We start from the raw sequence: 57,671 nt of genomic DNA, 5'->3' as shown, positions 1-57,671 counted from the left end.
TCACGCACGCTTTGCTGCTCCGCCTGATTACTGCTAGAGGCTCGGTAATAACTATTCAGGGCTCGTAACATCACCTTGTTGCCCATACGCTCAAACTGCGCCAAGTAGGTATTGCCCAACTGACCGCGATCTAAACCAATATCGTTCGAACCGACACCATAAGGTAAGCTTTGTTGCAACAAAAACGGCTGTTTAAGTTTATCTACTTCCAAGTACAGTTTGCCTTCATCATTGGCATAGTAAAACGTGAAATAACCAGGATACTTGCTCATATTTTGAGTAAACTGGCTGATAGACTTAATTGCTGCGTGCGCTTGGGTTATCATAGGCAGCAACAAGAGGAACAGTGCGATTCGTAGTATCTGCGGTTTCACCATGGTTCTCACTTTGTTATTGGTATCGTTTGTAGAGTGTAGAAATTATCGCCATTGAGTATATCCGCTCGGCGCCAATCTACAACCGCAACACGATAAATAAACAGCGTATTCTGAGCGGTACTCTCTCACATTTTCAGCCGCTTAGGCCCAACAGACTAAGGAACAAAACAGCATGCGCAGACTCCCTCCGGTATTGCTAGAAGACGGTTGCCCACGCGATCTTATCTCCCTTATTCGCACCATTTTGGCCGCGTGTAAGGAGATTTCTTTCCGAGTCAGTCAAGGTGCTCTTTCTGGCGTACTTGGCTCCACCTTAGACGAGAATATTCAAGGTGAAACACAAAAGAAGTTAGACGTGTTATCGAACCAACTCCTCAAAGATATCTTGTTGGAGTCAGGTTACGTTAAAGCCATCGCCTCTGAAGAGGAAGAGGGGACCGTAGCTGGTAACCCTGAGGCCGACTACATTGTTGCCTTTGACCCGCTTGATGGTTCTTCTAATACTGATATTAATTCCCTAGTAGGCACCATTTTCTCGGTGATGCGCGTACCTAAAGAAGCCGATGCCAGCGATCCAGCCATTTTCCTACAAAAAGGTGAGCAGCAGGTCGCGGCAGGTTATGTTTTATATGGTCCATCAACGATGCTGGCGCTCACCACAGGTAAGGGCACTCGCCTTTTCACCTTAGATAGAACCCACGGCAGCTTCTTGCTAACGCAAGATTTTGCTTCAGTGCCAGCACAGACCCAAGAATTCGCAATTAATGCCTCTAACCAACGGCATTGGCAAGCGCCGATGCAGCAATACATTGCCGATTTACTTGCCGGTAAGAGCGGCCCACGTGGCAAAAACTTTAATATGCGCTGGATAGCCGCCATGGTCGGCGATGTCCATCGCGTGCTCTGTCGCGGCGGCCTGTTTACCTATCCGGCCGATACTAAAAACCCCGACAAGCCTTACAAACTTCGCCTCCTTTATGAAGCCAACCCGATGGCTATGCTGATTGAACAAGCTGGAGGTTTGGCAAGTACGGGCGAGCAGCGGATTATGGAAGTAGAGCCGCAGCAAATTCACCAGCGTGTCGCGGTGATTCTCGGCTCGAAAGACGAAGTAGAAACCTGCTTAAGCTATCACCAATAACATAAAGGCACCCTAGGGTGCCTTTTTTACTTTTCTATTGGTAAGTCATGGCGGGCGCCCCATTCACTCCAGGAGCCGTCATACACTTGTAGGTTCCGATAGCCGCATTCATAGGCAGCAAGCGCAAGGATGCAAGCGGTGATCCCGGAGCCACAGCTAAATTGTAACTGCTGCACATCTGGGGCAACCAAGTCATTAAAGCACTGCTGCAATGCCGCAACGTCTAATAAGGCGCCGTCTTTAATTAACCGCGCATACGGCAAGTTAGCACAGTGCGGAATGTGTCCGCTGCGCATGCCTTCACGGGGCTCTTCTGCAGTACCATCAAAGCGTGGCGCCGGGCGTGCATCCAGTAATAAAGTATAGCGCTGGTCTATACTCGTGAGCACTTGCTCAGCATCAATAAAGTAGCCTGCTCGTGGCTGCGCCACAAAGTTACCTTGGGCTGGCGGCTCACTCCAACCTTGTTGTACCGGTAACTCAGCACTGCGCCAAGCAGGTAGGCCTGCGCGTAATACTTTAACATTATCAAAGCCAAAGGCTTTGAACATCCACCACGCGCGTGCGGCGCTAAACAATCCTTGATCGTCATAAACAACAACTTCGGAGTCGATATTGACGCCAGCAATGCGCATTTCATGCTCGAATTGCTCGGCGCTGCATAGCATATTTGGCCAAGGGCTGTTGTGATCCGCCAACGCCGATTTTATATCAAATCGTCGAGCACCTCGGATCACCGCCGCTGGCGAGTAACCACCCGACTTACCCGGTAACACCATGCCGGCATCGAAAATTATCAACTTGGGCTCATCTAGCTTTGATGCCAATTCAGCCACTGATATCTGTTGTTCCATGTCGATAGCACCTTTTGCGCTTGCAAGTGGACTTTGACGTTAGCAGAACTCTGGCTGGCGCACCACCTCAATTATCTCTGTAGTAGAAATAGAGGGAGTACGGGGTAAGTAGACGACCTCACATACCTCTTTGAGGTCATCGAACTTACCTTGCCAATCATCGCCCATCACTAGCATATCCGCATTGTAGGTTTCAATATAATGGCGCTTGAGTTCTAAAGACTGCTCTAAGAACACATCGGATACACACTTTAACGCGGCAATGATATTCATACGATCTGCTTGCGCATAAACTGGAGCGCGGCCTTTTTTTCGTATATTAAGGGCATCGGAAGATACCCCCACGATCAGCTCGTCGCCAAGCGCTGCGGCACGTTCTAGGATATTGACATGGCCGACATGAAATACATCAAAAGTACCGAACGTTATTATTTTAGTTGTCATATAGGTAGCTTACTATTCTCTTCGCACTGTTGCCGTCAAGCCTCCCTGCTAGGCGTTCTATCGTGGTTTGGTTTTGTTGGTTATGAAATTTTTGTGGCTGATGTAACGCCTCTTCAATGGCCCTTATCACATCAGAAGGGCTATCTGCTTTAAAGCACAGCGGCTCAAAGTAGGAGATATCATCGTCTAAACGCGCTTTAAAGCGGTACGCAAAAGGCCCTCGGTAAGACCATCTGAGCTTGTAGAAGTTGCACCACACTACCGGCTTGCCCAACGCAAAGAATTCAAAGATAGCCGACGACGCATCCGACACCAAGACATCAGCGAGCGCCATAAAAGGGACTAAATTAAACTCTTCCAGTTGACTCACATACACATGCTCATACTGCTGCCATCGCTGTAATAAGCGTTGATGCTTTTGATATTTGTCTTTTGTTTGCGAAAAATAATGCGGCTTAATAATTACATTGCAGTATGTCAGGTTTGCCAGCCAGTTTTTAGGCAGTCGCTCCAGCGAGCTTGGATAAAAAGTCGGAGCGTAAAGCACCGTGGGCTTGCTGGCATCAAGGCCAAAATCTTCATGGCTTGGTAACGGATACTGTGGTTGACTCAATAATGGGTCTAACTTGGCGTATCCAGTGTCAATAAACGTCGAGTCTGGATAGAGTGTGTGTAAGCGGTTCAAACGGTGCTGACCTTCAACAAAGCGCACTGAAGTTGCATTATTCGAGGCATCATAGTAACACGCCTTGGGGCCAATGCCGTGCTGCATCAACGCCGTTTTTACTATGCTATTTAGCTCTACAATAGCCGCGAAAGCCTTACCAAATATAACCCAATCAGCGCCGCATTGACGATAAAACGCGAGAGCTTGTGATTCACTTTGCAGCCAATGCGCATTTAAGTTATGAGCCTTTATTGCATATTCTGCGGCCGCATTGAGCGCCGTGTCTTCTTGCTTATAAAGCACCACCACGGTCTGTGCACCACGTTGATTAAGCTCATCGATAACAGGTAAATATTGAGGCAAGTAGTACAGGTGTAAAACGTCGAAAAAAACCTTCATACAACGGTGCAAAGCGGAAAAAACATTCGCCCATCATACTAAAAAACCGAATTGTTTGCCTAATTGTACCCTGACTACCTATAAAAATGCCGCCAATATCGTTATGGCGGCATACTTTGTAACCCGAATAGGACTAATCAATAAGCTGATATTGCTCCTTGAGCACCGCTATAATTTCACTGCGCGGGTCGGTAGGAATTTGCAGTGACTCGCCAATGATTTTACTAGCAATGCCAACGTAAGTGTCAGACACTTGCATCATTACTTCAACCGGCAACTTATAGTCTTGGGCGAGTTGCTCACGCTCAGCCATGCGCTCTTTATTTAGCAACACATCGCTGTCGGGTACATTATTGATAAGCAGCTGGCGAAAACCCTCTTTGGAGTTTTCAATAATTTTACCATCGCGGTATGCGGGACCATCCCAAATACGTGAAGAGTCTGGCGTACCTACCTCATCAATGTAGATTAACTGCTCATTGCCCTGCATGTCTTCGACGTAACCAAATTCGAACTTAGTATCGACAAAGATTTGATCTAACTTCGCCAGCTCAGCGCTGATCACATTAAATCCTTGCACCAATAAGTGCTCATACTTTGCCACATCAGCTGCTGAGCTAAAGTTGAATGCATCTAGGTTATCGGTGATGTTTTTGCGCGTGATGTTTACATCATCCACGGCTGGCACGTCATCTAGCCCCTCAATAATGCCCTTGGTCGATGGCGTGATCAGCACTTCGTCTAACTTTTGGTTCGCGGTGAGCCCCTCAGGTAGGTCGATGCCGCAGAAAGAGCGGATGCCTTTGGCGTAGTCACGCCACATGCTACCAGTGATATATTGACGAGCAATGGCTTCCACTTTTACTGTTTTGGCTTTACGCACAATCCATACGTATGGGTGTGGAATATCCACAATATGGTTGCCAGCAAGTCTAGCGGCATCAAATTGTTTAAACCAGTGCGCAGCCACAGCATTCAGTGCAATGCCCTTGCCTGGAATGCCGTTTAAGCCCTGCTCACCTTGCCAAATACAATCAAACGCCGAGATCCGATCGGAGATAACCATAATTGCCAACTCGGTCCCCTGTGGCACCGCATACCCTTTCTCTGCAATTAAGCGAGCACTGTCTTGCTCGGTTAACCAGTAAACGGAACGCACTTTGCCGCTGTGCACCGGACCTTGAGTGCGAATAGGTAGATCATCGTTTACATCTAAGACTTTGTAGTTGCTCATGGTTACTCCAAACAAGGGCTAATTTCGATACACCGACCGAGGCTGTGAGCGCGCTATGATAGTTCAGCTGGCAGCGAAGATAAAGATAATCGCCGCAACAAAGCGGACTTTTGTCCTATCTTTTTTATTCTTGGCACTGGTTAGCCCTTGTACCTGTCATTTAAAGTTAATATTGCGGTAAACTAAACAACATCTTTTTGCTATAGGGGCACGACGGTGGATTTAGCGAGCAGCACTCAGGGCAAGCGATACCTTATGTATATTTCGCAAAATTACTCCTATGCGATCTTACGCCCTTTACAACAGGTTATCCGCGCTCACGGCGGCGAAGTAAAGTGGTTTTTACAAGGCGATGAAGTTAACCCTGATTTCCTAGCTGCGGACGAATCTCAGTTATCAACCGTTGATGCGATTCGTCAGTGGCAGCCTCACGCAGCGTTTGCACCAGCGAATATCATGCCCACCTTTTTTCCCGGTAAGAAGGTCGCTGTGTTTCATGGCTTTGACGCGGGCAAGTTAAATAGTCGCGGCAAAAACGACCATTTCACCATTCGTGGTTGCTTTGATTTGTACTGTACTCAAGGCCCAAATACCACTGAGCCCTTTACCCAGTTAGCCAAGCAACATGGTTTTTTTCGTGTCCGCGAAACGGGTTGGTCAATGCTCGACCCACTGTTTAGTCCCACATCTAATAACCCTTTTAGCAGCAATGACTCGCGCCCGACTTTATTGATTTGTTCAACCTTTTCCAAGCGCTTGTCACTGGCCCCAGTGTTGGTTGAGCGCATTAAAGAGCTTCGCGATAGCGGTAAATACCGTATTTTAGTGCAGTTCCACCCGAAGATGAGTGCAGATATCGTGGCGCAATATAAAGCCATGCAAAATGACAGTCTCAGCTTTGTTGAAACTGACAATGTTATTCCCCTGTTGCAAGCAGCGGACGTGATGCTCTGTGATACTTCTTCGATTCTACTGATGTTTTTATTACTGCGTCGCCCGGTGGTTACTTTTAATAATCAAGCCCCTGCAGCGCACCTTCTCAATGTAACCGATGCGACGCAGGTTGAAGCGGCAATAGACCAAGCGCTGACCCGACCGCCTGAGTTAATGGCTAATATCGAGTCTTTCTGCCAGCAACTGCATCCCTATCAAGATGGTCGCTCAAGTGAGCGCGTATTGGCGGCAACTAATGATTTAATTATCAGTGACGGCGCTGAGCTAAAAGCCAAGCCCCTTAACTTGCTGCGCCAGTTTAAGATGCGTAAAAAATTGGCATATTGGCGTTGGTAACGGGCCATTGATCGCATTGCGCTGGCCCTAAAACATGACTGTGATACAGTAACAACAATTGCAAGTCAGCGGTATTGAACGTGATGATTGAAATAGAAAAGCTATGGTTTTCTTGGCATGGTGAACACCACACGCCCACTCTAGCAATAGACTCGTTGCACATAAAAAAAGGTGAGCATGTTTTTTTACACGGCCCCAGCGGCACCGGTAAATCAACGCTCCTGTCGTTACTGGCGGGGATCCAAACCCCGCAACGCGGGCACATTCGCATTGCCGATACCAATCTCAGCGCCCTGAGCAGCGCCAAACGCGACCAGTTTCGTGCCGATCACCTTGGCTATATTTTTCAAAACTTTAATTTACTGCCCTACCTTAGCCCTATCGACAATGTCACCTTGGCCCTGGCTTTTTCCGCTGTTCGCCGCCAACGAGCGCAACGCGCCGGTATGGCAATGAACGAACTGGCAGCCACCTTGCTTACTCAGCTCGGTTTAGATGCGAGCCATCATCATCAAGCGGTTAATACCTTGAGTATCGGTCAGCAGCAACGAGTAGGCGCAGCGCGAGCGGTCATTGGTGAGCCCGAAGTGATCATCGCCGATGAACCCACCTCTGCCCTTGATGAGGACAACCGCAAGGCGTTTATCGAGTTGCTGTTCGAGCAAACCGACAAGACCGGCGCCACGGTGGTGTTTGTGAGCCATGAAAAGTCCCTCGCGCCGCTGTTCTCCAAGGTGGTGAGCCTAAGTGAAGTTAATCAGCTTGCAGGAGTGGCGTCATGATTTTGCTAAAACTCGCCAGCAAAAGCTTATTTAACCGTAAGGCCAGCGTGTTACTCAGTGTCTTGACCATTGCCATTAGCGTTATGATGCTGTTGAGTATTGAACGAGTGCGCGTGGATGCCAAATCAAGCTTCGCCAATACCATCTCGGGCACCGACTTGATTGTTGGCGCACGTACCGGCGATATCCAACTATTGCTAGCTTCAGTGTTTCGCATTGGCCATATGAACAATGGCGTTAGCTGGCAAAGCTATCAAGCCATTAGTAGTAAGCCCGGCGTTGCTTGGAGTATTCCACTGTCGCTCGGTGATGCCCACAAGGGCTTTGCAGTAATCGGCACCGACTTAAGTTATTTTGAGCACTTTCGCTATGCTAAGAAGCAGCCCTTGCGCTTTGCCCAAGGCCACGCTTTTGCCGGCGTAAACGATGTCGTGCTTGGCGCTGACGTTGCTCGCTCATTGGGCTATCAACTTGGCGACAACATTGTCGTTGCTCATGGCATGGGCAACACCAGCTTCCACCAACATGATGATAACCCTCTGACCATCGTTGGTATACTGGCGCCGACCGGCACCCCGGTCGATAAATCGGTGCATGTGCCGTTAAAAGCAATTGCGCTGATGCATGGCAGCGCTCAAGCGCCCGACTCGCACGAGCACGAGCACGAGCACGAGCACGATGAGCATACTACTCACCCAAGCGAACACCATGAACATGACCAACACCATGGGCATAAACACGCATCGCCAGCAGATTTAGTCGGTACACCGAAGCAGATTAGCGCCTTTTTACTTGGCTTCGACAGCCCACTATACAGCTTACAAGTACGTCACAATATCAACCAATATCAGCCTGAGCCATTAATGGCGATTATGCCCACCGTAACCCTGAGTCAACTCTGGGAAATGCTTGCCATCGTGGAAAAAATCTTGCTGTTGTTTTCCTTGGTGGTGGTCAGTGTCAGTCTGCTAGGAATGCTTACCACCTTGCTGGCAAACCTGTCGCAACGGCGCCGGGAGCTCGCTATTTTACGTTCTGTGGGCGCCAAGCCGTGGCATATTTTTTCCTTAATGAGTATGGAAGCCGTGCTGATCAGCGTTATTGGTACCGCCTTGGGGTGTGGCTTATTTTACGCGGCCATGTGGGCCAGTCAGTCTTTACTGCAAGCTCATGCCGGCATTAGCTTGAATATCACTCCTTTGTCAGGCTATGAACTGAGCTTAGTCGCAGGTATCATTATCGCTGGCTGGATTGTCGGTATACTGCCGGCAGCACGCGCTTATTTCTACTCGCTAAACGATGGTATGAGCATTAAAACCTAGGATATTTATGAAGTTTATTTACGCAAGTTTGGTGCTTTTGAGCACCGCTTTGACAGGCTCGGCAATGGCCAATGAGCCCCTGGAGATTTTTTGGGAAGACCTGGTGCCAGAAGGTCATGTTGCCGTCGATACACGCAATAATTCATCAAGCCACGAAGGCAGTGAGCAAAACTGGGTGCAGCCAAATTTAGATGCCCCAGTGGTACAAAAATACAATGGCAAAACCGTAAGTCTTCCCGGCTTTGTGGTGCCTTTAGAGGGAGACAACGAGTCCATAACTGAGTTTCTCTTAGTGCCTTATTTTGGCGCGTGTATCCATGTTCCGCCACCACCACCGAATCAAATTGTGCATGTGACCATGAAAAATGGTGTTCCGATCGATAGCCTCTATGACGCGATAGTGGTGACCGGGGTCATGCAAGCTGATAGCTGGAGCGGTGAAATCGCAAAAACCGGCTACAAAATAGCTGGCGTCGGTGTTGCTCCCTTCGAGCTGTAGCAAAATCAATTGGCCAAGGAGATCCCTTGGCCGCCCACCTCAGCGCTGACACTTTTTACAGTAAACCGTTGAGCGCCCGCCCAAACGTATTTCCGTCAGCGTAGTCGCACAACTTGTACAAGGCTCCCCTTTACGGCCATAGACTAATAATTGCTGCGCAAAGTAACCGGGTTTACCATCGCTTTGGGAGAAATCTTTTAATGTCGTGCCCCCCTGCTCAATCGCCGCCGCGAGGGTCTCCTTTATTAACGGTGTGAGCTTTTGATAGCGTGCAAGACTGACTTTCCCGGCTTCGCGTTTAGGGTGAATCCCGGCTTTGAACAAAGATTCATTGGCATAGATATTACCGACTCCAACCACCACCTGGTTATCCATAATAAATTGCTTAATGGGTTGCTTTTTGTTACGAGAGCGCGCAAACAGCCACTGCGCATCAAAGTCAGCGGTCAGTGGCTCTGGCCCTAATTTTTGGAATACCGAGTGCACACTGTCCAGAGGCTGCCACAGACATGCGCCAAAGCGGCGCGAGTCATTAAGGCGCAAACTCAGGCCGTTCGCAAACTGAAACTCAATATGATCGTGCTTTTTTAACGCCGTGTTGCTATCAACAACCCGCAAATGTCCGGACATACCCAGGTGTAAAATCACCGCTCCCTCATCGCAGTGCAACAGCAAATATTTTGCACGACGGCTTACCTGGGTAATGACTTTACCCGCAAGGGCATAGACCTGTTCGCTCACCGGCCAACGCAGTTGCGGTTGATGAACATTTACTTGGGTAATGGTTTGCCCCTCAATGTGAGGGGCAATGCCTAAACGGCTTACTTCGACTTCGGGAAGCTCAGGCATAAGTTAGTTACTCGCTAATTGTATAAACAGCTGTTGCGCTTGATGTGTCGTTAAGCTATACCAGCGCTGCTGTTGCTTGTTAAATAATCGATAGTGCTGCTGGTCTTTATAGAGCACATAAACATAGGGGGTTGGCTCTCCTGCAAGCGTTAAGGTTGCGGCTAAAAGAGGCGCTCCGCCAAGCGGCTCAGCTAACGGCGCTCTTTGTTGTTGCCAAGCGCGAACATTAGCTTCTAGCGTTTGAATGTCAGCGCTTGGTTGCGCCGCATCGCTGTCCTGTTGCATACGCCAGCTGGTGCCAATACGCTCAATTTTTATGCCGGGATATTCTAAAGTAAGAATATAACTCTGCGCTGGTAACAAGGGTTGCGGTCCTTTAGGTTCATCATCGCCACCAAGCCTATGATGTAAGCCATTGAACACAAAGATCATAATCAACATGGCGAAAATAATTAAGTTATTCCACCCTTTGCGCGAAAGTTTAATTGCAGCCATGGTTTATGCCCTATAGAAATTAATCCTCCCAGTGTAACCAAAAAGTCGTGCCCAAGCAGCCCATTTGCCGCTACCGCAGAGCTAAAAATTATTGCTACAATAACGGCAAAATATTTAGGAGAGTCGATATGGCAATGTATGTAGTGGGACACAAGATCCCTGATTCTGATTCGATCTGCGGTGCAATTGCACTGGCGTACTTAAAAAATCAAATTGGTGAAGAGGCGATCCCAACGCGTTTAGGCGAGGTATCACCGGAAACCCAGTTCATCCTTGACCGTTTTGGCTTCGAAGCGCCAGAACTGAAAATGAGCTACGCTGGGGAAGAGGTGTATATTGTTGACCACACCGAGAAAACTCAAGCCCCTGATGATATTGACCAAGCGACTGTAGTCGGCGTGGTCGATCACCACAAACTAGGCGATTTAACCACATCCACACCGCTTGAATGTTGGATTCGCCCGGTCGGCTGCTCAAACACCATCATTAAAATGATGTATGACTTCTACGGCGTCGATATTCCAAAAGATATCGCTGGTTTGATGATGTGCGCTATTTTAAGTGACACGGTGATTTTCAAGTCACCGACTTGCACCACCGCCGATATCAAGTGTGTTGAGGCCCTTGCAGAGATCGCTGGTGTTGACGATGCCAAAGAGCTCGGCATGGAAATGTTCAAGGTTAAATCAGCCGTTGAAGGCACGCCAGTGCGTGATTTGGTCATGCGTGACTTTAAAGACTTCAATATGAATGGCAACCTAGTGGGCATCGGTCAGTTAGAGGTTATCGACCTGGCGGTATTTGACAACATAAAAGCCGAATTACATGCTGATCTTGCTAAGCTTAAAGAAGAGGGCAGCCGCCACAGTGTGCTGTTGTTGCTCACCGACATCATGAACGAAGGCTCGCAAATGCTCATCGCTTCCGCTGACGAAGGTATCATCGAAAGAGCCTACGGCGAACAAGTCGCTGACTCTCAGGTATGGTTGGACGGCGTACTTAGTCGCAAAAAGCAGGTAGTGCCACCGCTGCAAGACGCATTTGCAGGTTAATCCCCGCTTTTTAGTATGTTAAGCCAGCAACCTCGCTGGCTTTTTTATTGCCCGCAACAGGGGCACTGCGGGTTTTTCTGTAATTGTATTGCCCTATGGCGCAAAGTCTCGCCATCAACACAGTGCAACACGGCCGCTCCATTGCCCTTAAGCAAATAGTTAATGGCGAGCATGGCCTGTTGTGCACCGACAATGCCCAGTAAGGGCGAAATCACCCCGAGTGTGGCGCAATTAGCGGTGGGGTTATCGCTGTGCGGCGGAAACAGACAGGCATAACAGGGAGAGGTGCTATCACCAAAGTCGAACAACGCAAGGTGTCCTTGATGTCCCACCGCAGCGCCGCTAATTAGCGGCACCTGCGCCTCTTTGCAGGTTTTATTGAGCAGATAACGGGTTTCAAAGTTATCACTGCAATCAAGCACTAAATCACACCCCGACAACGCCGTGCTTAAAGTGTGTGTGCTCGCCCGTTGGCACAGCGGCTCGAGGGTAATATCGCTATTTAGACTGGCTAACACTTTACTCGCCGCCTTCGTTTTAGCTTGCCCAAGATGATTAAGCTTGAACAAAATTTGCCGCTGGAGGTTAGATAGCTCGACCTCATCATCATCCATAAACCGCACTCTGCCCACGCCACTGGCGGCAAGGTAAAGCAGCGCGGGGCTGCCTAAGCCGCCGCAACCGACCACCAGCACGGTGGCTTGCTTTAGGCGCAACTGCCCCGCCTCACCCACATCATCAAGCAATATATGCCGGGCGTAACGGATACGTTCTTTGTTACTGAGCGCGTCACTGTTCACTGCGCCCGTCCTTGATTGCTTGCTGTAACTGCGCAATCGCCTGTGCAGGATGCTCTGCTTCGGTTATCGCCCGAACCACGGCGACACTGCCGACACCGGTATTGACCACCGCAGCGATACGCGTCAAATCTATGCCACCAATGGCCACCGTGGGGTAGTGAGCGTGCATCAATGGCACAAAGTGACGCAGCTTTTGCAGTCCCTGAATTTGCCCAGTCATATCCTTGGTAGTGGTTGGGTAAATCGCGCCCAAGGCGATATAGCTGGGCCGGTAATTGTGCGCTAGCAGCATTTCATAAAAGCCATGAGTAGAGAGGCCTAAGCGCAGGCCGGCATCTTGAATAGCGCGCAGGTTGGCATTATGTAAATCCTGTTGCCCCAGATGCACACCGTAAGCGCCATGCTTTAACGCTAACTGCCAGTGATCATTGATAAACACCTGAGCATCGTGGGCACGCCCCAAGGCAATGGCCTGCTTGATAGCTTCTTCTAACTGCTCGCCATGGCAGTCTTTCATGCGCAGTTGCACGGTTTTGACGCCGTGCTCCAAGCACAGCTGCAACCAATCAACACTGTCGACCACAGCGTAAAGCCCAAGTTGCTGTGGGCAAGGCGCGAATCCGGCGGCATAGTTAAAATCGGCAGCACATGGAAAATCAAGCTCGTCGCCAAGCCAACTACCGGGCTCGATCACTTGCGGAAAATCAGCAAGTTCACTCGGCCAATTCGTTTGCGCTACAGGGCCGATGCCTTCGCCGTAGCGCTGCGCGCTTTTCAACCCGGCATTAATATAGGCTTTGCCAAGAATAAAGGCATCTTTAAGCGGATACCCCTTAGCCAAGCAACTAGCAATAACGGACGACAACGTACACCCCGTGCCATGGCTGTGGGGAGTGGTGATGGTGGCGTTGCCAAGCCAATATTCTTGTTCACCTTCGCGGCAGTAATCAACACAATACCCTTGTGGATAGTCCCAATGTCCGCCTTTAATCACCACACTTTTTGCCCCCCACTGCTGCAATCGTTTCGCTGCTTCACGCAACGCATCGGGGCCAATAAGGTATATGCCGGTGAGCATTTGTGTTTCATGGACGTTGGGAGTGATTACATCAACCAAAGGCAATAAATGGGTTTTAATGGCATCGGCAATATCTTCTTGAGCGTCTTCCTCAATCAGACTATCACCACTTGTGGCAATGGCCACCGGGTCGTAAACCACATGAGGAGGGCACGACCAGTTGTCGCGATAAGAACGTAAATGTTCGGCTACCAGTTGGATTTGCTGCACATTGGCGAGCATCCCTATCTTGATTGCTTGGGGACGAAGGTCATTGGCTAAGGCTTGCAATTGTGACTCCAGCACCGCCTGTGTCACAGGATTTAGTGCTTCCACGCCCAGGCTATTTTGTGCTGTCAGTGCGGTAATGGCGCTACATCCATGCACACAAAAGCTGTGCATCGCTTTTAAGTCGGCTTGAATGCCTGCGCCACCGCTGCTATCAGAGCCGGCAATGGTCCATACTACTTCACTCATATATCCTCACTCATTGTGTGCCATGCAGGCATGCCCAACGTCGGCGTTGACGGCACAGCGGTCGACTTTTCCACCATGGGCCCTGCTAAATAACTTTGTCTGCCAGCCACGGTGGCATTGGCAAAGGCTTGTGCCATCACCACAGGGTCGTTGGCTCCTGCTATGGCCGAGTTTAGTAGCACGGCATCCACGCCCATTTCCATGGCTTGGCAGGCGTGAGAAGGCAACCCTAACCCGGCATCGACAATCAGCGTAACATCAGGTAAACGCTCGCGAATGGTATGCAATGCATAGGGGTTTAGTATGCCTTTGCCAGTACCGATGGGCGCGGCCCAAGGCATAATCACCTCACAGCCGGCGCTCACTAAACGCTGGCACACTACCAGATCATCGGTGCAATAAGGAAGCACCTTAAAACCCTGTGCCAATAATTGCTCAGCAGCTGTAACTAGGGCGATAGGGTCTGGCTGCAAGTTGTAGTCATCACCAATGAGTTCGAGCTTTATCCAGTCGGTGGCGAAAACCTCACGACACATTTGTGCCAAGGTCATCACCTCTTGCACACTGTGGCAACCTGCGGTGTTGGGCAGCACCGTTAACCCGGTATCTTTGATCAGCTGCCAAAAGTCATCTCCTCCAGCGTAAGAGTTCTGCCGACGCAGAGACACCGTGACGATTTCACTGCCACTGGCGGCAATCGCTTGATGCATGCATTGCGGCGATGGGTATAAGGCGGAGCCAATCAGCAGCCGGCTGCTGAAAGACTGACCATAGATAATCAAAGCGTCGCTCATCTAACCTCCTTGAATGGGTGCAAGGATATCCACTTTATCGCCTTCTTTCAGGGCTGTGTGCCCATAGTCTTGCTGCGCGACAAAGTGGCCATTAACAGCGGCGGCGAACGGCGGTTTAGCCGCAAACGCAGTGATTGCCTCACTCAATGCAGCCTGCTCTGGCACGGTAACAGGCGTTTCGTTTATATAAATCTGCATATCTTCACCTTGGTTTTATACGGCGGTATTAAACTGCGCCAATGCCCGCTTAACGACAATGGGCGCGAGCATGTAGCCATGGCGATATAAGCCATTAATGCTAATCACCTTGCCCCTTTGCTCAATATGTGGACGGTTATCGTTATAGGCAGGGCGCAGTCCAGCACGCAAGGACTCAACGGTGGCTTCAGCAAAGCCACTATGGACACTGTAAGCTGCGGACAACAGCTCTAAGGTAGAGCGCACCGTGATAGCTCGGGTATCTTGTGATTCAATTTCGGTGGCGCCAATGACATAGCGATGTTCTGGCTTAGGAGCGATATAAATCGGATAACGCGGATGCATAAGCCGCACCGGCCGGCTCAAGTGTACTTCAGGTGCATGCACTCTAGCGACCTCGCCACGGACACCCCGCAACGGGGTGTGCGCGGTTTTCGCTCCGATGCCGCGACAATCGATGACGGCTTGATAGTCTTGCGCTGCGAGCGCGTCAACGTTCACATCGGCGTTAAAGGTAAAGCGCACGCCACGACGTTTAAGGCTGAGGTAGCTGTGCTGATAAAAGCCTTGATTGTCGAGCTGTCCCTCGCATGGCAAGTATAGCCCTTTGCCAAAGCGCCCTGCCAGCTCGGGCTCCAGCGTCTGCAACTGGGTACCGTCAATGTCTTGCCCGGCAAAGCCCGCCAATGGCTTTAACTGTTTGCGGAAATGCGCCATGGCGCCCTGATCTTGGGGATGGGCAACAATAATACTGCCAGCTTGCTGAAACTGAACCGGTTCATTGAGCAAGGCCAAGAGTTTTGGCCATAATGCCAAAGCGGCAAGGCCATCCTCAGCGAGGTCTTGTTCACACAGTACCGATTCGGCCATTGGCGCAAGCATCGCAGCTGCCACATGTCCGGCACTACTGTGGCCATGCTCATCACCGCGTTCAAACACGTCAATATCATAGTGCTGGGCAAGCAGTAGTGCGGCCACCCGGCCGCACACACCAAAGCCAACAATGGCGATTTTTTGGGCCATTAATATACCTTATGGTAGAGCTCGCTGCCTGAGGCTTTAAACTCTTCTGATTTCGCCTGCATTTGCGACTCAACATCAACCATGCGAATACTGATTTCCTCGCCAAGGTTATTGGGATCGATGCCTTTAGACTCCAGATCTTTGGCGTAATCACGTACTTCCTGAGTGATTTTCATAGAGCAGAATTTTGGTCCACACATCGAGCAAAAATGCGCGACTTTTCCTGACTCTTGCGGCAAGGTTTCATCGTGATACTCGCGTGCTCGATCTGGGTCAAGACCCAAGTTGAATTGATCGAGCCAACGAAACTCGAAACGCGCTTTTGATAAGGCATTGTCCCGCTCTTGTGCCCCTGGGTGCCCTTTGGCCAAATCGGCTGCGTGAGCGGCAATCTTATAGGTGATTAAGCCTTCTTTTACATCTTCTTTGTTAGGCAGCCCTAAATGCTCCTTCGGCGTGACATAACACAACATCGCGCAGCCATACCAAGCGATTTGCGCAGCGCCAATGCCTGAAGTGAAGTGATCATAGCCTGGGGCAATATCGGTGGTTAGCGGGCCTAAAGTATAAAACGGCGCCTCGCCACAATGGGCTAACTGCTCGTCCATATTGTCTTTGATTAAATGCATCGGCACGTGACCCGGCCCTTCGATAAACACTTGCACATCATGCTGCCATGCTATTTTGGTAAGTTCGCCTAAGGTGCGTAGTTCACTGAACTGTGCTTCGTCATTGGCATCGGCAATCGACCCTGGACGCAGCCCATCGCCCAACGAGAAACAAATATCGTACTGCTTTAAAATTTCGCAAATGTCTTCAAAGTGGGTGTACAGGAAATTCTCTTGGTGATGCGCTAAACACCACTTCGCCATAATAGACCCCCCTCGGGAGACAATACCGGTCACCCGCTTTGCGGTCATAGGCACATAACGTAATAGCACCCCAGCATGGATGGTAAAATAATCGATGCCTTGCTCAGCTTGTTCAATCAGCGTATCACGGAAGATTTCCCAGGTAAGATCTTCGGCCACGCCATTAACTTTCTCAAGCGCCTGATAAATCGGCACAGTGCCTACAGGCACCGGCGAATTACGGATCACCCATTCTCTGGTTTCATGAATATAGCGCCCGGTTGATAAATCCATAATGGTGTCGGCCCCCCAGCGGGTGGACCATACGGTTTTTTCTACTTCTTCTTCGATGGATGAGCTAACCGACGAGTTACCGATGTTAGCATTAACTTTCACCAAGAAGTTACGCCCGATGATCATCGGCTCAGATTCGGGATGATTGATATTATTGGGGATCACTGCCCGCCCCCGTGCAACCTCATCACGGACAAACTCAGGGGTAATAAATTCGGGGATACTGGCACCAAAAGACTGACCTGGGTGCTGCTGAGCTAATAACTCTTTGCGCACCTCCGCACGGCCCATATTCTCGCGAATGGCAATGTACTCCATTTCTGGGGTAACGATCCCTTGGCGAGCGTAATGCATTTGCGTGACATTTTTACCCGCCTTAGCGCGGCGCACCTGCGGTAAATGCTCAAAGCGAATATGGTCAAGCCCTTCGTCAGCCATACGCTGCTGAGCAAACTGCGAGCTTTTATGATCTAATAGCTCGGTGTCATCACGCTCTGCAATCCAAGCCTGGCGGAATTTAGGCAGGCCTTTGCGCACATTGAGCTCAAAATCTGGATCAGTGTATGGCCCTGAGGTGTCATAAACACGAATAGGGTCGTTTTTTTCGTAGATGGGATCTTCTTCACTGCCGCCAACAAAGGTATCGCTTAATGCGATTTCCCGCATACCTACTCGCACTCCAGGCTGCGAGCCCTCAACATAGACTTTTTTGGAGTTGGGGAAAGGCTGCCCCGTAAGGTTGTGGATATATTCAGACGCCGCTTCGCGGCTTTGACGACGGCTTGGTTTGGTTTTTTGTGACATGACGCACCTCACTATTTTACTGAGTATTGGTCTTGTCTGGAGGCGATAGAGCCTGTGGTCCGCGCGCATAAGCGCTGCTTTGGCTGGGCATGGTTTGTGCCATTACGGCACAAGCGTGCCGAGGCAAGCTTGTTCCCTACGCAGGTGTGAGCCTGATCAGGTTAACGGATCCCGCATTTGCGATCTCAGCCCTTCAGTTAGGGCACTCCGACAAGTATTCGCCAGCAGTCTAGCTTACAAACTCATTGTTGCGCAAGCCAGCGGTCAAGATGATTAGCAAATTGTTGTTTGTCTTGGGCACTCAAAGGGGCTTGGCCACCGGTTTGGATGCCGCTGCTTCTTAGGGTATCCATAAAATCACGCATATTAAGGCGCGACTTAATATTCTCTTTGGTGTACAACTCACCCCGTGTATTCAATGCTAATGCACCTTTATCAATCACTTCCGACGCTAATGGGATATCGCTGGTTATCACCAACTCGCCAGCCTGCACTTGCTGTACGATTTCATTATCAGCCACATCAAAACCCGGCATGACTTGCTGCATACGCAAGAAATCTGATGCTGGCAACCGCAGGTATTGGTTGGCAACAAAGACCGCTGTGGTTCTCGTGCGTACCGCAGCGCGGCAGATAATCTCGCGGATAGCGACGGGACACGCATCGGCGTCAACCCAAATAGTCATGGCGTTTCTTCCTAATTAAATAGATGTGCAGTATATCAAGTTTGTCAGTGGAGATATGAAGTGATGCAAGAATAAGTAGAAAGGATGAAAAATGAAGCGTTTTCCCCGCACTATTTACGTCCGTTTACACGCAGGATGCATTTCACTGCTCCGATGTGTTGACCCTGCAAAAGGTAAAAGGTTAAAAAAAGGTTAACACCCTACCTCAGGTGTACTTTTTGAAACTTGATCACACATGGAGCATAAGATGAAAAAACTATCACTACTGAGCTTGGCACTCGCTTCTACGCTGAGCCTCACCAGTCACCTCAGTGTTGCCTCACAAACAACCGCTGTCACCCAACAGGCACAGACGGCCCACAGTGTATTCCAAAGCAAAAAAGCCCTTGCCAAAAACATTGCCAAGAATCTAAAGCAGCTACAACCGACCCTACAGCAACAACTAAGTACGTACTCGTTGGCAGTGAGTGCCGATAAGTTAGTGCCTAAAGACGCTCAAAGCGAGTTTGATCTGCAACAGCATAATGCCCAAATTCGTTCGCTAAAAGGCCTACCTGAACAGGGCGACAACCTATTACAACTGCGCCTAGCGCATCGCAACATGCTTAATGACTGGCAGCAAGGCGAACCGGCGCTGGTTGCTTTTGCCCCCAAGGGCGATGACAAACACTGGGATGTGGTAGAAGCGTATGACCAACAAGGACAGCTGCATTTACTCGATGCCTACACGCTTCCTGATACACCGGTTTTCATCGTCGAGCTTGACGCCAAAAAGACCCTTACTGAGGGGCTTGCGATAATGCGATCGGTGCTGACATCAAACCAACAACCGACGCTACAAAGTAAATACGGCACCCAAGACGAACAACCGTTATCCACCACAGTGCTTAAACAAATCCGTCTTAACGATGATGAAGAGCCTTGGATTTCAGGTGCCGCTGAAGTGTACGCCATTGTCACAGGTGTGAGCCCGTCTCGCGATGAGCCGGTGCTAGACATTGTTGATATGCCCTACTTAGATCACGACGGCGAAAACTACTACCCAAACCAAGTGTTAATTCACTGGAATCGCTACCGTTGGCAAGCTGCGGATATCTTATTGATGGAGCAAGACGACAATACCAATTATAAAACCTTGGCGAGTAAGCTATTGGAAGTCGCCACAGCGGTACTGCGCGCAATTCCGAATCCTGACGCTCAGGGCTATGCCATTATTCCTCAGCTAACAAATGAGATTTTACAAGCAATGCCTGATGCATGGTTCACTAATGATGACGACTATGTTGACGTGTATTACACCTTACGTGAGGGGCAAACGTACCGTAACTATGCGGGCGCCAGCAACAACGCAAGGGTTACGCTGGAGCCACTCACTATCGACCCAAGATAAAACACTATGGCGCTGCTTAGTGCAGCGCCTATCTCAAAAACTATCCACTTTATCGCGTTTGCTCGAATCTTCGCCTGTTACCGTTACAATAGCTAAAAAAGCAAACAGGACGTGGTCATGAAACCTCAACTTACTTTTCTAACTGCTGTGCTGGCAGGTGCACTGGCGACACCAGTGGCCGCTAAGCAGGCGTTGCAATTTAACGATGTCTTCGATTTCAAGTATCCGCAACACACCGTTTTGGGCGAGCAAGGTCAGTACCTAGCCTTTAGTGCCGAACCTTATCGCGGCGACGCTCAAGGTCAGGTATATAACCTAGATAACAATGAACTTATTGCCACGGTGGCACGCGGTACAGCAGCACAGATTAATAAAAACAGCCAATGGGTGGCATTCACCCAAGTCCCCACCCTCTTGAATAAAGAAACCGCTGACAAAAAAGCGCGCAAGAAATTAAAAAACAACCTCGTCTTGGTCAATACCCAAACGGGTGCCCAGCAAAGTTTTGAGCAGGTGAAAGACTATCAACTCTCTGATGATGGTCGCTGGCTCGCCTATCGACTCCACAGCAGCAGCGATCAAGATGCTGATAACGAAAAAGAAAAAGCCGATACTGGCGATAACCTGCATATTAGCGCTGATAAAAAAGATAAAACCTATGACTTAGTCATTGTGGATCTAACTAGCAACGAGCAGACACGCCTTGATTCAGTGTTCACTTATGCCATCAGCCATAGCAGTGCAGGTATCGTCTTCAATCAACACAGCAGTGATGGCAGTAACAACCAAGTCAGCTATTTTGACTTTGCCTCAAAACGCACGGACTCGCTGATAGATGAGCCAGGGGTGACCGTTAGCACCATCGAATGGCACCCAGTACAAAACCTTGTAGCCTTTAATGTCGGCAATTATGTCAATGATGATACGCGCCGCCGCGACTACCGTACGATGTTGTGGCATAGCCAGCAAAACACCTTAGAAACGCTGCCAAGTCAATGGCAAGCGGGCAAAAAAGGCACACTGAGTTGGTCGGAAGATGGCGCTCGCCTGTACTTTACAACACGACCAGAGCTTGACGCCAAAGTGACCAAGAAAAAGTACCAAGACGCGCAGTCGTTGCGCGACTTCGACACCATAGTGGCTCAGGCGAATATTGAAGTATGGCACCACCAAGACCCGGAAATAAAACCGCGCGAAAAACAGCAATGGCAGAAAGAAAACAAATATCGCCATTACCAAGCGGTATATCACCTTAATGGCAAGAAGGTAGTGCAACTGGCCGATGAGCAAGTGCCAAAGGTGCGGTTAAACAAAAAAGCAGATCACCTCATTGGTTACTCTAACCAGCCCTATTTGCACGAGATGACCTACAAAGGCTTTTATAATGACTATTATGCCATTGATGTTCTCAACGCCAGCAAACAAGTCATCGTCAAAGCCCATCCACATCGCCCGAGTTTGTCACCAACAGGGCAACATGCGGTGTACTTTAGTGACCAAGGGTGGCAGCTAAAAGATTTAGCCAATAATACAGTGACTCCCCTTAGCAAAGCAGTGAATGCAGTATTTGCCGATGATAAGCATGATTACCCCTCCGAGGTAGACGGCTATGGTGTTGCGGGCTGGTATAAAGACGGCTCGAAGGTACTCATTAATTCTAAATACGATATTTGGGCCTTTGATGTTGAAAGTGGCGAAGCCCAAGTTTTAACGCAAGGGCAAGCAAAGCAGGTTCAGTATCGGGTGGTTAACCTTGACGATGATAAGCTTGGTTTTGATGACCAAGAGCAGCTGCTGCTACGCGCATTTAGTATGAATAATAAGCAGACCCACATAGGTGCACTGGATTTAGCAAATAACACTGTGCGTACACTTTTGGCTGATGAAGCGCGCTTTGATGTAAAAATGAAGGCCAAACACGCTGATAAATACATTTTTACCAAGCAGAGTTATCACCAGTTTCCTGACTTTTGGCAGGCTGATGCCCAGCTAACAAACCCTCGCCAGATAACCGATCTGAACCCACAAATCAGTCAGTTTAAATGGGGGCAAAAGCCAGAACTAGTTAGTTACAAAGGCTACGATGGCGAGGACTTACAAGGCGTGCTTATTAAACCTGCGGACTACGTAGAAGGTGAGCAAGTGCCTGTGGTTATCTACTTTTACCGCTATATGAGCCAGCGACGCTACGACTTCCCAAAAATGGAGCTTAACCATCGCCCTAACTTCCCGATGTTTACATCGAACGGTTACGCGGTGTTCTTGCCTGATATTCGCTTTGAGATTGGTAAACCTGGCCCCTCGTCCACTCAAACCATGATCAATGCCGCACAAAAGCTGATTGATATGGGCGTTGCCAAAAAAGATGCCATAGGCTTGCAAGGACACTCATGGGCCGGCTACCAAAGTGCCTTTATGGTAACGCAAACCGATATGTTTAAAGCCGTTGTCTCGGGGGCGCCGGTATCGAATATGACCTCGGCATACAGCGGTATCCGCCTAAAATCAGGATTAGCGCGTCAATTCCAATATGAAACGGGGCAAAGCCGTATTGGTAAGGCACTGTATGAAGATGTCGATGCGTACATTGACAACTCACCGGTGTTTTTTGCCGATAAAATAAACACTCCAATTATGATTATGTTTGGCAATGAGGATGGCGCCGTGCCTTGGCAAGAAGGGATTCAGTACTATTTAGCATTGCGCCGCGCCGGGAAAGAGGTGATTTTCCTTGAATATGATGGCGAGCCACATCACCTGAAACAGTTCCCCAATCAAGTGGACTTTTCTATTCGCATGATGCAGTACTTTAATCATCACCTAAAAGGTGAACCAGCGCCACAGTGGATGACGCAAGGTGTCCCTTTTATTGAGGAATAATTAACGCTATAACACAGCAATACATTTGCGTTATAAGCCAACCCAAGCGGGTTGGCTTTTTTTTATGTGTGCTATTGCCCTTGTGTGGCTTTGGCGCGCTGCAACCCTGCGGTTAAAAAGACGCGGTAAGCGCGCTGCTCTAACCCTGGCTCGCTAGGTGAAAAGTGTGTTGGAAAGCTTGCGACTAGCTCTTCGACACTTTGCTCAGGGTGTTTATTTACGTGCTCAACAATGGCTATTAACCACGCTTTTGGGATACTCAAGCTCGCTTTGCTATATGCATCACCATGTCCTGGTAGGACTTGAGTGATATCCAGAGCCGCCAAATCATCGAAAGCGCGCAACCACTGCGAGAAATTTGCTTCCCCTGGATAGGGCTTTATGTCGACCATATCCGCACCGGCGAGAAGCGCCTCTTGCTCAATATATACTATCAGGTCGGCATCGGTATGCGCCGCGTAGGGCAATATGTTGAGCTCGTAATTCCCTAAGTCCAATGTAGTCTTTTTGTTTATTGCCAGCTGGGGTGATTGCAGCTCTAAATGCTGCCATTTATCTAAACGCGCTTTCGCCGCTGCTATTTTTTGCTGCCAAGGAGGCTGTTCTTGCTCGGGCAAGTTATTCATGCGGTGCTCGCTTAGAGCAATACTCTTGGCAAAACCATCTAAGCGTTCGTTGAGCTGGGCATGAGCGAGATGAAACTGATCATTGAGATGTTGGTGGACGATAAGTTTAGCGTCCGGGTAATGGCTTTGTAACAGTGCCATCCCCAATAAATGGTCATCATGCGGGTGAGAAACTAACAAATAGCACAGTGGCACTTTTAGCTGCTTGTCTAACTTGCTAATGAAGCGCTCAGTTTGCGAAAACTCCCCCGGCGCATCGATTAATAAGGCGCATTCATCGCCTTGGATAAGCACCTGATTTGAATCATAGTATTTCAGCTTTTCATGTTGTTGGATAAAGTCGACATGAGCACTGATACTGTGCCATTGCTGGGCATGGCTTACGGTGGTGGTGAGGGCTAATAATAAAAACAGAAATTGGCGCATAGGCCTCCCTTGGGCGCGACTATGCGCTTTATGATGTTGTTTCTAAGGCTGATGTCAGTTTGGAGCACAGTTGGCTCTGCATTTTTTGCTGCTCAGTAAGCTGCGACTTCGCTTCTAATAACTCATGGCACAGGTTGAGTGCTGCCATAAGTAACGCTTTGTCATCATTGCGCACCGCTGAGCGCTGACGCATATGTTCAACGCTCTCATTGAGGTGCTGTGCCGCATCAAGTAACGCCTGCTCTTGCCCAGGAGGACAAGCAAACTGATGCTCCCTACCGAGCAAATTGACCTTGACGCTGTGTCCGTCGTTACTCATTAACCCGCCGCGCTAGCCGACTGCAGTTTTTCCAGTAGGCTCGTTAATGTACTACTGGTTTCTTTCTGCTTTTCTTCGCTTTCTAGCACTTCTAGCTGCAAAGTTTCGTTTTCGTCCATTAGCTTAGTATTGTTTTCACGTAAGGTGGTCACTTCTTGCTGTAATTCACTGTTACGCTGAATCAATTTATCGACCAGTTGTTCGAGTTGGGAAAGGGTTTCTTGGTTCATAAAGGCGCTCTTTAAACTGTTGATTAGAATCTGCAAATGTAAAGCAATCTGCCCAGCGATGCTAGGGGGTGTAGCGTATTTCCTGTAAATTTTGCCAGTATTAACAGCGGGTTCATTTAAATCACCCAATATTCAGCAGCGGTTTATAGTAGCTGCTTATTAATCAATCACCCAAAGTACCCATCTAGCTCTGTTTATCTGGTGCAAATACAGTAAAATGACCACAATTTAAGTTTTAGGAGCCGTTATGCTCAGTTATCGCCATTCTTTTCATGCTGGCAACCCCGCCGATGTGGTGAAGCACCTAGTGTTAGCACAAACACTGCAACACATGGTCAAAAAAGATAAGCCCTTTGATTATATTGATACCCATTCGGGAGCCGGTTTTTTCGCCATCGACAATGCCGATATGCAGAAAACCCAAGAGTTTAATGATGGCATTGCTAAGCTGTGGCAGTATCAAGGTGATGTAGATGCGCTCGCGGATTATGTAGCCCTGATTAAGGATATGAACGAGTCCGCTCAGTTACGTCATTACCCGGGTTCACCTAAGGTGGCTGAACACTACTTACGTAAGCAAGACAAAGGCTGGTTTTTTGAGCTGCACCCTCAAGACTTAAAATTACTGCAAAAAAATATGGCAGGTAAGCGCTCGTTACGAGTAAAAGATGAAAACGGCTTTAAAGGCTTGCTGGCACTGGTGCCGCCTCTTTCGCGCCGGGCATGCGTGTTAATGGACCCGCCGTATGAAGTAAAGAGTGACTACGACAAAGCAGTCGATACCTTCATAAAAGCACATCAACGCTTTAGTACCGGCACTTATTTGTTATGGTATCCCGTGGTTGATCGCTCTCGCATAGACCGCCTTGAGCAACGTTTTATTGACTCTGGTATTCGAAACATTCAATTGTTCGAGCTTGCCACCCAAGGCGATAGTGAAGAACGTGGCATGACCGCCTCAGGGATCATTGCCATCAACCCGCCTTACACGCTAAAAGCAACGATGCAACAGGTACTACCGGAGTTAGTGAAGGTGCTCAGCGAGCAAGACGGGTTTTATCGTTGCGAGCAACTGGTTGATGAATAACCTGAAACAACACTAACAACTTGATTTGTTGACCACTGAAATTGGATCTTGGTGAATCAGCACATCAACTTCACCACCGAACTCAGGGTGCTTTTGTTCGCTAAACGCCTCTTGAATAAGTAGCGCTACCTCGTCCGCGACTTGGTGTGCCCTGATCAAAGGCATATTGTCATCCAGTTCTAAATGAAGTTGCACAAAGCGTACTTTGCCGCCTTGGCGAGTACGCAAATCGTGCACCCCTAAAACTTGCTCGTGGCTTTTGGCAACTGCCACTATCTGCGTTTTTTCTTCATCCGGCAGTTCTTTGTCCATTAAATGCGCCGCACTCTCGGTGCCTATTTGCCAAGCATTGTAAAGCAAGTAGGCAGCAACTAAGATGGCAAAAAACGGATCGGCACCGGAAATACCGTAGTAGGCCAACATCAGAGCAAGCAATACTGCTAAGTTCAGTAATAGATCACCCTTGTAGTGCAGTGAATCGGCTTTTATCGCCACCGACTCAGTACGCTTAATAGATTGATATTGCACATAGACAACGATTAAGGTGCAAAAAATAGCAAAAATACTCACCCACACACCCAACAATGTATGATTGACAGTGACAGGGTTAATAAAGCGCTCGATGGCATGAAAGGCTAATAAGCAGCCACTGCCACTGATAAAAGCGGCTTGACCGAGACCAGCCAAAGCTTCCGCTTTACCATGACCAAAACGATGGTCGTCGTCAGCCGGTTTTAAGGCATAACTCAGAACAAAGAAGTTCATTAAGGTTGCGCTTATATCAAGCAGTGAGTCGGTCAGTGACCCTAGCATTGCGGCAGAGCCTGATGCTAACCACGCCCACGCCTTAGTTGCAATCATCAAACTAACCATAGCCAACGTAATCAAGTTAGCGAAGCGCACCCAAAAATTGTAACCTCTTGCTGGGGTTGACGCGCCTTGGTTGTTCATAAAATGCACCTAGAGTTATCGAATCTCTGCGTCATTTTAACCATCTTTGGTATACTCACGCCACTGTATCGCGCTGAGCTCAGAAGACTTATGTTAGACATTGTTTTATTTCAACCCGAAATCCCCCCTAATACTGGTAATATTATCCGCTTGTGTGCCAACACCGGCTACCGCTTACACTTAATAGAACCATTGGGGTTTGAGTGGGATGACAAACGCATTAAACGGGCAGGCTTGGATTATCACGAGTTCTCTAATGTTCAGCGCCATGCAAGCTTAGAAGCTTATATCGACGCCTGTGCCCCAAAACGTATTTACGCATGTACCACCAAAGGTACGCGCTTTCATCATGAAGTCGCCTATCAACCAGGTGACGCGCTGCTGTTTGGCCCCGAAACACGCGGGCTGCCTAGCGAAGTTATCGCCTCTTTACCAGCAGAGCAACGGGTACGTATTCCCATGCAAGCAAACAGCCGTAGTATGAACCTATCGAATGCAGTCGCGGTATTTGTTTATGAATCCTGGCGCCAACTCGACTTTGAGGGCGCCTGCTAAACTCACTGACGCTACATTCTCTAACCAGCTATATAAGAATTAGATATTATGACACCAAGCCAAGCACTGATTCGCCAACTCGTTCAACAAGCCCTTGATGAAGACTTAAATGGTCTCAGCCCAAGTGAAGGAGATATTACCGCACAGCTGATCCCTGAGCAGCAGCAGGCTAATGCCGATGTTATCACCCGAGAGGAAGCCATTTTTTGTGGCCAAGAGTTGGTAAAAGAAGTTTTTGCTCAAGTAGACCCCAGTGTCGAACTCACTTTTTTCGTTGCTGATGGAGATAAAGTGCGACCCGAGCAGCGCCTATTTAACGCCAAAGGCAGCGCCCGGGCTATTTTGACCGCCGAACGCACGGCACTTAACTTCGTACAAACGTTAAGTGCAACGGCCACAGCAGCTTATACCTATAGCCAAGCCTTGGCCAACTCCAATACTAAACTATTAGACACTCGTAAAACTATTCCAGGTTTACGTGCACTGCAAAAATACGCGGTCAAATGTGGCGGCGGAGTGAACCACCGTATCGGTTTGTTTGATGCATTTTTAATTAAAGAGAACCATATCGCCGCCTGTGGCAGTATTGCTGCAGCGGTTTCCCAAGCCAAGCGCAATCACGCGGATAAGCCCGTAGAAGTTGAAGTTGAGAATATCGATGAGCTGCAACAAGCGCTCAGTGCTGGCGCGGACATTATCATGCTTGATAACTTTTCTTTAGCGGATGTAAATACAGCCGTTAAACTAACTAACAAATCAGCCAAGCTAGAAGTGTCGGGCAATATCACTTTGGCAACTTTGCAACAGTACGCTAACGTTGGCGTAGACTACGTATCCAGTGGCGCCTTGACTAAACACATTGAAGCTGTTGATTTATCAATGCGTTTTCAACAACTATAGTGACTTTGCAAAATATTCAAGTAGAATAGCTGAATTCGGTATAGATGTTAGCAGTTGTTAAAAAAAGTGCTACACAAAGCCAAAATGCCGTGATAGCATCTAGTTTTAAAGAATGAGATTTATACTTAGGTAGTAATACTTTGTTATAAATCAACGAAACTGTAATAAAAGAAATCTACACTCAAGGAACGGTGTCTCAGTTAGTTGAATTCAACAATTGGACTATACTTCCTAAGATATCTGAACCTGTAGGTTTTGACATTGCTAGGCGCTTGTTGCCCCACGTAGTACAAGCAACTAGTCGACCAATTGCCGAATCAACGATTTAGCAACACTGGTTACCTTAACTTTGCCCAACAATCCTTTAGGAGAGGAACATGGAAAAAATGACTCAAAACAAACAACAGGGTTTCACCCTGATTGAATTAATGATCGTTGTTGCGATCATCGGTATTTTGGCAGCTATTGCATTACCACAATACCAACAGTACACTCGTTCAGCGACAGCTCAAGGCGCAGCCAGCGAAGCTAATGTATACAAGTCTGCGATTGGTATTTGCGCGCAAACTGAGGGTGGTGTCCTAGGTCCTTGTGATGCTGGTGTAAATGGTGTGCCAGCTATCGAAGCTGCAAGCGCAGTTACAGCTGTAACTGATGGCGTTATCACTTTAAATTTAGGTGATATTGATGGCGACGGTACAGATGACACTGTTACATTTACTCCAACACTGAACAATACTAATATCACTTGGCTTATTGCTACAGCAGGCGGTACTGATGCCTGTGGTCAAGGTTGGTTAGAGTGCTAATCTCTCAATCTAAATGACAAAAAAAGGGGCCATGGCCCCTTTTTTTAGTTAAGCTTTGGTTAAATAGTTTATTTGGCGGTTCTAAGGTAAGTTATGTCAGCGGTATTATCTCCCTTGGTGAGAAGGCTCGTAAATTCTGGTGTTTTGTCCCAATCAGAGTTTGCCGAAATAAAAAAAGATAGTTCTGTATCTAATGCAGAGGCAATCTGCAAAGCAGCTAATTTTTCTCCTCAAACTCTCCAACAGCGAGCCAGCCAAATATCTCTGGCTTCGCAGGTAGATTTATCTCTTTATGATATGAGTCTATTACCTACTCGTGAATTTCTAAATGAAAAGCTGATTAGAAAGCATAAGATCTTCCCTTTATCTGTAAAAGGAAAAACTCTTTTTATTGCAACCGCAGATCCAACAGACTTCAGCGCTTTTGAAGATTACGAATTCAACACAGGGATGCAAACAGAGGCGGTGGTTGTTCGTTACGACCATCTAGATAAAGCGATCGATGGCTTATTCGATAGCACTTCAGAACTTGGCCTAACCGACAATGATATGGAAGAGCTCGAGGGTGTTGACTCCGGCGATGGCAACAAAAAGGACTTAGCCACCGATGTTAACTCCAAAGATGATGATGCCCCCATTATCGTTTACATTAATAAAATTTTAATGGATGCGATTAAGCGCGGTGCTTCCGATTTACACTTTGAGCCTTATGAAAAACGTTACCGCATCCGTTTTCGTGTTGATGGCGTGCTTCATGAAATAGCTTCCCCCCCAATCAATCTCGAAAGCCGTATCGCTGCACGTATTAAGGTTATGTCGCATATGGACTTGGCGGAGAAACGTAAACCCCAAGACGGCCGTATTAAACTAAAAATAAACGCCAAAAAAAGTATCGATTTCCGTGTGAGTACCCTTCCCACTCTTTGGGGTGAGAAAATCGTAATGCGTATTCTCGATAGTTCCAGCGCGATGCTCGGCATTGATGTGCTTGGCTATGAGCCTGAGCAAAAACAACTTTATTTAGACGCCCTTGCGCAACCTCAGGGGATGATTTTAGTAACCGGTCCTACAGGTTCAGGTAAAACCGTATCACTTTATACCGGTCTCAATATTCTTAATACCACTGAGCGTAACATTAGTACTGCCGAGGACCCAGTTGAAATAAACCTTGAGGGGATTAACCAGGTTCAAATCAGCGCTAAATCTGATATGACCTTCGCCAATGCTTTACGCGCGTTTTTACGTCAAGACCCTGATATTGTCATGGTGGGTGAGATTCGAGACTTAGAAACAGCTGAAATATCTATCAAAGCGGCGCAAACAGGTCACCTAGTGCTATCAACATTGCACACCAACTCAGCACCGGAAACTCTGACTCGCTTGATGAATATGGGTGTACCGTCTTACAACATCGCCAGTTCAGTGAGCTTGATTATCGCCCAGCGTCTAGCTCGTCGGTTATGCAAGCATTGTAAAGAGCCAGAACAGCTACCTCAAGAAGAACTGATAAAGCAAGGCTTTACACAAGAGCAGCTAAGTGATTTAACTGTCTACAAACCAGTAGGCTGTGATGAGTGTACCGAAGGCTATAAAGGCCGAGTTGGTATTTATGAGGTGATGCCCATTACCTCCAAAATCGCTGAAATTATTATGCGAGGAGGTAACTCATTAGAGATAGCAGAAGCCGCAGCTCAAGAGGGTGTCAATAACCTAAGAAAGTCAGGGCTACAAAAGGTTGCTCAAGGCGTGACGAGCCTGGTAGAAGTCAATCGCGTAACCAACATGTAAAACACCTAGGCAAACAGCAGTAACCTTTGCTGAAACCCTGTGTTAATATTAAGTAATCAACAGAGCTTGTGAGAAAATAATGGCAAAACAACAACAAGCAAACCAATTGGACACGTTCCAATGGGTGGGTGTGAGTACTCGAGGCAAAAAACTTGAAGGTGAGCTTACTGGTACCAGTATTGCACTCGTAAAGGCTCAACTGCGTAAACAAGGGATTACTCCATCAAAAGTAAAGCGCAAACCAAAACCTTTGTTTGGGCTTTCTGGCGAGAAGAAAATATCAGCTAAAGATATTGCTATGTTTACCCGTCAACTGGCGACTATGTTAGTGGCTGGTGTCTCCTTGGTACAAGCTATAGATATGATAGCTGATGGCTCTGAAAATAAGAGCGTAAAAAACTTGCTTCGAACTCTCGGGGAAGAAGTAAAAGCCGGTCAACCTTTGAGTTCAGCGCTACGAAAGCACCCCAAATACTTCGACGACTTGTATTGTGACTTAGTTGCATCAGGCGAGCAGTCAGGCGCGTTAGATAGAATATTTGATCGTGTCGCTTTGTACAAAGAAAAAGCAGAAGCCCTCAAATCAAAAATCAAAAAAGCAATGTTTTACCCGGTGGCCGTAATAGTAGTAGCTATTATAGTTACATCTATTCTTCTTATCTTTGTAGTACCACAATTTAAAGATATCTTTGATGGTTTTGGGGCTGAGCTTCCTGCTTTTACATTGATGGTAATAGCTATTTCTGAGTTTCTTCAGGCTTACTGGTGGGGCGCAGTATTAACCATAGGTATTGGTGGTTACTTATTCGGACAAGCTCATCAACGTAATAAACAGCTGCGAGATAATGTTGACAAACTAATTCTAAAACTTCCAATAGTTGGGATGATTTTGAATAAGGCAGCAGTAGCGCGCTATGCTCGAACACTGTCCACCACTTTTGCCGCAGGTGTCCCTTTAGTGGATGCACTAGATTCAGCAGCGGGGGCGTCTGGTAATGCGGTTTATCGCGATGCAATTTTAGATATCAAAGCTGAGGTCAGCTCTGGTAATCCAATGAACTGGGCTATGCGCAACTCCAATATATTCCCTGACATGGTGATTCAAATGGTCGCTATCGGTGAAGAGTCTGGTGCTCTCGATGATATGCTTGCTAAGGTGGCAACCATTTACGAGCAAGAAGTAGATGATGCCGTAGACGGGCTATCCAGTCTACTCGAGCCTCTCATAATGGCAGTATTAGGGGTTTTAATAGGCGGATTAATCATCGCCATGTACTTACCTATTTTCCAGCTTGGAAACGTAGTAGGTTAATATTAGATGTTTTCAGAAGTACTCGAATTAATGAAAAGCGAGCCGTGGTTTTTTATAACCACGGTTCTTTTTGTATCCTTAGCTGTAGGTAGCTTCCTCAATGTGGTTATTTACCGCATTCCAAAGATGATGCAAAATCAATGGCAGTCAGAGTGTCGCTTACTACTTGCCGATGAATTGGTATCAAAAGGTGAACAAAACCAATCAGCATCCGCTCCTTTTAACCTTCTAACGCCAGCTTCAACCTGTCCGAGATGCAATAACAAAATCAAGCCCTGGCACAATATCCCCTTGCTTAGTTGGCTATTTTTAAAAGGCCAATGCGCTTACTGCCAAGCGCCTATCTCTATCCGCTATCCAGCTATAGAGCTCATCACTGCTGTTTTAAGTTTAGTTGTCGCGCTTGCCTTTGGCCCCACTCAACTAACCGTGCTTTACATCATTATCACTTGGGTGTTGGTGGCACTGACATTCATAGACATAGACCATATGCTGTTGCCGGATCAGCTGACGTTACCGCTGTTATGGCTAGCTTTATTAGCAAGTGTTGCAGGGATCACCATAGAACCGAGTGCAGCACTAACTGGCGCTGCCGCAGGCTACCTTAGCTTATGGAGCGTTTATTGGCTGTTCAAATTGCTGACCGGTAAAGAAGGGATGGGCTATGGCGACTTTAAACTGCTGGCGGTATTTGGTGCCTTATTAGGTTGGCAAGCATTACTGATGATCATACTACTGTCTAGCATTGTGGGTGCCGTAATTGGTATTACCTTACTCTCCATTCAAGGCAAAGATAAAGCAACCCCGATTCCGTTTGGCCCTTATATTGCCATTGCAGGCTGGATAGCCATGCTTTGGGGAGAGCAAATCCAAGGCGCTTATTTCAGCGCTATTTTGGGTTAAAACAACGATGTGGACGCTTGGTCTAACCGGAGGTATAGGCTCTGGTAAATCAACCGTTAGCGCCTTGTTTCAGCAGCTCGGCATCACTGTTGTCGATGCCGATGTTGTTGCTCGCCAGGTAGTACAGCCAGGCACTGACGGGTTAGCCGGCATCGTTAGCCGTCATGGCCGTTCGCTGCTGTTGGATGATGGTAGCCTTAATCGCGCTAAGCTACGTGACATCATTTTTGCAGACGAAAGCGAAAAGCAGTGGTTAAATGCGCTTTTGCATCCACTTATCCGTACTAAGATGCTCACCCAACTGGAGCAGGCACAAAGTGCCTATGCAATCCTTGAGGCGCCACTACTTTTTGAAAACAGCCTTGATAAGTATTGTCAGCGCACCTTATTGATCGATGTGCCTGAAACTGTACAAATAAGTCGTACTTGCGCTCGAGACAATATCACTGAGCAACAAGCACAAGCTATCTTAAAGGCACAAATGTCACGCCAAGATAAAGTCGCAAAGGCCAACGATATTATCTCTAATGCGGGGGGAATCGCTGACCTCAGTGCCAAGGTGTCTCTGTACCACCAAAACTATTTGCACCTCGCCAATTTGCATTCCCGCTAAGATCGATAACACTTAATGTTACAGCTTGTAATGGCTTAAATCATTGAGCTTGCTATACATTATTGTTATTAACTTGGTTGCGGGACCTATGAATATTAACTCACCTTTGATTCGTAAATTTATTACCTTAGGACGTATCGATAGCGACACGGTAAAGGGGCACCAAGAGCAAAGCCGCTGCGCAGCAGAGACCATAATCCGTAGCAGCAACATGAGTAATCAAGAACTGTTGGCACAATGTGTTGAACTCTTTCGCACTCCGTATATTGATTTAAGCTCCTTTGACCCCAGAAGCATAGACAAGCACTTGCTAAATGAGCAGTTGATTCGTCGTCATCATATGCTGCCCATCTCAGCCAAGGGCAACAAGCTATTTCTCGCCGCCTCAGACCCTACTGACTACGGTGCTTTTGAAAATTACGAGTTTAGTACCGGGCTTCAATGTGAAGTGGTGCTGGCTGATTATCGGCAAATAGATAACCTCATCGAGCAGCTGTTCGATGCCACCCACACACTGAAGCTATCGCAAGAGGACAGCGACGAACTCAGCCACCTCGCCAAGCAAGATTATGACAACCACCACCCGGAACAGGGCAATGAGGATGACGACGCCCCCATCATTGTCTACATCAATAAGATTCTCCGTGATGCCATACGTCGAGGCGCTTCTGATTTACACTTTGAGCCCTATGATGGCGATTACCGCATACGCTTTCGTATTGATGGTGTGTTACATGAGATGGCCAATCCACCTTATGCGCTGTCCACTCGCCTTGCAGCCCGCATCAAGGTAATGTCTAAACTAGATATTTCAGAAAAGCGCAAGCCCCAAGATGGCCGCATTAAACTGACGATTTCGCCGCGTAATAGCATTGATTTTCGGGTCAGTACGTTGCCAACTATGTGGGGGGAAAAAATTGTTATGCGCGTGCTTGATTCCTCTAACACGACCCTAGGCATTGATGCGCTTGGCTACGAGGAGGAGCAAAAGCAGCTTTATCTAGATGCATTAAAACAGCCGCAAGGCATGATTCTTGTCACCGGCCCCACAGGTTCCGGAAAGACTGTCTCTCTATACACAGGGCTTAGTATTCTTAACACCCCTGAGCGTAATATTTCCACAGCCGAAGACCCGGTCGAAATTAACGTTAAGGGCATAAATCAAGTACAGATTAACCCCAGAGCAGAGCTCACTTTTTCTAGCGCTCTTAGAGCTTTTCTACGCCAAGACCCAGATGTAGTAATGGTTGGCGAGATACGCGATTTAGAAACCGCCGAAATCGCCATTAAAGCTGCGCAAACCGGGCACTTGGTGCTTTCCACCCTGCATACCAACTCCGCACCTGAGACTATCACGCGACTTTTAAACATGGGCGTACCGGCTTACAACGTGGCTAGCTCTGTTTCACTAGTCATCGCCCAACGTTTAGCTCGGCGACTGTGCAAACACTGTAAAGAACCTGAGCAACTCCCTCGTGATGAGTTACTCAAACAAGGCTACACCGAATCTGACTTAACTCACATAAGTCTATTCAAAGCGACAGGGTGTGATCAATGTACCGATGGTTACAAAGGTCGGGTGGGAATATACGAGGTGATGGAAGTAACTCCCCACATAGCACAAACGATTATGGATGGTGGAAACTCACTTGATATTGCCAAAGCATCAAAAGAAGCAGGCTGTGCGACATTGCGTCAATCGGGGCTACGTAAAGCTGCTGAGGGCATTACCTCACTATCTGAGATTAATCGTGTTACGCGGCTGTAGGTTGTACTTATAGGCCTTTTAAAGCGCTCTGCTCTCAGTTACACTGCCGCCATGACAGTTTCACAGCCCCTAATACTATGCCTACCATTGTAAAATGCCCAACTTGCGAAAAGCAGGTGACCTGGTCTGCACAAAGCCCCTATCGCCCGTTTTGTAGTAAACGTTGTCAGCTGATTGATCTAGGCGAGTGGTCTAGTGAAAACAACAAAATCTCTACTGCAATGAATGGTGACAGCGAAGGCGTCGATAAGGCTGAATTCATAGAGGAAATTGAAGCCATGCTAGCGCAAAATGATGATTCGTTTTTTAAAGACTAACGGCTGGGTTAGCTCGAGGTTTTAATATTCACCAAGTCAAAATCAGCCAATTCAGGTACAATCTGTTGGAGTTTTGATTCTGTTTTATCAAGTGCATTGAGACATCTGCAATATTCAACAGATTTTTGTTCAAGCTGCTGCGCTTTTTTCTGTAACGACTTATCGATTTCCGCTGTGATGATCTCCATGCGCTGACCCATATCGTTAATGCGCTCTTCGATATTTCCCTCTCGAGATTGGAACGCGTCGCCCAGCGACACCAGTATAGCTCCCAAAGAGCCTTGGATTGCGGTGTGAATTTTATTCGATACTTCTTGGGCAAAAAAGTCATCTAGTTTGGATAACGATTGCGGCGCAATAAAGAAAAAGTCGTCTCCACGCTTAAACTTGTCGCGTAACGCTCGTTCTACATACTGTAACTGTGTTTTAAGAATTTCAGGCTCTTTGTCAGATAGCCCCGTGACCACATCCTCAATGGCACTCAGCCCAATATTAACGCCATCGGTGGCGAGATCTACTAACTCTGGAACAGTATCGCGGATCATCATGCTATATTGATGCAGCACCGCTGTCTCTTGCTCGCTCAGTTCAATCCACTGCCCACGCACAACCAACTGCTGGTCTTGGTTTATTTGCACACGGGTTTGGTTGTTATCAACGATGCGAATAATGTCGTCAGTGATGATAAGCCCGTGGGTTAGTTCCACGTCACAATGAGTCTGGGCATGTACGTTGTGTACACCCACTATGGATAACATGACAGACAGACCCAACCAACGCAGTGACATAGCAACTCCCAAATAAGCTGCGCTAAGATTATCAAAGAGTGACCATGAAGCAAATAGGCAAATTTTTTGTTAGCCCTGCGCTTCATAAGTAAAACAGCGAGGAACTACCGCTTGTTCAACATGTTAAGGTGACTCAATGTAAAAAGGGTTGGCCAGCATAATATGTCGGCGTGACGCTAACGACAGCGTCTCTAGGTTGGCTGAGAAGTAGCGTGTAAATAGCGCATCAAACTCACCGCGCTGGATAAGCACATCCAACCCCTGTCGAAGGTGTGCCGCTAACTCAGGCCGATTCTTAGAGACAAAGAAGTAAAATGCACTCGGGTAATTAAGCACAACGTGATCAACAATTTGTAGCTGCATCTGCTGATGGGCTTGTAGTTCATCAACCACTTCAATCACGGAACGAGGAAAATAATCGACCCGCTGCTGCGCTGTTAAGCGAAACATCGTTTGATAATTTGCTACCGGTTTTACCGGTAAATTGTTAGCGGCGAGTATGTTGGTATCTGGCCAATCATGACCTTGCACAGCGCTGAAATGGCGTAGCTGCGATACTGACTCTACGCCACTGAGTGCCCTTGCCAGTTTCGGGTGCGCAAGCAGTACTCGCTGACCAATGAGCCCCTTAAATAGCGGTGCCTTAACCGCAATAGCTAACTTTTCTCGTGCTGGGCTAGTCATACTCCAGTGCACATCGACGCGCTCACCATCAAGCATATACAAAATACGCTGTTGATGCGGATGCACATCAACATAACTGATAGTATATGGCTTATCACTGATTGCTAATGCGCTTTGCAATAGCGCTTGTAGGTATTAATCACGGGGATACAGAGGCCGCATCTCTTGGGCAACACGAACTGTTTGCTGAGCGTAAACAGGGACACAGAGCATAAGTGAAAACAACAGTGCCCTTGTTAATAATCCCTCAACCATCATTCACCTCCTCAGCTCTGCGCTCAAACTACCGTCCATATTGACACAGTGCAACACAGAACTAATGTGATTTTATTCATGTAATGACAACGGTGAAAGCGAGTCCAGTGGCTCAGGATGTAAACGAAATAACGGTGCGGCGGGCCCGCGTCGCTGGCAGCAAAAGAGGTGGCTCCCTTTGTGACGCTTCGCCTCTTTTTTTGCATCGGTCGCTAATGTCGCAACTTGGTGACTATTATCGCAGCTACGTATATCTGGTGTAACTAACCCCACGGCCAAAGCCAATAACGGCACGAACTGACGCTGCCCTTCACGATTACAGCTCCAATAACCTTGCGCTGCGATATGCTCAGGGCTAAAAAATCGCCGAACCTGAGTATCAAAATCAGCAATCACAGCCTGGCAGGTAGCACTGGCATCCTCACCATCAAATACAACCATAAAGTCATCACCGCCAATATGGCCAATAAAGCAGGGAACGGCTTGGCAATGACTGCGGATGATATCGGCCAATAATTTAATCACGCTATCACCGCTGGCATAGCCGTATAAATCATTGAATTGTTTGAAATGATTCAAATCAAAATAAGCAATGGAAAAGGCACGGTTGCTGCGCAAACGGTGCTCAATCGCATCATTAATGGCGATATTGCCGGGTAACATGGTCAGTGGGTTAGCATGCTGGGCATGACGCACTTTTTCTTCGGTCATGTGCTTGAGAATTTGCCGCAGATGCACAACACCTAAATACTTACTGCCTCTAGTTACGATGATATAGCGACGAATATCAAAATCATTGTCGGTAATTTGCCGGCTCACTCTATCAAGCTGTTCATTTTCATCAACCACGAGTGGCTGAGCATCCATCAACGACGCTATCGGCTTTTTGTCATACAAAGCATGACCATAAGGTGAGGCAAACACTTCTGTTAACTGCTCTTTGTATAGCAAGCCAACGGGCTGGTGATACTGATCAATAACAACCAATGAAAACAGCGCCTTATCGTTATCAAAAATACGCTGCGCCTCTCGACACAAAGTATGTTGGCAGATAGCTTGTTGCTCTATCGCTAACCATCCCACCGCCAGCGATGGCTCAACAAAGTGCTGATGGTGAGTGTGCCCTAAACTTTGAAAACGTTGCGCCTCAAATTGCTGGCTAGGCTCTGCACTCGGGCGCTCGAATAAATATCCCTGTACCGTATGTAACTCGAGTGTTCGTAACAATTGAAACTCTTCTTCTCGCTCTATTCCCTCAGCGACCACGCGAGTATGCGTGGCTTTTGCTAGTTCCGTTATAGATTTTAAAAACTCTTTTTTCACCGGACTTTGATCGCAATGATCAATAAAGTAGCGGTCTATTTTAACAATATCGGGTTGTATTTCTGACCACTGTTTAAGCCCTGAATACCCCGCCCCTAAATCATCTATGGCAATGAGAAAGCCAAGCTGACGGTAATGTGCAACCGCTTTGCGCAACTGCGCGGTATTATCCACTTTATCTTGCTCGGTGAGCTCGATGACTACTTGATGCGCACCGAGGCCGTAATCGCGCAGCAGCTGAAGAGTTTGCCCTTTAGGGTGAGCCGGATCCGATAACGTGTTGGGGCTGACATTGAGAAACAACTTGCCAGCTAATTGCTGCTCGGCGAATGAGGCTATTGCCGTTTCTCGACACAGTAACTCTAATTCGGAAAGACGATGGTGCGCTACAGCACAGCTAAATAGAGCGTCGGGTCTATGCAAAAAGCTATCTTCAGGCCCCCTACTGAGTGCTTCATAGCCAATTATCGCTTCTTGGTAGAAGTCAAAAATAGGTTGAAAAACGCAGGTAACTTGGCGCTTTTCAATAATCTCGGCTAATTCTGCTATTAATTCGGCACTCACTACTTTGTACACCCAATATTGAGGTGGTAATAGAGTCTAGCAAGGGATTATGACAATGTTATGAACTGACTATTTTCTCTGCAATTGCCGCTGAATGATATTGAAATGGGCTTGCGCTTTGAGTGCATGTCGACGCGCCGACACAGTATTAACTGCGCCAATTTGCGACTCTCTCACCATAGCTCTAATTAGCAGCGGAAGAACTGTCGCCTCCTTAATATGATAGCAAATCGGTGCCTCAAAGGTGGGTAAAGCATCGCCATTATGGTATTGCTCACTCAGCTCTGCATACGTTAATTGCACTGAGCTATCAAAGCCTTGATATAAGCTCTGTAGGTACGTGTCACACTCGGGAAAGCGCAGCCTTAGAGCTGGGATTTGCGCATACATAGCAACGGCTAAGGCTGTACTTATATGCTCGAGCTCTGGTGCTCGTCCTTGCAAGCGTAACTCACTGAGGAGTTGCTCGCTCATGCCTAGGTACACTTGGGCTGCTGAGTTCGAATCAGCAGTTGGCTGTGGCTTGCCGACGCTGTCACTGCAAGCACTTATTGTTAGCAAAGCTAAGACCAGTAAAAACAACTTCATAAGACTGGGCCTGTATAACCGCTGTGACAGCGAGCTACATTCATTGTCACAACCGAGGAACTGGATATATAAAAAATGCCGCATTAAAGCGGCATTTTCAACGTTTTTACCTTTATTCTCTAAGGCATAGGATCGAGATCTGCGCCCTCTTTCTCTACTTCTACGGGGATCAAGTCCTCTTTACTAACTCCAAGGAATACCGCCACAGAGCTGGCAACATAGACCGACGAGTAAGTACCGATGAATACACCAAAGAGTAATGCCGTAGCGAAACCATGGATAGTTTGGCCACCCCACACAAACAAGGCTATCAATACCAAAATAGTGGTAATTGAAGTAACCAAGGTTCGGTTCAATGTCTGTGTAAGAGAGAGATCGATAATTTCCAAGGTGTCGTCAATACGCACTTTACGGAAGTTCTCACGGATACGGTCTGAGACAACAATAGTATCATTAAGTGAATAACCGATGACCGCAAGAATCGCCGCCAAGATAGTTAAATCAAACTCCAAGCCTAATAGTGAAAACAGGCCCATAGTCAAAATAACATCGTGGAACAAGGCAAATACCGCACCTAGGGCGAAACGCCACTCAAATCGTAGGGCAACATAAAGCAAAATACAGATCAAAGCAGTCAGCATCGCTAAACCACCTTGCTCTTTCAAATCTTCACCTACGCTGGGACCAACAAACTCGATACGGCGCATCTGCGCCTGTGCATCGGCCTGTTTTAAGGCTGCCATTACTTGGTTACCAATGACCTCAGCTTTCACTCCCTCTCCTTGTGGAGGAAGACGCACAAGTACGTCTTTACTGGAGCCAAACAGCTGTACAGAGGCATCAGCGAAGCCATTCTCTGCGAGTACTTTTCGTACTTGGGAGAGCTCAGCAGGCTGTGAAAAGCCCACTTCTACAGCTGTACCACCGGTAAAATCTAACCCAAAATTAAGGCCTTTAACCACGAAAGACGCCAGCGCGGCAATAATCAATAAAATTGAAAAGCCCATCGCTACTTTGCGTGCTTTCATGAATGGTAAAGTACCTTTCACTTTTAATAATTGCATGCTTCGCTCCTATATCGATAGCTTTTCAATGCGCTTACCACCAACAACTAAGTTGATAACCGCACGGGTACCAACAATGGCGGTAAACATTGAAGTTAAGATACCTATTGCCAAGGTTACCGCGAAGCCAGCGATTGGGCCGGTTCCCACTGCAAACAGAATAATCGCGGCGATTAAGGTGGTAATATTGGCATCAAAAATGGTACTGAAAGCACTGTCGTAACCGAAATGGATGGCCTGCTGTGGACTGCGTCCATCAGCCAATTCTTCGCGGATACGCTCGAAAATAAGTACGTTTGCATCCACTGCCATACCAACTGTTAAGACGATACCAGCAATACCAGGTAAGGTTAGCGCAGCACCTGGGATCATCGACATCACTCCGACAATCATCACCAAGTTAGCCCCCAAGGCTAGGTTAGCAACCAAGCCGAAGCCTTTGTAATAAAGCAGCATAAAGGCTAAAACAAACGCGAAGCCAAGCACCACGGCGGTCATACCCGCTTCAATATTTTCTTGGCCTAAGCTTGGACCCACGGTGCGCTCTTCCACGATTTGAATAGGTGCAACGAGGGCACCTGCACGAAGCAGTAAACTCAAGTTATGTGCTTCAGCTGGGTTATCTAAACCGGTAATGCGGAAACTACGCCCTAATCGTGCTTGAATCGTCGCCACGTTAATTACTTCTTCCACTTTGATAGGCGGAAGCGGCTTTCCGTTTTCGTCTACTTCGCCAGAAGGCTTGTATTCAATAAACACGGTCGCCATTGGCTTACCTATGGCGCGTTTGGTAAAGGCATCCATCTTGGCACCGCCTTTAGAATCCAGCTTAATGTTAACCTGTGGACGCTGATATTCATCCATGCCAGATTGTGCACCCGTAATATGGCTACCTTCCAGAATGACTCGCTTTTTCAGTACCACAGGACGGCCTTCGCGGCTCATGATCATTTCAGTACCAGGCGGTGTGCGCCCTTGCATCGCCAATCCTGGATCAGCATCTTGGTCAACCTCACGAAACTCTAGGGTTGCCGTAGCGCCTAAGATTTCTTTTGCACGCGCGGTGTCTTGAACACCGGGTAATTGCACAATAATGCGCTCTGCGCCTTGACGTTGAACATTAGGTTCAGCAACACCTATTTGGTTAATCCGGTTACGAATAATGGTCTCGTTTTGCTTGATCGCATAATCACGCAACTCTTTAATACGCTGCTCGCTCATTGAGGCAATAAAGCCGTTGTCGTTGTTGCTGTCATCAACAAACAAGTAACCTGGGTAGCGGTCTTGTAAGAAGCGCTCTGCAGCGTCTTTGTCTTGTTCACTGCGCATCACCACTTGCACGCCATCGCTCCCCGCTACGCGGCGGATAGTGCGATAACGCAGTTTTTCTTCGCGTAAGTCTGAGCGGAAATCTTGCTCCATCTGGTTCAGGGCGTTATCCATCGCCGTCACCATGTCAACTTCCATGGTGAAATGCACACCACCACTTAAGTCAAGACCGAGCTTCATTGGGTTACCACCAATGGCTTTTAACCATTGTGGTTGAGCTGGCGCCATGTTGATGGCAGAGATGTAATCTTCACTTAAGTTGTCGCGCAAAATGTCCTGAGCTTTAAGTTGTTGTTCGACATTTTTGAAGCGGACCAGGATCTGGCCATCGGCGAGTTTGCTCGACTTGGTTTCAATTTTATTATCAGTCAGGATTTTATTTACTGTATCTAGCGCACTGAGATCGGCGTCGGTTCCCTTTGTTCCGGTAACCTGAATGGCCGGATCGCGGCCATAGATGTTCGGGGTGGCATAAAGCACCCCGACTGCCAATACAACAAGTACGAGTAAATATTTCCATAAGGGAAACTTATTTAACACGTATCTTTCCTTTTTGGTTTATAGCGACTTCATTGTGCCTTTGGGTAGTACTGCGCTAATCGCAGACTTTTGCACTGTTACTTCGGTTTGGTCGTTCAGCGAGATAAGCACAAAGTCTTTATCTTCAGACACCTTAGTGATCTTACCAACCATGCCGCCTTGAGTAAGCACTTCATCACCTTTGGCTAAAGCGCTCATTAGGTTTTTGTGCTCTTTTACTCGCTTAGCTTGCGGGCGGTAGATAAGAAAGTAAAAAACCAAACCGAAAATGGCCAGCATAATTAGCATTTCATAGCCACCACCAGCTGGTGCGGCGCCCGCTGTGCTTGCATGTGCGTTTGCAATAAATAAACTCATCAGGTAGTCCCCTTAAGTACTTAACTATTAATTTTAGTGTTGTAAATTACAGGCAAGCCCGCACAAGGCGGGCCGCAATTATTCTGTTTCTGCGAGCTCTGGAACCGCAGTATTACGGCGAGCATAAAAGTCTGCTACAAAAGCGTCAAGCTTGCCGCTGGCAATTGCCTCACGTAACCCTTCCATTAAACGTTGGTAGTAGCGCAAGTTATGAATGGTGTTCAAACGCGCACCGAGAATCTCATTGCACTTATCCAAGTGATGCAAATAAGCGCGTGAGTAGTTCTTACAGGTGTGGCAATCACATTCACTGTCCAGCGGCGCGGTGTCAGTCTTGTGCACGGCGTTACGGATTTTAACCACCCCACCGGTAACAAATAAATGACCATTACGTGCGTTTCGTGTAGGCATCACGCAGTCAAACATATCAATACCACGACGTACCGCTTCAACGATATCTTCGGGCTTGCCGACGCCCATTAAATAACGCGGTTTTTGCTCTGGCATTTTGTAAGCGCAATGGTCGAGAATATTGATCATGTCTTCTTTAGGCTCGCCTACAGAGAGTCCACCGAGGGCATAGCCATCAAAATCAATTTCCTCCAGCCCTGCTTGCGATTGTGCTCGCAGCTCTGGGTACATACCACCTTGAATAATACCAAACAGCGCTGACGGGTTATCACCGTGCGCTTCTTTTGAACGTTTTGCCCAGCGCAGTGACAATTCCATAGAGTCTTTTGCTTGCTTCTCTGTTGCTGGGTAAGGCGTACATTCGTCAAAAATCATGACAATGTCAGAGCCTAGATCACACTGCACTTGCATCGCTTTTTCAGGGCTCAGCATTATTTTCTCACCGTTAACCGGAGAGCGGAACATGACGCCTTCTTCCGTTATTTTACGCATGGCGCCGAGACTGAATACCTGAAAACCACCGGAGTCTGTCAAAATCGGCTTGTCCCACGCCATGAAATCATGGAGGTCACCGTGTTGTTTAATAATCTCGGTGCCCGGGCGTAGCATGAGGTGGAAAGTATTTCCCAAGCAAATGTGCGCCCCCGTATCCTTAAGCTCGTCTGGGGTCATCCCCTTTACTGTGCCATAGGTACCTACCGGCATAAATGCGGGGGTTTCAACGACACCGCGTTCGAAAATTAAGCGCCCACGGCGTGCTTTGCCGTCGGTTGTATCTAGTTCAAATTTCATGTGGTCCTCAATAGGTCGGAAAAACAGTCCAACTCGAGCGCAAAATGCGCAGATTAACCGCCCGATTTTACCTGTTTTGTCGCAGCAATACTATGAATTGGGGCGAATCGAAGAAATAAAAGCAACAAATAAAAAAAGCCGCTTCTTGCGGCTTTTTCTTAGTCTTTATCTTGGCGGGTTAAAAACATCGCATCGCCATAACTAAAGAAGCGATAACGCTCTTTGATAGCCTCTTGATAGGCCGACATAATATGCTCCTGCCCAGAGAATGCGCTGACCAGCATAATTAATGTGGACTCCGGTAAGTGAAAATTAGTGATCATGGCATCGACAACATTGAACTGATATCCAGGGTAGATAAAGATATCGGTATCGCCAACATAACTAATAAGCTCACCGCCACCGATCTTCGCTGCCGATTCCAAAGAGCGCACCGAGGTTGTGCCCACGGCAATAACGCGCCCACCCTGGGCTTTAGTTTTCGCAACGGCATCAACAACATCTTGTGGTACATCAATGTACTCTGAGTGCATGTGATGCTCTTGAACGCTGTCTACCCGCACCGGCTGAAACGTCCCTGCACCAACGTGTAGGGTCACAAACGCCATAGCAACGCCTTTGTCCTTTAACGCAGCCATTAACGGCTCATCAAAATGTAATCCGGCTGTTGGTGCGGCAACTGCACCGGGTTTTTCACCATACACAGTTTGATAGCGCTGCTTATCTTCATCAGTATCAGGGCGGTCGATATACGGAGGCAAAGGCATATGGCCAATCTGCTCAAGGGTGTCTAACACTGACATATCCCCTTTGAGCTCAAGCTCGAACAGTTCGCCTTGACGGCCAATCATTTCCATCTGCGCTTGCTGTTCAAGAACCATCACCGTTCCCGGTTTAGGTGACTTATTGGCTCTCACGTGAGCAAGCACACGCTTATCATCCAGCACTCTTTCTACAAGCACTTCCACCTTGCCACCCGAGCGCTTTTGTCCATGCATACGGGCAGGGATCACTTTGGTGTTATTAAACACCAACAGATCACCAGGTTCGATGAATTCAATGATGTCCTTGAAGATATGGTGGGTGGTATTACCGCTGTTACCCTCTACTTTTAACAGGCGACTTTGGCTACGTTCCTTTTGCGGAAATCGAGCGATCAATTCTTCAGGTAGCTCAAAACTAAAATCGGCCACGCGCATGGGTTTTCTCCGGGGTGCTGAAAATCGCGCCAATTCTAGTTCCCCCCTTGACTGAAATCAAGCGCATAGCGCTTGTCTCGGGTGACAATTACCTATAATCTAGCGGATTCAATTTAGGTCTTAAACAGTTGGGTTGCGATACCATGGCTACGCCGTTGAGCCTCATGATAGTCAATGCCAGTGCAGTTGAGCGCAGCATCATTAAACGTACTTTGGGGCGTCTCGATATTTTCTCTGTGCTTGAGTTCGCAGACTCTCAAGAAGCATTGCAGGTGCTGAAAGAACGCGCGGTAAGCTTAGTGATTACCGGACTGGATGTAGGCACCATCGATGGCTGGCGCTTTTCACGAATGATTCGCTCCGGATTGCTGAAAACCCCTAAACACACCCCGATTGTACTGACTCCCCCTTTTTATTGTGAACGTATCGCCGAAACCACAGCTCGCAGTTATGGTATTGATGCGGTTGTGCCCATTGAGCGCCAAGATTTACTACCGCAAACACTGGCCAATGTTCTGTCTACGCAACTCGATAAAAGCAGTCGTTTAGGCCTGTTGCTACTCGAGGCCGATAGCACCAAAGCTAAAGCGATGAGTGAGGCCTTAGCATTAAACTTTGCAGTTGAAGTATGCAGCTCTGTGCGCCAAGCCTTAAGCACGTATTTGCAAGGGCGTTACGCCATCGTGTTGCTTGATGCCAGTATTGCCAATGCCGAGACTGCTAACGAATTGGTACAAAGTATTCTCACTCATAATGCCAGCCAAGCGATCGTCACTATTATAGATAGCCACGACGCTGACTATGCCGAGCGTTTATTGTTGAGCGGCGTCACCGACTTTATTCGTCGCCCTTACAATGACGCTCTACTAATGAAAGTGTGTGATCACGCCGCGCGTCGTGAAGACTTTATAGCCAGCTACAGCGAGTTTGAGAAGAAAGTGGCGCAGCTAAGCCAAAGTCAAACACGCTATAAAGAGCTCTATTCAGCGCACCAACGCATTCTTATGCACCTTAATACCATCGTTATGGAGCTCGACGAGCAAGGCTGCATCCGCTTTATTAACCCAGCCTGGGAAGCAAATACCGGGTATGGTTTAAAGCAAAGTATTGGCAAGCCGCTTACCAACTACGCGTTAGCGCATGACCAAGCAAGGCTCCAGCAAGTATTGAGCGCTGTTGCTCAGGGTGAGCAAAAGCGACGCAAGATAGAAGTGCAACTGGTCACACAACAGGGCAATAGCACTTGGTTTGAATGCCGTTTCCAGCATGTAAATGAAGCCAATGCTGGCGCGGTGATCACCGCTTCCATCGACAATATTGAAGAGCGCAAGCAGGCGGAGTTACAGTTACAACACTTAGCATTACACGATACCCTTACAGGGCTTCACAATCGCTATTATTTTGACCAACAACTCTCTCAGTTGTGTCGCCAAACCCGTGCTGATGATGAGCACGCGCTGATTTATATCGATCTTGACCACTTCAAAATTATTAACGACAGCAAGGGCCACCAAGAAGGTGACGTTGTTCTTAAAGAGGTCGCCAACTTGTTCCAAGAGCATATCGGCGATAGCCATTTAGTCTTTCGCATCGGCGGCGATGAGTTCGCTATTTTACTTAAAGACACCCCATTTTTAGACGCTCATATGGTGGCTGAAGGGGTATGTATGGCCATTGATAGCTACCAGTTCCATTGCCAAGAGCAGCTCTACTCTATTAGTTGCTCAATCGGCATTACACAAATATCGGCACAGAACAACGATGCGAACGAATGCCTTAAGCAGGCTGATATCGCACTGTATATTGCCAAAAGTCAGGGCCGTAATTTAGTGCATTGCTATGATGCACGTGACTCGCAAAGTAATGCGATGCAAAGCGGCTTGGAATGGGGTCACAATGTGCGCTCGGCACTGCAGCAAAACAACATCGAGTTACACTATCAGGCCGTGTGGGACATTAAGCGCTCCCGTATTGCTTATTATGAAGCCCTATTAAGGCTGGTTGTTGATGATGAGCTTATCTACCCAAACCAGTTTATCCCAGCCCTTGAAATGCTCAATGACAGCTACTTGATGGACCAATGTGTAGTTCGCCGAGCGATTAGCGATCTCAGTGAAAACCCGCAGTTACAGCGTGTTGCCATCAACCTCTCGGCGCAATCGTTTTTAGATGAGCGTTTGTTGCCGCATATTCGCGCCATGCTCAATGACTATCACGTTGACCCCAAGCGCGTTATTTTTGAAATTACGGAAAGTGCCAGCATTGATAACCTGAGTGCGACCCGAGACATGATCTGCGCGCTTAACGAGCTTGGCTGTGACTTTTCCATTGATGATTTTGGCACTGGATTTAGTACCTTTGACTATCTCAAGCGCTTGCCAGCGCAGCATGTCAAAATTGACGGCTCATTCGTGCGCGATATGCAACATGACCCCATAGACTATGCGTTAGTTAAGGCCATCAACGATATTTCACGCTCGCTGAAAAAGCATTCAGTAGCGGAATACGTTGAAAATAAAGAAATTTATAACCTACTTAAAGAAATTGGTGTCGATTACGCCCAAGGCTATTTTATCGCCAAACCCGCCCCGATAGCATCACTGCAAAACAATCAAAAAATAATCTCTGCAAAAACATCTAGCTAAGTAATAACGAACGAAATTTAACAATTTAGCGCTTTTTCTGAGCGCTCATTTAGCTATACTCAAATTATTCAGTGCGCTGTGAGAGAAGCAGGTTAAGCACGTACAGTTAATTATTAACCTGCTGAAAATACTAAATAAATCATAAAGCCCAACAATGGAATGTGGCATAGCCGGAGAGGTTATATCGGCTTAGAAGACATTGTCTATCAATGACATCAACAAGGCTCGTTAAGGAAAATCAACATGACTGCTTTAGTAACATTACTGCTGAGTATAAACATGCTCATCGCCAGCCAGTGCTACCTTCACGCCAAGCGCAAGGGGTATCCGGTACGGCTGTTTCTAGCACTGGGTGTTATTCCGTATTTTAACCTTGTGGTTTGGGTCTATTTGCTGTTTTTACCAGCACTAGAAAAGCCCCTGTTTAAACCAAAATCAACCCCATAGCCAGCTAGGTTTATTAAGGCTCTTCGCTGCCCACGGTGCTGCAAGTACGTAGGAAGTCGCCGACTTTATCGCTGAATAGCCGGAAGTCACCGATTCTTCCTGTGGTCTTGCGCCAAATTAAACCAACATCGCGATGCGCATCAGCGCCGGAGCTGGTAGCCACCAGCGGCTTGGCATCAAGTATGCCCGCGTTAATCGCCATTTGTGGTAAAAATGTAACGCCCAACTTATATTCCACCATCGACAGCAAGGTGTGTAAATTAGCGGCTTCGAATGGGTTGATGCAACTCGCTCGCTCCAAATTACACGCACTGAGCGCATGCCCGGTCATACAGTGCTCACGTTCAAGGAGGAATACGCTGTGCTCTGGAAGCGCATTGTAATCCACCGACTCATCAATGGGATAGTCTTTGTGTTTCACGAGGTAGAACTTGTCTTTTGCCAATATCTGCGTGTGAAAGCGTCCAGTTTCATAAGGCAGCGCTAGCAGCGCGATATCGATATGGCCATGCTCTAACTTATCGAGTAGGTTATCACTGGTGTCCTCTACCAGCACTAAATCTAAGTCTTTAAACGTTTCTTTGCAGTAGCAATAAAGTGGCGCAGCGACAAAGCTAGCAATAGTCGGAATAACGCCTAGCGTTAGCGTACCACTAAGCGGGTGCAGATGGCTACGGGTCAGCTCTTTCACACTCATGGTATCGTTAATAATTTGCTTGGCCTTCGCTACCACTTCTTCGCCAATGCTGGTGAACATTAAACTGCGATTTTCACGCTCAATAAGTTGCACGCCGAGATTTTCTTCAAGGTTTTGAATCGCGCTACTCAAAGTCGACTGGCCGATATAACAGGCGCTAGCTGCGCGACCAAAATGTTGATGTTGATGCACTGCGATTAAATATTGTAGTTGCTTGATACTAGGCAGGTTGGTCATGTTTATTGCTCACAAATAAAAAGACCCCAACACCGAGGGCGCTGAGATCTTTTCAAGCTAAAAGACGGTTCTGTCATGTGTTGTGGGAGGTCACTCCCACAACGACGTTATACGCCGAATACTGTTCTTAATATGTAGAAGATTACAATAGCAAGAGCAGCACCAACAGGCAACGTTATTACCCAAGAAACCACAATGTTTCTAATCACACTCATATTCAGTGCGGCAATACCCCGCGCCATACCCACCCCCAAAACAGCACCGACTAGTGTTTGCGTGGTCGAAATTGGCAAGCCAGTACCAGAGGCAATAACTACTGTTGATGCGGCTGCAAGCTCGGCTGCAAAGCCTCGGCTTGGCGTTAAGTGCGTAATTCCTTCACCAATGGTTTTAATCACTTTCTTACCTAAGATAGCAAGACCCATTACGATACCTAGGCCACCTAAAGGAAGAATCCACCATGCAAGTGCTGCTTTTTTCGCAAGCTCACCGTTATTTTCAACGATATTTACAACGGCAGCAAGTGGACCTATGGCGTTGGCAACATCGTTCGAACCATGTGCAAAAGCCATACAACAAGCGGTCAGTACCATCAGTACGGCAAACACTTTCTCAACGTTGTTAAACTGCATCGCCTTATCGGCTTTAGGGTCCATTTTTAGGCGTTTAATGGCAAGCATACCAATAATGCCGATAAGCACAGCAATGGCTACCGACAAGGCATAACCTTCAACCGTTCCTAGGTTGATACCAATGTGCTTTAGGCCTTTTTTGATAGTCACCAAGGACATGACAAAACCAGCCAAACCCATATAGATAGGTACATAGCGTTTAGCATTATCCAGTGGGTTATTGGTATCAAAAATAAGCTTTTGCGCACTCATAAAGATAAGGTAAGCAATGAAGCCCGACAGCGCAGGCGTCACCACCCAGCTACCCACAATCCCCGCAACCTTGGTCCATTGAATCGCTTCGCTACCTACAGCAACGAGAGCAAAACCAATAATAGCGCCGATAATAGAGTGTGTTGTGGAAACAGGCCAGCCTAAAAAGGACGCAATTAATAACCAGCTACCAGCCGCGAATAACGCTGAAATCATACCCAACACCATCAGTTCGGGGATATCAGCAAACGGAGCGGCGTCAATAATGCCTTTACGTATGGTCGATGTAACCTCACCACCGGCTAAGTATGCGCCAGCGAATTCGAAGATCATCGCAATGATAATCGCTTGTTTAATGGTCAGTGCTTTAGAGCCCACTGACGTACCCATTGCATTGGCTACGTCATTGGCACCGATGCCATAAGCCATGAAGAAACCTACCGCAGCGGCAACCAACACCAGCACGGTACCGTAGGACGAAATAATATCCATCAGAATAACCTTATTGTCTTAACTTTGTTTGAGCCAGCAGTGTGTTCATATTGTCTTTGCTGGATCTTGGCAATGTTAACGAGCTAGCAATACTTCTAAACGCGAACCAACGCGCTCAGCAATATCGGCTAAATCGCCCACCCACTCGATGATCTTGTACAAGAACATGACATCAACAGGGTTTAGTGTATCTTCAATGCGACGCAATTCTTGACGTAGCTTAATTTGCATATCGTCTGTGTCTTGCTCAATCGCATCAAGTTCGGCGAGCATTTTCTCAACCAGGGTTACTTCACGACCACGGAAGCCTGTTTCAAGTAATTCATCTAGCTCATTAATAGCTTTTGATGCTTGCTTGGTGGCGTCCACACAGCGTGATAGATACTGTAAGAAGTCGCTTTGGATGGTTTTTGGGATTGCCATCTCACGGCCAATAACGCGTCCAGCTATGTCTTTAGCTTTATTGGCTATCTTGTCTTGGTGGGTGATCAGTTCGAGCAAGTCGGTGCGCTCAACTGGAAGGAACAGTCCACGTGGAAGATTAAGTCTAATCTCACGTTTAAGATCATCGGCCTCACGCTCTATGGAGCGTATTTTAAGACGTAACTCTTCCGCTTCTTGCCATTGAGACTCAAATACATGCTCAAAAAAGGGAATGAGTAGCGCACTCGCTTTGTGCACTTTTTTAATATGATCTTCAATTGGTTTAATAGGTGATTTTGCAAAAACCCCTAAAAACGCATTACTAGGCATAACTGACCCTTTGAATCTAAGTTTGCAATAAAACCGTCATAAATAGGTCATAAACATAGACTACATTGGTTTTGTAGGCTCGTTTCTTTGCTATTTTCCACGACTTAGTTTAACTATGCTTTCGAGCGCAATTTTACCCTATGTGCAGCTCAAACGCATCGAATTTCATGCCTTATTCAGTAAGCTTTTACACTCAACTGGCAATGATTATTTAACATCATAAAAAAAGGGCAAATGTCCGTATTTGCCCATCTTTATTTTCTAAAATAATTACAGTGTCTTAGCGATATCTTCTTGGGAAATATGGCGAATATCCTTGCCGTTGACGAAATAAATCACATATTCGGAAATATTCTGACAACGGTCACCAATGCGCTCCAAAGAACGTACCGACCAAATTAAGTCCATTACCTTGGGAATTGAACGCGGATCCTCCATCATGTAAGTCATGATTTGACGGGTGAGTGCTTCATACTCACGATCCACTTTTTCATCCGCTTTGTGCACTTCAAAGGCCTTCTGCGCGTCCATACGGGCAAACGCATCCAATACGTCATGTAACATGATTGACACTAAGCGACCCATATTTTCAATATTATTGAGCAACCCTTGCTGATCTTTAGTGAAAGAGTCTAATGCAACTTTGGCAATGCGCTCAGCCTCATCACCAATGCGCTCTAAATCAGCAATAGTTTTGGCAATGGCAACAACTAAACGTAAATCACTGGCCGCTGGTTGGCGTTTAGCAATGATGCGCGTGCACTCCTCGTCAATGTTCACTTCCATGGCATTCACGCGGTAGTCATTAGCTTTGACCTTTTTTGCCAACTCAGCATCGTTTTTACTGACTGCATCAAGGGCACTGTTTAGTTGCTGCTCAACTAACCCACCCATGCTCAGAACATGGTTACGTACACTCTCTAGCTCTTCATTAAACTTGCCGGAAATGTGTTTGTTTATATTGTGTTCCATAATCGCCTTCTCAAAATTCTACTCTAGTAATCATAGCAACAAGCGTTGCAACATGCCGCGAGATTAACCGTAACGACCGGTAATGTAGTCTTCGGTTTTCTTCTTACTAGGGGTGGTGAACAGAGTATTAGTATCGGCATACTCAATAAGCTCACCCATATACATAAATGCCGTTTGATCAGATACCCGCGCCGCCTGTTGCATGTTGTGCGTTACGATCACTACGGTGAACTTGTTTTTGAGCTCACTGATCAACTCTTCAATAACCAGCGTTGAAATGGGATCCAGCGCCGAAGTTGGTTCATCCAGCAATAACACTTCGGGTTCGATGGCGATAGAGCGAGCAATCACTAAACGCTGCTGCTGACCTCCAGAGAGACCAAATGCACTGTCGTGTAGACGGTCTTTTACTTCGTCCCACAATGCCGCGCCACGTAATGACTTTTCCACCACTTCATCGAGTTTACGCTTGTCTTTAATACCTTGTAGGCGCAAGCCATAAACCACATTCTCATAAATAGACTTAGGGAATGGATTCGGGCTTTGAAACACCATGCCAACGTTACGGCGCAACGCTGCCACATCCACACGCTTGTTGTAGATATTCTCGCCGTGAAGCAGAATCTCACCGTCGATACGGCAGCTATCTACCAGGTCGTTCATGCGGTTGATACAACGTAGTAATGTTGATTTACCACAACCCGATGGGCCGATAAACGCGGTTACCTGACCTTTGGGAATATCCATACTGACATCACTTAGCGCTTGCTTCTCGCCATAGTAAAGATCGAGATTTTTAATCTGCAATGCTGTTTGCTCTGGCGTTAGGTTATTCAAATCTAGCTTATCGCTGCTTGATGCATTTACCTGGGGTGCAACTGTAATCATAACTTTGTTACCTATCTCAATTCTTTACATTACTTATCTAGGGCGCGGAACTTTTCACGCAAGTGGTTACGAATACCAATTGCGGTGATGTTCAAGGTGATGATCACCGTCACCAGTAAAAACGCGGTTGCATAAACCAAGGGTCGCGCAGCCTCTACGTTCGGGCTTTGGAAGCCAACGTCATAAATATGGAAGCCTAAGTGCATAAATTTACGGTCTAAGTGCACATAAGGGAAGTTACCATCTAGCGGTAAAGTCGGAGCCATTTTTACCACCCCAACTAGCATCAACGGTGCCACTTCGCCCGCCGCGCGCGCTACCGCCAGAATAAGGCCGGTCATAATCGCTGGGCTCGCCATTGGCACCACGATGCGCCACAGTGTTTCCGCTTTGGTCGCCCCTAGAGCGAGTGAGCCTTGACGCACTGACCCCGGGATTCGAGAAAGTCCTTCTTCGGTGGACACAATCACTACCGGCAAGGTCAAAATCGCCAGGGTCAACGCCGACCACATCACTCCAGGCGTACCAAACACGGGGCTAGGCGCCGCTTCAGGGTAAAATAGCTGATCTAAACTGCCACCTAACATATAGACAAAGAAACCAAGACCGAATACCCCGTACACAATCGACGGTACACCTGCGAGGTTAATCACCGCGATACGGATCATCTTCGTCACCGCATTTTTCGCTGCGTATTCGTGTAAGTAGATAGCGGCCACCACCCCAAAGGGTGTCACGATCACGGCCATTAGCATCACCATAAACACGGTACCGAATATTGCTGGGAAAACGCCACCTTCGGTGTTCGCTTCACGCGGGTCATCGGCGATGAACTTGCCCAACTGACCAAAGTAATGACCGAGCTTGGCAAAGAAGCCCATGTCATTTGGCTGCCAAAAATCAAGCACTTGATAAAGCGGTAAGGTCACCATTTCACCACGCATGTCTCGCACGATCACTTTGTCTCGCTTGGCGGCGTCACGCAACGCAAAGAGCTCTTTCTCATAGCCTTTATAAGCTTCACGCAAACGTTTACGCTCGGCTTCAAGCTCAGCCATGTGCTCGGGTGTTAGGTCATTATCAAGCTCATACGCACGCTCTTGTAGACGTAATTGCTCAAGTTCATAGTTAATGTGACCGATTTCACCGTTTTGTAAATCAAGCGCCTGCTCATTAAGCTCAACCGCGCGCTCGACCAGCTCTTCTAATTTGGCAACCTTGTCGCCTTGAACCAGCTCACCTTGCTCATAGACCTGCTCAATATAACCATAGAAGTTACCGTTTTTTGAGCGTTCAAACACTGCGAGCTCTTTCGGCGTCGACTGTTTTTGGATGTCGGTTTCTAATAACCAACGGAAATCCAAATCAACATACTCACGGTTACCGGTTTTAATTAGGTATCGGGTAATCTCTTCGGCGCCATAGTTTTTTAACTCAACCCCGGAAGCTCGTACTCGACTCGCAGGCACCGCCTCGCGATCATAGATTTCACCAATGACCGTTTGCTGAGGTACAGAGCCTTGCACTTCAAACTGGTGTACTTCTGATGGCCAGAAAAAGCTCAGGCCACGCCATGCAATTAGCGCTAACAAGCCAATTACAGAAATCAAACTGATGCTTACAGCACCACCGGTCATCCAAATCCAAGGAGAACCAGACTTAAACCACTGTCTTACCATGTCGTGTCTCCTCTAATTACAGTGAGCTGTATTTTTCACGCAGACGCTGACGAACAAACTCAGCAAGCGTGTTAAACACGAAGGTGAAAATAAAGAGCACAAAGGCTGCCAAGAATAGAATGCGATAGTGTGAACTGCCCACTTCAGATTCCGGCATCTCTACGGCAATGTTTGCTGCTAAGGTACGCATACCTTGGAAGATACTCCAATCCATAATCGGGGTATTACCGGTGGCCATGAGTACAATCATGGTTTCACCCACGGCGCGGCCTAAGCCCATCATAACCGCCGAGAAAATACCCGGACTCGCTGTCAGCAAGACCACCCGTACTAAGGTTTGCCACTGGGTGGCACCTAGAGCCAGAGAGCCTTGCGTAAGGTGGCGAGGAACACTGAATACTGCGTCTTCGGCAATCGAAAATATGGTCGGAATAACGGCAAAGCCCATGGCAATACCTACCACCAACGAGTTGCGCTGATCGAAAGTCATACCCAATTCATTGGTAATAAACTGACGTGCATTACCATCAAATAACCAGTTTTCAACGCTGCCGCTCATAGCAAAGGAGACCCAGCCAACCAGTAGCACAACCGGCACCAAAATAATTGAGTGTGCTCCATCAGGAATACGATGACGGATCTGCTCAGGCAGTTTTGTCCAAGCAAAGGCGGTGCTGATAATGGCAACGGGCAGCAATATCAACAACGCGACTATGGCGGGCAAGTTTTCCTCAATCAAAGGCGCTAACCAAAGACCAGCAAGGAAACCGAGAATAACGGTTGGTAAGGCTTCCATAATTTCAACGGTGGGCTTCACCACTTTGCGTAGTTCGCTAGACATAAAGTAAGCGGTATACACAGCAGCAGAAAGTGCAATGGGCACGGCAAATAGCATGGCGTACATCGCCGCTTTAAGAGTACCGAAAGAAATTGGGATCAGTGAAAACTTAGATTCAAAGTCATCACTGGCCGACGTTGATTGCCAAATATAATCAGGCTCAGGATAGCCTTCATACCAGACTTCCTGCCACAACCCAGACCAAGTTACCTCCGGATGCTCATTCTCAATTTCTATCACCTTCACTTGGTTATCAGCCAAGATCAGCGCCGCATTTGAACGCGGAGCAATGGCAAAGTTTTTGATCATGCCATCGGCCACTTTGCCTTGCCATAGTTTCGCTTCACTGGTGGTGTAATACACCCCTAGCTCACCATTGTCACCGGCAGTAAAGAAAGTGCGGCGATAAAATTCGGTGTAAATATCTATGGCTTTTTGCTTTGAAGTTTCAAAGGCGCGGATTTTCTTAAAGGCTTTGCCGTCATCGGTATTCACCTCAAACCACTGCGATACCTCGCCATTGTCGTTTGCCAGCATCAGTGAATTGGCGCCAGCAAGCAGCTGCGCGGAAATAATGTTGGCATTTTCTTCGTTAGCAGCAAGTACTTGAGTCAGCTCTACGTCGCTGGCATAACGGCTGTTATAGATATAGATTTGGTTGGCAGAACGCACGAAAACGCGACTGCCGTCGGGCGAGATCAACAGCTCATCAATGCGGCCATCGATGTTAAGCTCGGTTTGTTCAGCAACCCACTCAACCTCGCCGGTCATGAAGTTTTCTTCACCGACATAGGCGCTAAATACCACTCGCTTGTCTGCGGTTAGGGCCACCATCACCACTTTTTCTTCGCTTTGCGAGAACGCAAAACGTGTAATGGCCTGACCTTGTGGGTCAACCTCTAGCGGCTTTTCGCCTAAGGGGTAAGTCAAACGAGGAGTCAACTTGCGCTGATTATTAGGGAAGCTCACCATAAAGCTTGGCTTAACGATAACCGCCTCACCATTGCTTAAACCATAGGCATATAAACCTTGGTGCGGTGCGCTAGACGCAAAGCTGGTCACGTCTGCAGGAAGAGCCGTTTTCAGCTCGGTCATTTGTTGACCAAAGCCTTGCTCTTGAATGTTGTAAAAGTCCACCGCCCCATCACGCTTAAGCAGATAGGCAATTTCGGTTTGTTCTTCAAGCCCTAAGCCGACAACATCCTGTTGTGCAACATCAAAGCTTGCACGCTCTTCGATGTGCGCAGACTCAAAAATAGGTTGCACCACATAGAGGAGATAGAAAAATATCAGCAACAGCGCCACGAGCACCATTACCCCGCCAGAGGTAATGCCAAACTGGGCTATCTTGTCTTTAAATAGACGGCTTCTATCCGTGCTAAATGTTAAGTTTTGCGGATTGGAAGTCATCAATACACCCTTATATCTTTACGATGCGCGGATTATATTTCATCAAAATGACAGTTTTGTTACATAACGGAAAAACTAGTACGAAATGAGTAAAAAACACCCAATACTACCAAGGCTGTTTTTACATCTGGTTATGACCTATAGCAAATTGCCATTGCGAAGAATTGGACAAACCCCGAAAAGGGGTCAATACTTGCTCATAGCGAGCACATGAAGACCACCTTAACTTTTTAATAATTATACGTTTATCTATCTTATTTTAAGGCTGTGCTCGAAAAAGGCAGCCGCATGAGCTGACTAAATTTCCACAATAATAAAGAGACCGTTATTTATGCAGCAGTTAGTACTGACCGTATTAGGCCAAGATCGTCCCGGCCTCGTTGAAGAACTTTCCTCCGTCATCTTAGATCATCACGGCAATTGGCTAGCCAGCAACCTCTCACATCTCGCTGGTAAGTTTGCTGGTATTGTTCAGGTCGAGGTCGCTGAAGAGCACCTGAAAGAGCTTCAAGACGCACTACAACAATCCCCTCACTTAGAGATCCGTATTGAATCAGGAGATAAACTCGCCA

Annotated in this window: 55 protein-coding genes and 1 riboswitch (2 of these 56 running past the window's edge); of the genes, 21 read left to right on the top strand and 34 right to left on the bottom strand. The window is 47.5% G+C overall.

Annotated elements, in window-relative coordinates; all coding sequences use genetic code 11:
• A protein-coding gene (locus tag MHM93_RS04080) for a zinc-dependent metalloprotease (RefSeq protein WP_239448145.1) crosses the window boundary here: on the bottom strand, positions 1–377 show its beginning. The gene continues 2,053 nt to the left of window position 1, outside the view; the window shows 377 of its 2,430 coding nt (coding positions 1–377); it begins with the start codon at positions 375–377; its stop codon lies beyond the left edge, outside the window.
• A 172-nt stretch (positions 378–549) separates the two neighbouring features.
• Between MHM93_RS04080 and MHM93_RS04075 the strand changes: the two genes are divergently transcribed.
• Positions 550–1,518 carry a class 1 fructose-bisphosphatase gene (locus MHM93_RS04075; protein WP_053909782.1) on the top strand — a complete coding sequence of 323 codons (969 nt, stop codon included), beginning with the start codon at positions 550–552 and terminating at the stop codon, positions 1,516–1,518.
• A gap of 26 nt (positions 1,519–1,544) precedes the next feature.
• Here the strand turns inward: MHM93_RS04075 and MHM93_RS04070 are convergent, their stop codons facing one another.
• From MHM93_RS04070 to MHM93_RS04055, 4 genes are all read right to left on the bottom strand, one after another.
• Positions 1,545–2,372, bottom strand: a complete 828-nt coding sequence (locus MHM93_RS04070) for a rhodanese-like domain-containing protein (protein ID WP_239448144.1) — start codon at positions 2,370–2,372, stop codon at positions 1,545–1,547.
• A 39-nt stretch (positions 2,373–2,411) separates the two neighbouring features.
• Positions 2,412–2,816: an adenylyltransferase/cytidyltransferase family protein gene (locus MHM93_RS04065; protein ID WP_239448143.1), complete on the bottom strand. Its 405-nt coding sequence runs from the start codon at positions 2,814–2,816 to the stop codon at positions 2,412–2,414.
• The gene (locus tag MHM93_RS04060) at positions 2,806–3,882 is read right to left on the bottom strand and encodes a CDP-glycerol glycerophosphotransferase family protein (protein WP_239448142.1); all 1,077 of its coding nucleotides are present in this window, start codon (positions 3,880–3,882) and stop codon (positions 2,806–2,808) included. The genes MHM93_RS04065 and MHM93_RS04060 overlap by 11 nt, the downstream gene beginning before the upstream one ends.
• A 133-nt stretch (positions 3,883–4,015) precedes the next feature.
• Positions 4,016–5,116, bottom strand: a complete 1,101-nt coding sequence (locus MHM93_RS04055) for a phosphoribosylaminoimidazolesuccinocarboxamide synthase (RefSeq protein ID WP_239448141.1) — start codon at positions 5,114–5,116, stop codon at positions 4,016–4,018.
• Between the two features lie 255 nt (positions 5,117–5,371).
• Here MHM93_RS04055 and MHM93_RS04050 point away from each other — a divergent pair, with 255 nt between their 5' ends.
• The 4 genes from MHM93_RS04050 (at position 5,372) to MHM93_RS04035 (ending at position 9,009) form a co-directional block, all read left to right on the top strand.
• Complete coding sequence (locus MHM93_RS04050; RefSeq protein ID WP_239448140.1) at positions 5,372–6,406, top strand: CDP-glycerol glycerophosphotransferase family protein; 1,035 nt, start codon at positions 5,372–5,374, stop codon at positions 6,404–6,406.
• 83 nt (positions 6,407–6,489) lie between these two features.
• Positions 6,490–7,188: an ABC transporter ATP-binding protein gene (locus MHM93_RS04045; protein ID WP_239448207.1), complete on the top strand. Its 699-nt coding sequence runs from the start codon at positions 6,490–6,492 to the stop codon at positions 7,186–7,188.
• A complete protein-coding gene (locus tag MHM93_RS04040; protein WP_239448139.1) occupies positions 7,185–8,510 on the top strand; it encodes an ABC transporter permease in 1,326 nt (441 codons plus the stop codon). Before MHM93_RS04045 ends, MHM93_RS04040 begins: the two co-directional genes overlap by 4 nt.
• Before the next feature lie 7 nt (positions 8,511–8,517).
• A complete protein-coding gene (locus MHM93_RS04035) occupies positions 8,518–9,009 on the top strand; it encodes a DUF3299 domain-containing protein (protein WP_022943344.1) in 492 nt (163 codons plus the stop codon).
• 39 nt (positions 9,010–9,048) lie between these two features.
• On the opposite strand, the gene mutM is transcribed toward MHM93_RS04035, so the two are convergent.
• Positions 9,049–9,858: a bifunctional DNA-formamidopyrimidine glycosylase/DNA-(apurinic or apyrimidinic site) lyase gene (mutM, locus tag MHM93_RS04030; protein ID WP_239448138.1), complete on the bottom strand. Its 810-nt coding sequence runs from the start codon at positions 9,856–9,858 to the stop codon at positions 9,049–9,051.
• A 3-nt stretch (positions 9,859–9,861) separates the two neighbouring features.
• The gene (locus MHM93_RS04025; RefSeq protein ID WP_022943342.1) at positions 9,862–10,353 is read right to left on the bottom strand and encodes a hypothetical protein; all 492 of its coding nucleotides are present in this window, start codon (positions 10,351–10,353) and stop codon (positions 9,862–9,864) included.
• 128 nt (positions 10,354–10,481) lie between these two features.
• Here MHM93_RS04025 and MHM93_RS04020 point away from each other — a divergent pair, with 128 nt between their 5' ends.
• The gene (locus MHM93_RS04020; protein ID WP_045979250.1) at positions 10,482–11,405 is read left to right on the top strand and encodes a manganese-dependent inorganic pyrophosphatase; all 924 of its coding nucleotides are present in this window, start codon (positions 10,482–10,484) and stop codon (positions 11,403–11,405) included.
• Between the two features lie 44 nt (positions 11,406–11,449).
• Here MHM93_RS04020 and MHM93_RS04015 read toward each other — a convergent pair whose 3' ends face one another.
• From MHM93_RS04015 to MHM93_RS03985, 7 genes are all read right to left on the bottom strand, one after another.
• The gene (locus MHM93_RS04015; RefSeq protein WP_239448137.1) at positions 11,450–12,205 is read right to left on the bottom strand and encodes a HesA/MoeB/ThiF family protein; all 756 of its coding nucleotides are present in this window, start codon (positions 12,203–12,205) and stop codon (positions 11,450–11,452) included.
• Positions 12,195–13,739 carry a thiamine phosphate synthase gene (thiE, locus tag MHM93_RS04010; RefSeq protein WP_239448136.1) on the bottom strand — a complete coding sequence of 515 codons (1,545 nt, stop codon included), beginning with the start codon at positions 13,737–13,739 and terminating at the stop codon, positions 12,195–12,197. Before thiE ends, MHM93_RS04015 begins: the two co-directional genes overlap by 11 nt.
• The gene (locus MHM93_RS04005) at positions 13,736–14,533 is read right to left on the bottom strand and encodes a thiazole synthase (protein ID WP_239448135.1); all 798 of its coding nucleotides are present in this window, start codon (positions 14,531–14,533) and stop codon (positions 13,736–13,738) included. Before MHM93_RS04005 ends, thiE begins: the two co-directional genes overlap by 4 nt.
• Positions 14,534–14,731, bottom strand: a complete 198-nt coding sequence (gene thiS / locus MHM93_RS04000; protein ID WP_022943337.1) for a sulfur carrier protein ThiS — start codon at positions 14,729–14,731, stop codon at positions 14,534–14,536.
• A 15-nt stretch (positions 14,732–14,746) separates the two neighbouring features.
• Positions 14,747–15,754: an FAD-dependent oxidoreductase gene (locus tag MHM93_RS03995; RefSeq protein WP_239448134.1), complete on the bottom strand. Its 1,008-nt coding sequence runs from the start codon at positions 15,752–15,754 to the stop codon at positions 14,747–14,749.
• On the bottom strand, positions 15,754–17,703 hold the full coding sequence (gene thiC / locus MHM93_RS03990; protein WP_045979244.1) for a phosphomethylpyrimidine synthase ThiC: 1,950 nt from the start codon (positions 17,701–17,703) through the stop codon (positions 15,754–15,756). The genes MHM93_RS03995 and thiC overlap by 1 nt, the downstream gene beginning before the upstream one ends.
• Before the next feature lie 116 nt (positions 17,704–17,819).
• Positions 17,820–17,923: riboswitch (TPP riboswitch) on the bottom strand.
• Between the two features lie 22 nt (positions 17,924–17,945).
• Positions 17,946–18,389: a YaiI/YqxD family protein gene (locus MHM93_RS03985; RefSeq protein ID WP_239448133.1), complete on the bottom strand. Its 444-nt coding sequence runs from the start codon at positions 18,387–18,389 to the stop codon at positions 17,946–17,948.
• Between the two features lie 247 nt (positions 18,390–18,636).
• Here MHM93_RS03985 and MHM93_RS03980 point away from each other — a divergent pair, with 247 nt between their 5' ends.
• Both MHM93_RS03980 and MHM93_RS03975 read left to right on the top strand, forming a co-directional pair.
• Positions 18,637–19,779 carry a DUF3103 family protein gene (locus tag MHM93_RS03980; RefSeq protein ID WP_239448132.1) on the top strand — a complete coding sequence of 381 codons (1,143 nt, stop codon included), beginning with the start codon at positions 18,637–18,639 and terminating at the stop codon, positions 19,777–19,779.
• Between the two features lie 117 nt (positions 19,780–19,896).
• Complete coding sequence (locus MHM93_RS03975) at positions 19,897–22,659, top strand: prolyl oligopeptidase family serine peptidase (RefSeq protein ID WP_239448131.1); 2,763 nt, start codon at positions 19,897–19,899, stop codon at positions 22,657–22,659.
• 71 nt (positions 22,660–22,730) lie between these two features.
• Here MHM93_RS03975 and MHM93_RS03970 read toward each other — a convergent pair whose 3' ends face one another.
• From MHM93_RS03970 to zapB, 3 genes are read right to left on the bottom strand one after another with little or no spacing between them, the layout of a single operon-like run.
• A complete protein-coding gene (locus MHM93_RS03970; protein ID WP_239448130.1) occupies positions 22,731–23,711 on the bottom strand; it encodes an MBL fold metallo-hydrolase in 981 nt (326 codons plus the stop codon).
• A 28-nt stretch (positions 23,712–23,739) separates the two neighbouring features.
• A complete protein-coding gene (locus tag MHM93_RS03965) occupies positions 23,740–24,030 on the bottom strand; it encodes a cell division protein ZapA (RefSeq protein ID WP_239448129.1) in 291 nt (96 codons plus the stop codon).
• Positions 24,030–24,260, bottom strand: coding sequence for a cell division protein ZapB (gene zapB, locus MHM93_RS03960; RefSeq protein WP_045979239.1), 231 nt, complete (start codon positions 24,258–24,260; stop codon positions 24,030–24,032). Before zapB ends, MHM93_RS03965 begins: the two co-directional genes overlap by 1 nt.
• A gap of 247 nt (positions 24,261–24,507) precedes the next feature.
• On the opposite strand from zapB, the gene rlmJ reads away from it, so the two are divergent.
• Entirely contained in the window at positions 24,508–25,347 is an 840-nt protein-coding gene (rlmJ, locus tag MHM93_RS03955; RefSeq protein ID WP_239448128.1) for a 23S rRNA (adenine(2030)-N(6))-methyltransferase RlmJ, read from the top strand.
• 12 nt (positions 25,348–25,359) lie between these two features.
• On the opposite strand, the gene MHM93_RS03950 is transcribed toward rlmJ, so the two are convergent.
• Positions 25,360–26,298, bottom strand: a complete 939-nt coding sequence (locus tag MHM93_RS03950) for a cation diffusion facilitator family transporter (protein WP_275444102.1) — start codon at positions 26,296–26,298, stop codon at positions 25,360–25,362.
• Positions 26,299–26,388: 90 nt separating this feature from the next.
• Between MHM93_RS03950 and trmL the strand changes: the two genes are divergently transcribed.
• The 9 genes from trmL to yacG all read left to right on the top strand — a co-directional run bounded on the left by trmL (position 26,389) and on the right by yacG (position 35,263).
• Complete coding sequence (trmL, locus tag MHM93_RS03945) at positions 26,389–26,853, top strand: tRNA (uridine(34)/cytosine(34)/5-carboxymethylaminomethyluridine(34)-2'-O)-methyltransferase TrmL (protein ID WP_239448127.1); 465 nt, start codon at positions 26,389–26,391, stop codon at positions 26,851–26,853.
• A 48-nt stretch (positions 26,854–26,901) separates the two neighbouring features.
• On the top strand, positions 26,902–27,753 hold the full coding sequence (gene nadC, locus MHM93_RS03940; protein ID WP_239448126.1) for a carboxylating nicotinate-nucleotide diphosphorylase: 852 nt from the start codon (positions 26,902–26,904) through the stop codon (positions 27,751–27,753).
• 377 nt (positions 27,754–28,130) lie between these two features.
• A complete protein-coding gene (locus tag MHM93_RS19355; RefSeq protein ID WP_275444101.1) occupies positions 28,131–28,562 on the top strand; it encodes a prepilin-type N-terminal cleavage/methylation domain-containing protein in 432 nt (143 codons plus the stop codon).
• Positions 28,563–28,655: 93 nt separating this feature from the next.
• On the top strand, positions 28,656–30,350 hold the full coding sequence (gene pilB, locus MHM93_RS03930) for a type IV-A pilus assembly ATPase PilB (RefSeq protein WP_239448125.1): 1,695 nt from the start codon (positions 28,656–28,658) through the stop codon (positions 30,348–30,350).
• 79 nt (positions 30,351–30,429) lie between these two features.
• On the top strand, positions 30,430–31,662 hold the full coding sequence (locus MHM93_RS03925; protein ID WP_239448124.1) for a type II secretion system F family protein: 1,233 nt from the start codon (positions 30,430–30,432) through the stop codon (positions 31,660–31,662).
• 6 nt (positions 31,663–31,668) lie between these two features.
• Positions 31,669–32,565 (top strand): A24 family peptidase, encoded by an 897-nt coding sequence (locus MHM93_RS03920; protein WP_275444100.1) that lies wholly within the window; start codon positions 31,669–31,671, stop codon positions 32,563–32,565.
• 7 nt (positions 32,566–32,572) lie between these two features.
• A complete protein-coding gene (gene coaE, locus MHM93_RS03915) occupies positions 32,573–33,178 on the top strand; it encodes a dephospho-CoA kinase (RefSeq protein WP_239448123.1) in 606 nt (201 codons plus the stop codon).
• A gap of 88 nt (positions 33,179–33,266) precedes the next feature.
• Positions 33,267–34,946, top strand: a complete 1,680-nt coding sequence (gene pilB / locus MHM93_RS03910) for a type IV-A pilus assembly ATPase PilB (protein WP_239448122.1) — start codon at positions 33,267–33,269, stop codon at positions 34,944–34,946.
• A gap of 77 nt (positions 34,947–35,023) precedes the next feature.
• Positions 35,024–35,263 (top strand): DNA gyrase inhibitor YacG, encoded by a 240-nt coding sequence (yacG, locus tag MHM93_RS03905; RefSeq protein ID WP_022945425.1) that lies wholly within the window; start codon positions 35,024–35,026, stop codon positions 35,261–35,263.
• Positions 35,264–35,271: 8 nt separating this feature from the next.
• Here yacG and MHM93_RS03900 read toward each other — a convergent pair whose 3' ends face one another.
• The 9 genes from MHM93_RS03900 to queA all read right to left on the bottom strand — a co-directional run bounded on the left by MHM93_RS03900 (position 35,272) and on the right by queA (position 45,157).
• Entirely contained in the window at positions 35,272–36,045 is a 774-nt protein-coding gene (locus MHM93_RS03900) for a YggN family protein (protein WP_239448204.1), read from the bottom strand.
• A gap of 129 nt (positions 36,046–36,174) precedes the next feature.
• Positions 36,175–36,855 carry a transporter substrate-binding domain-containing protein gene (locus MHM93_RS03895; RefSeq protein ID WP_239448121.1) on the bottom strand — a complete coding sequence of 227 codons (681 nt, stop codon included), beginning with the start codon at positions 36,853–36,855 and terminating at the stop codon, positions 36,175–36,177.
• Positions 36,856–37,062: 207 nt separating this feature from the next.
• Positions 37,063–38,877 (bottom strand): bifunctional diguanylate cyclase/phosphodiesterase, encoded by a 1,815-nt coding sequence (locus tag MHM93_RS03890; RefSeq protein WP_239448120.1) that lies wholly within the window; start codon positions 38,875–38,877, stop codon positions 37,063–37,065.
• 69 nt (positions 38,878–38,946) lie between these two features.
• Positions 38,947–39,465 carry a hypothetical protein gene (locus MHM93_RS03885; RefSeq protein ID WP_239448119.1) on the bottom strand — a complete coding sequence of 173 codons (519 nt, stop codon included), beginning with the start codon at positions 39,463–39,465 and terminating at the stop codon, positions 38,947–38,949.
• A 119-nt stretch (positions 39,466–39,584) separates the two neighbouring features.
• A complete protein-coding gene (gene secF, locus MHM93_RS03880) occupies positions 39,585–40,529 on the bottom strand; it encodes a protein translocase subunit SecF (protein ID WP_022945420.1) in 945 nt (314 codons plus the stop codon).
• Positions 40,530–40,538: 9 nt separating this feature from the next.
• A complete protein-coding gene (secD, locus tag MHM93_RS03875) occupies positions 40,539–42,398 on the bottom strand; it encodes a protein translocase subunit SecD (RefSeq protein ID WP_045979228.1) in 1,860 nt (619 codons plus the stop codon).
• An 18-nt stretch (positions 42,399–42,416) separates the two neighbouring features.
• Entirely contained in the window at positions 42,417–42,755 is a 339-nt protein-coding gene (yajC, locus tag MHM93_RS03870) for a preprotein translocase subunit YajC (protein ID WP_045979227.1), read from the bottom strand.
• A 78-nt stretch (positions 42,756–42,833) separates the two neighbouring features.
• Positions 42,834–43,958: a tRNA guanosine(34) transglycosylase Tgt gene (gene tgt, locus MHM93_RS03865; protein ID WP_053909810.1), complete on the bottom strand. Its 1,125-nt coding sequence runs from the start codon at positions 43,956–43,958 to the stop codon at positions 42,834–42,836.
• A 158-nt stretch (positions 43,959–44,116) separates the two neighbouring features.
• Positions 44,117–45,157 (bottom strand): tRNA preQ1(34) S-adenosylmethionine ribosyltransferase-isomerase QueA, encoded by a 1,041-nt coding sequence (gene queA, locus MHM93_RS03860; RefSeq protein ID WP_239448118.1) that lies wholly within the window; start codon positions 45,155–45,157, stop codon positions 44,117–44,119.
• Between the two features lie 143 nt (positions 45,158–45,300).
• On the opposite strand from queA, the gene MHM93_RS03855 reads away from it, so the two are divergent.
• A complete protein-coding gene (locus MHM93_RS03855) occupies positions 45,301–47,802 on the top strand; it encodes an EAL domain-containing protein (protein WP_239448117.1) in 2,502 nt (833 codons plus the stop codon).
• A gap of 243 nt (positions 47,803–48,045) precedes the next feature.
• Entirely contained in the window at positions 48,046–48,249 is a 204-nt protein-coding gene (locus MHM93_RS03850) for a hypothetical protein (protein ID WP_053909813.1), read from the top strand.
• Positions 48,250–48,262: 13 nt separating this feature from the next.
• Here the strand turns inward: MHM93_RS03850 and MHM93_RS03845 are convergent, their stop codons facing one another.
• The 7 genes from MHM93_RS03845 to MHM93_RS03815 form a co-directional block, all read right to left on the bottom strand.
• Complete coding sequence (locus MHM93_RS03845) at positions 48,263–49,183, bottom strand: hydrogen peroxide-inducible genes activator (RefSeq protein WP_239448116.1); 921 nt, start codon at positions 49,181–49,183, stop codon at positions 48,263–48,265.
• 107 nt (positions 49,184–49,290) lie between these two features.
• Positions 49,291–50,559: an inorganic phosphate transporter gene (locus MHM93_RS03840; protein WP_022945412.1), complete on the bottom strand. Its 1,269-nt coding sequence runs from the start codon at positions 50,557–50,559 to the stop codon at positions 49,291–49,293.
• Between the two features lie 75 nt (positions 50,560–50,634).
• Positions 50,635–51,312, bottom strand: coding sequence for a TIGR00153 family protein (locus MHM93_RS03835; protein ID WP_022945411.1), 678 nt, complete (start codon positions 51,310–51,312; stop codon positions 50,635–50,637).
• A gap of 270 nt (positions 51,313–51,582) precedes the next feature.
• Complete coding sequence (gene phoU / locus MHM93_RS03830; protein WP_022945410.1) at positions 51,583–52,284, bottom strand: phosphate signaling complex protein PhoU; 702 nt, start codon at positions 52,282–52,284, stop codon at positions 51,583–51,585.
• 63 nt (positions 52,285–52,347) lie between these two features.
• On the bottom strand, positions 52,348–53,172 hold the full coding sequence (pstB, locus tag MHM93_RS03825; protein WP_022945409.1) for a phosphate ABC transporter ATP-binding protein PstB: 825 nt from the start codon (positions 53,170–53,172) through the stop codon (positions 52,348–52,350).
• 29 nt (positions 53,173–53,201) lie between these two features.
• On the bottom strand, positions 53,202–54,851 hold the full coding sequence (pstA, locus tag MHM93_RS03820) for a phosphate ABC transporter permease PstA (protein ID WP_045979224.1): 1,650 nt from the start codon (positions 54,849–54,851) through the stop codon (positions 53,202–53,204).
• Between the two features lie 16 nt (positions 54,852–54,867).
• Positions 54,868–57,099 (bottom strand): ABC transporter permease subunit, encoded by a 2,232-nt coding sequence (locus tag MHM93_RS03815; RefSeq protein WP_239408858.1) that lies wholly within the window; start codon positions 57,097–57,099, stop codon positions 54,868–54,870.
• A gap of 331 nt (positions 57,100–57,430) precedes the next feature.
• On the opposite strand from MHM93_RS03815, the gene MHM93_RS03810 reads away from it, so the two are divergent.
• A protein-coding gene (locus MHM93_RS03810; RefSeq protein WP_022945406.1) for an ACT domain-containing protein crosses the window boundary here: on the top strand, positions 57,431–57,671 show its beginning. The gene runs 260 nt beyond the window's last position; the window shows 241 of its 501 coding nt (coding positions 1–241); its start codon is at positions 57,431–57,433; its stop codon lies off the right edge, out of view.

Source organism: Pseudoalteromonas sp. MM17-2 (genome assembly GCF_022347945.1).
GTDB lineage: Bacteria > Pseudomonadota > Gammaproteobacteria > Enterobacterales > Alteromonadaceae > Pseudoalteromonas > Pseudoalteromonas ruthenica.
Note: the sequence above shows the minus strand (reverse complement) of the source record. Positions and strands in the feature narration are given on the sequence as shown.

Coding starts and splice junctions, on each gene's coding strand:
- tgt (WP_053909810.1), bottom strand. CDS start 43,958: ATGAAATTTGAACTAGATACAACCGACGGCAAAGCACGCCGTGGGCGC.
- MHM93_RS04040 (WP_239448139.1), top strand. CDS start 7,185: ATGATTTTGCTAAAACTCGCCAGCAAAAGCTTATTTAACCGTAAGGCC.
- pstA (WP_045979224.1), bottom strand. CDS start 54,851: ATGGTAAGACAGTGGTTTAAGTCTGGTTCTCCTTGGATTTGGATGACC.
- MHM93_RS03835 (WP_022945411.1), bottom strand. CDS start 51,312: ATGCCTAGTAATGCGTTTTTAGGGGTTTTTGCAAAATCACCTATTAAA.
- MHM93_RS03925 (WP_239448124.1), top strand. CDS start 30,430: ATGGCAAAACAACAACAAGCAAACCAATTGGACACGTTCCAATGGGTG.
- trmL (WP_239448127.1), top strand. CDS start 26,389: ATGTTAGACATTGTTTTATTTCAACCCGAAATCCCCCCTAATACTGGT.
- MHM93_RS03855 (WP_239448117.1), top strand. CDS start 45,301: ATGGCTACGCCGTTGAGCCTCATGATAGTCAATGCCAGTGCAGTTGAG.
- yacG (WP_022945425.1), top strand. CDS start 35,024: ATGCCTACCATTGTAAAATGCCCAACTTGCGAAAAGCAGGTGACCTGG.
- MHM93_RS03950 (WP_275444102.1), bottom strand. CDS start 26,298: ATGAACAACCAAGGCGCGTCAACCCCAGCAAGAGGTTACAATTTTTGG.
- MHM93_RS03815 (WP_239408858.1), bottom strand. CDS start 57,099: ATGACTTCCAATCCGCAAAACTTAACATTTAGCACGGATAGAAGCCGT.
- nadC (WP_239448126.1), top strand. CDS start 26,902: ATGACACCAAGCCAAGCACTGATTCGCCAACTCGTTCAACAAGCCCTT.
- MHM93_RS04025 (WP_022943342.1), bottom strand. CDS start 10,353: ATGGCTGCAATTAAACTTTCGCGCAAAGGGTGGAATAACTTAATTATT.
- MHM93_RS04005 (WP_239448135.1), bottom strand. CDS start 14,533: ATGAGCGACGCTTTGATTATCTATGGTCAGTCTTTCAGCAGCCGGCTG.
- mutM (WP_239448138.1), bottom strand. CDS start 9,858: ATGCCTGAGCTTCCCGAAGTCGAAGTAAGCCGTTTAGGCATTGCCCCT.
- thiE (WP_239448136.1), bottom strand. CDS start 13,739: ATGAGTGAAGTAGTATGGACCATTGCCGGCTCTGATAGCAGCGGTGGC.
- MHM93_RS04020 (WP_045979250.1), top strand. CDS start 10,482: ATGGCAATGTATGTAGTGGGACACAAGATCCCTGATTCTGATTCGATC.
- pilB (WP_239448125.1), top strand. CDS start 28,656: ATGTCAGCGGTATTATCTCCCTTGGTGAGAAGGCTCGTAAATTCTGGT.
- MHM93_RS03980 (WP_239448132.1), top strand. CDS start 18,637: ATGAAAAAACTATCACTACTGAGCTTGGCACTCGCTTCTACGCTGAGC.
- MHM93_RS03850 (WP_053909813.1), top strand. CDS start 48,046: ATGACTGCTTTAGTAACATTACTGCTGAGTATAAACATGCTCATCGCC.
- thiS (WP_022943337.1), bottom strand. CDS start 14,731: ATGCAGATTTATATAAACGAAACGCCTGTTACCGTGCCAGAGCAGGCT.
- MHM93_RS04065 (WP_239448143.1), bottom strand. CDS start 2,816: ATGACAACTAAAATAATAACGTTCGGTACTTTTGATGTATTTCATGTC.
- MHM93_RS04050 (WP_239448140.1), top strand. CDS start 5,372: ATGTATATTTCGCAAAATTACTCCTATGCGATCTTACGCCCTTTACAA.
- MHM93_RS04060 (WP_239448142.1), bottom strand. CDS start 3,882: ATGAAGGTTTTTTTCGACGTTTTACACCTGTACTACTTGCCTCAATAT.
- pstB (WP_022945409.1), bottom strand. CDS start 53,172: ATGATTACAGTTGCACCCCAGGTAAATGCATCAAGCAGCGATAAGCTA.
- MHM93_RS04035 (WP_022943344.1), top strand. CDS start 8,518: ATGAAGTTTATTTACGCAAGTTTGGTGCTTTTGAGCACCGCTTTGACA.
- MHM93_RS03840 (WP_022945412.1), bottom strand. CDS start 50,559: ATGGATATTATTTCGTCCTACGGTACCGTGCTGGTGTTGGTTGCCGCT.
- pilB (WP_239448122.1), top strand. CDS start 33,267: ATGAATATTAACTCACCTTTGATTCGTAAATTTATTACCTTAGGACGT.
- MHM93_RS03970 (WP_239448130.1), bottom strand. CDS start 23,711: ATGCGCCAATTTCTGTTTTTATTATTAGCCCTCACCACCACCGTAAGC.
- queA (WP_239448118.1), bottom strand. CDS start 45,157: ATGCGCGTGGCCGATTTTAGTTTTGAGCTACCTGAAGAATTGATCGCT.
- MHM93_RS19355 (WP_275444101.1), top strand. CDS start 28,131: ATGGAAAAAATGACTCAAAACAAACAACAGGGTTTCACCCTGATTGAA.
- MHM93_RS03885 (WP_239448119.1), bottom strand. CDS start 39,465: ATGAAGTTGTTTTTACTGGTCTTAGCTTTGCTAACAATAAGTGCTTGC.
- MHM93_RS04075 (WP_053909782.1), top strand. CDS start 550: ATGCGCAGACTCCCTCCGGTATTGCTAGAAGACGGTTGCCCACGCGAT.
- MHM93_RS03845 (WP_239448116.1), bottom strand. CDS start 49,183: ATGACCAACCTGCCTAGTATCAAGCAACTACAATATTTAATCGCAGTG.
- rlmJ (WP_239448128.1), top strand. CDS start 24,508: ATGCTCAGTTATCGCCATTCTTTTCATGCTGGCAACCCCGCCGATGTG.
- thiC (WP_045979244.1), bottom strand. CDS start 17,703: ATGTCACAAAAAACCAAACCAAGCCGTCGTCAAAGCCGCGAAGCGGCG.
- zapB (WP_045979239.1), bottom strand. CDS start 24,260: ATGAACCAAGAAACCCTTTCCCAACTCGAACAACTGGTCGATAAATTG.
- MHM93_RS03995 (WP_239448134.1), bottom strand. CDS start 15,754: ATGGCCCAAAAAATCGCCATTGTTGGCTTTGGTGTGTGCGGCCGGGTG.
- MHM93_RS03920 (WP_275444100.1), top strand. CDS start 31,669: ATGTTTTCAGAAGTACTCGAATTAATGAAAAGCGAGCCGTGGTTTTTT.
- MHM93_RS03975 (WP_239448131.1), top strand. CDS start 19,897: ATGAAACCTCAACTTACTTTTCTAACTGCTGTGCTGGCAGGTGCACTG.
- MHM93_RS04055 (WP_239448141.1), bottom strand. CDS start 5,116: ATGAGCAACTACAAAGTCTTAGATGTAAACGATGATCTACCTATTCGC.
- MHM93_RS03965 (WP_239448129.1), bottom strand. CDS start 24,030: ATGAGTAACGACGGACACAGCGTCAAGGTCAATTTGCTCGGTAGGGAG.
- secF (WP_022945420.1), bottom strand. CDS start 40,529: ATGCAATTATTAAAAGTGAAAGGTACTTTACCATTCATGAAAGCACGC.
- MHM93_RS04045 (WP_239448207.1), top strand. CDS start 6,490: ATGATTGAAATAGAAAAGCTATGGTTTTCTTGGCATGGTGAACACCAC.
- MHM93_RS03985 (WP_239448133.1), bottom strand. CDS start 18,389: ATGACTATTTGGGTTGACGCCGATGCGTGTCCCGTCGCTATCCGCGAG.
- yajC (WP_045979227.1), bottom strand. CDS start 42,755: ATGAGTTTATTTATTGCAAACGCACATGCAAGCACAGCGGGCGCCGCA.
- phoU (WP_022945410.1), bottom strand. CDS start 52,284: ATGGAACACAATATAAACAAACACATTTCCGGCAAGTTTAATGAAGAG.
- MHM93_RS04070 (WP_239448144.1), bottom strand. CDS start 2,372: ATGGAACAACAGATATCAGTGGCTGAATTGGCATCAAAGCTAGATGAG.
- coaE (WP_239448123.1), top strand. CDS start 32,573: ATGTGGACGCTTGGTCTAACCGGAGGTATAGGCTCTGGTAAATCAACC.